Source organism: Micromonospora sp. NPDC049359, assembly GCF_044466585.1.
GTDB lineage: Bacteria > Actinomycetota > Actinomycetes > Mycobacteriales > Micromonosporaceae > Micromonospora.
This window is the reverse complement of sequence record NZ_JBITMW010000013.1, coordinates 112617-169856: the sequence shown is the minus strand read 5'-3', so window position 1 is coordinate 169856 and position 57240 is coordinate 112617. Positions and strand designations below refer to the sequence as shown.

Here is a 57240-nt window from a genome sequence, read left to right as displayed (position 1 = left end):
GACCCGGTCGCGCAACGACGCGTCGACAAGCTGCTGACCAAGTACCCGGATCTTCGCGGCCGGGTCACCACCGTTCCAATGACCATCAAGTACTGAACGCGGCGGGCGGGACGCGGGGCGACACCCGTGACCCGCCCGCACCGGCGCGCCCCCGACCCCGAACAGTCGGACTACGCTCGACATGACGGGGACCGGGTCGGGCGAGCGAAGCGGGTAGGTCGATGAGCGTAAGACGGATCATGGGCACCGAGGTCGAGTACGGCATCTCCGTGCCCGGCCAGGCCGGAGCCAACCCGATGGTCACCTCGTCCCAGGTGGTCAACGCCTACGGGGCCCGGCCCGAACTCAACCGGGGCGGTCGCGCCCGCTGGGACTACGAAGAGGAGTCGCCGCTGCGCGACGCCCGCGGCTTCACCTACTCCGGCGCCGCCTACGACCCCGCCGAGGCCCTCGCCGACGAGGACCTGGGCCTGGCCAACGTGATACTCACCAATGGCGCACGCCTCTACGTGGACCACGCGCACCCCGAATACTCCACCCCCGAGGTCACCACCCCCCGCGACATCGTGCGCTGGGACAAGGCCGGCGAGCGGGTGATGGCCGAGGCGTCCCGCCGCGCCGCCACCATCCCCGGCAGCCAGCCCATCCACCTCTACAAGAACAACACCGACAACAAGGGCGCGAGCTACGGCGCCCACGAGAACTACCTGATGCGCCGGCAGACCCCGTTCGCCGACATCGTGGCGTACCTGACGCCCTTCTTCGTGACCCGCCAGATCGTCTGCGGCGCCGGCCGCGTCGGCATCGGACAGGACGGCGGGCAGAGCGGCTTCCAGATCTCCCAGCGCGCCGACTTCTTCGAGGTCGAGGTCGGCCTCGAGACCACCCTCAAACGCCCGATCATCAACACCCGCGACGAGCCGCACGCCGACGCCGACAAGTACCGCCGGCTGCACGTCATCATCGGCGACGCCAACCTCTCCGAGATCTCCACCTACCTCAAGGTGGGCACCACCGCGCTGATCCTCACCATGATCGAGGAGAAGGCGCTCGGCGCCGACCTCGGCATCGCCGACCCGGTCAGCGAACTGCGCGCGGTCAGCCACGACCCGTCCCTCACGCACCTCATGCGGTTGCGCGACGGCCGCCGGCTGACCGCCCTGGACGTGCAGTGGGCGTACCTCGAACGGGTCCGGTCCTTTGTCGACGACCGCTACGGCGCCGACGTCGACGAGCAGACCGCCGACGTGCTGGACCGGTGGGAGGGCGTCCTGGACCGGCTCGGTCGCGACCCGATGCTCTGCGTGGACGAGTTGGACTGGGTGGCCAAGCTGCGGCTGCTGGAGGGCTACCGGGAGCGGGAGAAGCTCGGCTGGGGCTCCCACAAGCTCCAGCTCGTCGACCTGCAGTACTCCGACGTACGCCCGGAGAAGGGCCTCTACAACCGGCTCGTCTCCCGTGGGGCGATGAAGACGCTGCTCACCGACGAGGAGGTCCGCAGCGCGATGACCGAGCCACCGGAGGACACCCGGGCCTACTTCCGGGGCCGCTGCCTCGCGCAGTACGCCTCCGAGGTGGTCGCCGCGAGCTGGGACTCGGTGATCTTCGACGTGGGCCGGGAGTCGCTGGTCCGGGTACCGATGATGGAGCCGGAGCGGGGCACCCGCGCCCACGTCGGAGCCCTGTTCGATCGCTGCGCCAGCGCCAAGGACCTGCTGGAGACGCTGACCGGCGGCTGAACGCGCCAACCGAATGCCCGCCGTGTGCCGCAAGCCGGCGCGCGGCGGGCTTTTCGTCGTCCTGGCGAGGTAAGTTCATCGCAGACGATCGTGGAGGAGGCAGCAATGGCCACTCATGACAGCGGCGGCCAGTCGCAGTCCGGCAAGTCCCGCCAGGGCGAGGAAATCGAGGACGTCACCACCGAGGCCAACCCCGAGGTGGCCGAGCGGCACGCCGAGATCACCGAGGACGTCGACGACCTGCTCGACGAGATCGACTCCGTCCTGGAGGAAAACGCAGAAGAATTTGTGAGGGGCTATGTACAGAAAGGGGGCGAATAGGGCATAGCCGGGCAAAACGGACATGCCTCTGAATGACCAAGATGGCCACCGCCGCTGCCGCGACTGCGGTGAGTGGCTCCCCCTTGATCAATTCTGCGCGAACAGCAAGCGGCCGGAGGGTCGGGGTAGCTACTGCAAGCCCTGCTTCAACGCTCGATCCAAGGCGAGCTATGCCAAGCGCGTGAAGGAGCAGCAGGGCAGGGATGTGCGGCAGTTGCCCGCGGTGCCGGAAGGGCATCGAAGGTGCCCTGACTGCGATGTCACAAAGCCCCTGGATGACTTTCCGCGTAACCGCTCCGCCCGCAGCGGCTACGGCCGATACTGCAAGCCCTGCCACAACGAGAAGGGCAAGGAGAGCAGGCTCCGACTGCATGGCGGCAGTCGCGAGTACCACCTCCAGCGGCGCTACGGCATCGGGGAGAAGGAGTTTCAGGAGCTCCTGGCCGAGCAGGACGGGGTCTGCGCGATCTGTGGCGGCGCGGACCCGCAACATCTGGACCACGATCATCGCACCGGATGGGTGCGCGGGATACTCTGCTTCAACTGCAACGGTGGTCTTGGCCAGTTCCGTGACAGTCCTACGAGGCTGGCCAGGGCGATCACGTACCTGAGAGGAACCACGTGGCAGCGGGCTTTGATCCATCCGGGCGTCTACCAGATGTGTTCACCAACGCGGGGACGTCCTCCTTCACCACGTTTCTGAGCCGGGTGGCCCCCGAGATGCTGCCCGGTCGTCGGCCGCTCCCACCGGGCATGGCCGCCGACCTGGCGCCGCACGCGACCACCATCGTGGCCATCTCGGCCGCCGGTGGCGTGGTGATGGCCGGCGACCGACGGGCCACCATGGGCAACCTGATCGCCCAGCGCGACATCGAGAAGGTGCACCCCGCCGACGCGTACTCGCTGGTCGGGATCGCGGGCACGGCGGGCATCGGCATCGAGCTGATGCGACTGTTCCAGGTGGAACTGGAGCACTACGAGAAGATCGAGGGCGCGATGCTCTCGCTCGACGGCAAGGCCAACCGGTTGGCGTCGATGATCCGGGGCAACCTGGGCGCGGCCATGCAGGGCCTCGCCGTGGTCCCGCTGTTCGCGGGCTTCGACCTGGCCGCCAGTGACCCGGCGCGCGCCGGGCGGATCTTCAGCTTCGACGTGACCGGTGGCCCGTACGAGGAGACCGGGTACGACGCCATCGGCTCCGGCTCGCTCTTCGCCAAGTCGGCGCTCAAGAAGCGTTTCCGGACCGGCGTGTCTCTCGAGGACGCGACCCGGCTCGCGGTCGAGGCGCTCTACGACGCGGCCGACGACGACACCGCGACCGGCGGTCCGGACCTGACCCGCCGGATCTATCCGGTGGTGATGACCGCTACCGCCGAGGGCACCCGCCGGTTGACCGACACCGAGACGGCGGCGATCGCCGAGGGTGTGGTCGCCGGTCGGATGGAGAATCCGGGCGGCTGAGCGCCGTCCACCCCCACCAGTCAGCAGTCGTCAGCAAGCGCCGTAAGGAGAACCGCCGCCGTGGCCATGCAGTTCTACGCCTCGCCCGAACAGATCATGCGCGACCGCTCCGAGCTGGCCCGCAAGGGCATCGCCCGGGGTCGCAGCGCGGTGGTCCTGAGCTACTCCGGCGGGGTGCTCTTCGTCGCGGAGAACCTCTCCAGCGCCCTGCACAAGGTCAGTGAGATCTATGACCGGATCGGCTTCGCCGCGGTCGGCCGGTACAACGAGTTCGAGAACCTGCGCCGCGCGGGTGTGCGGATGGCCGACCTGAACGGCCTCAGCTACGACCGGCGTGACGTGACCGGACGCGCCCTCGCCAACGCGTTCGCGCAGACGCTCGGCGCGATCTTCACCGAGCAGTCGAAGCCCTTCGAGGTGGAGATCTGTGTGGCGGAGGTCGGGGCGACCCCGGACGACGACGAGCTGTACCGGCTCACGTACGACGGGTCGGTCAACGACGAGCCGGGCCGGATGGCGATGGGCGGCCAGGCCGAGGCGATCACCGGTGTGTTGAAGTCGCAGCACCGGGCGGACATGTCCCTCGGTGAGGCCGTCCGGGTTGCGGTGCAGGCGTTGAGCACCGTCGGCGGTGAGGGTGGCGCGGCCCGTACGATCGCCGCGAACCAGCTTGAGGTGGCGGTGCTGGACCGTCAGCGGGTGGGGCGTACGTTCCGGCGGATCACGGGGGCGGCGCTGACGGCGCTGCTCGACGGTGATGTCGCGGCGGCGGAGGAGCCGGCCGAGGCGGGTGGGCCGGACACGCCGGCGCAGCCGACCACGGAGGCGCACAAGCCGACGACGTCGGCGGGCTCGGCCGACCTGGAGGACAAGCCGGCGGACGGCAAGTAGTTCCGTACGCGCACACGGCGGGCGGCCCGGTTTCCGGGCCGCCCGTCGTACGCGTTCCCCGCCCCGCTCCAGCCCGCCGATCTTGCACTTTCGGTTGACGAAAAGTCAGTTTGATGACGATTGGTCGCGACAGAAACTGCAAGATCGCCGGGCCGGAGTGGGCCGGGCTGGGCTGGGCCGGGCTGGGCTGGGCCGGGCTGGGCTGGGCCGGGCTGGGGTGGGGTGGGGTGGTGGGTCAGGGGGCGGTGGTTACTCCGGGTGCGACGGCTTCGTGGGTGGGGGTGGGGGCCGGCGCGGGGGATCGGGTGCCGCGCAGCAGGGCGGCCATGGTGGCGGCGACCACGACGGAGCCGATGGCGTAGCCGAGTTCGACCCGCAGCGCGGTGGCCACCGGCGCGAGGGTGGCGGCGACGAGCGCGGCCACGCCCACGGCCCAGGCGACGGCCTGGGCCCGGTGCCGGTCGAGGGCGAGCAGCGCCTGACCGAGGACCATCGCCCAGAGGTAGGCGAGGGTGGCCACGGCGAGCCAGGCGAAGTCACCGTGGCCGAGGACGTCGGGCGTGTCGAAGAGGGTCCGCACCAGCCACGGGCCGAGCAGGACGGCGAGCACAGCCCCGGTGAGGCCGAGCGCGGTGACGATGCCCAGGGCCCGCCGCAGGAGGCTGTTGAAGGCCGTACGGTCGCCGGTCGCGGCGGAGGTGGCGAGGCCGGGTAGCAGGGACGCCTGGAGCGAGGCGAAGACGAACAGTGGGATCCGGACGAGCACCAGCGCGGAGAGCAGCGCGCCGGCGGTGGCCACGTCGGAGGGGTCCAGCACCTTCACGTTGATCACGCCGATGTTGACGACGACCTGGGAGAGCAGGCTGGACGTGATGAGCAGGCCGAGGCCGCGCAGGAACGCGGCCCAGGCGACGGGGACGCCGCCGCCGACGGCCCGGAGCACGGGTGGGGCGGTGATCGCCACGCCGATCAGCGGGGCGGCGATCAGCACCGCGCCGAACCAGACGGGGGAGGTGACGCCGGTCAGGCCGAGCAGGGCGACGAGGGCGATGCGCAGGCCGCCGTCAACGCCGAGTTGGGTGCCGTACCAGGGGAACAGTTGCAGGCCGGAGAGCACGCCGCGAGTGGTGTGCGCGACGGCGAGCGCGGCGAGGGACCCGATCAGGACGGCGACCATGGTGCCGTCGCCGGCGAAGAACCGGTCGGTGAGCGGCCCGCGGGCGGCGATGATCAGCGCGACCACGGCGGCGAGCAGACCGGCGGCCAGGGCCGCCCCTCGGGCCAGTACCGGTCCGGGGGGTAGGCCCTGGCTGCGCCGGCCGGCGACGAGCCGGGCGACCTCCTGTTCGACGGGCATGAACAGGCCGATGCCGAAGGTGAAGACGATCGTCCAGAGCGCCGCGAGCGACGAGTAGTCGGCCGCGGTGAGGCTGTGCCCGGCGACGGCCAGGTGGACGTAGGAGGCGAGCCCCAGCAGGGCCAGGCCGGCGCCGACGGCGACGGTGCCCGGTGGGACCAGACTCAGCAGTCGCCGGATCACCGGCGAATGAGCGCCAACGTGAGGACGGCGAAGGCCCGACCGAGGTAGATCATGGCCTTGGCCGGGGAGTGGCTGGGGGTGCCGGCCATCCGCTTGCGCATCGCCACCGGCACCTGGCGGATGGTGTAGCCCCGCCGGGCGGTGTGCACGAGCGTCTCGACCGTGTCACCCAGGTATTCCACGGGATACCAGGTGGCGAACATGTCGATCACCCGGCGGTTGGCGGCCCGGAACCCGGAGGTGGTGTCGGTGAGCTTGGTGCGGGCGACGCGGGACAGCACGCCGGAGAGCATGACCATGGCCCAGCGGCGGGGGCCGCGGACGTTGTAGTCGCCCTCGCCGGCGAACCGGGCGCCGATCACCAGGTCGGTCTCGTCGAGCAGGTCGACGAGCTTGGGCACGTACCGCGGGTCGTGCTGGCCGTCCGCGTCGATCTGGATGGCCACGTCGTAGTCGTGATCGCGGGCGTACCGGTACCCCACCCGCATGGCGCCGCCGACACCGAGGTTGTACGGGAGTTTCGCGACCCGGGCGCCGGCGGCGGAGGCGACGGCGGCGGTGCGGTCGGTGGAGCCGTCGTCGACCACGAGCACGTCGACGCCGGGCAGTTCGCCGCGGACCTCGCCGACGACGTCGGCGATGGAGCCGGACTCGTTGAGCGCGGGGATGATGATCAGGACCCGCTTGCCGTTAACCATCGTGCGACACCAGTTCGTCTCGGGCCGCCCGGTCCGCGTCGATCTCGGCGCGGAGCAGGGCGAAGTCTTCTGCCAGGGTCCGGGTCTCTTCCTCCAGGGCGCTGACCTCCCAGCTGAGGTGCACGCAGACCAGCAGCAGGAAGACGATGCCGAGGAAGAGCACGAGGCTCACGCCGGACTGGACGCCGAGCAGCTCGGCGACGTTGTCCAGCAGGCGGGGGAAGAGCGACAGGGGAATGACGATCACCAGGACGCAGAGCCAGAGCATGCCGTACTTCTCGCGGAGCTGCCGGCGACGCAGCAGCTCGACGATCGTGGCCAGCAGTATCAGGCCGGTCAGGCCGGTGACGAGGGTGAGCTTCATGCGACCTTCCACGGGGCGGGTGGAGCGGGGGAGTGGAACGCGTCAACCAGGGTGGAATGCCAATCCGGAAGCGGCGGCAGACCCGCGGCCGCCCAGCGGCTGTGCCCTAGCACACTGTACGCCGGACGGGGGGCGGGACGAGGATACCTGTCGCTCGTGGTGGGTCGGATCCGGTCCGGGTCCAGACCGGCCAGGGTGAACGCGGCACGGGCCAGCCCGTACCAGGTGGTCTGGCCGGCGCAGGTGCCGTGGTAGACGCCGGGAGCGGCGCGACCGTCCAGGGCGGCGTCGGCGAGCGCGACCAGTCGCTCGGCGAGACGGTACGACCAGGTGGGCTGCCCGTGCTGGTCGTCGACCACGTCGAGGTGCTCGCGTTGGCCGGCCAGCCGCAGCATGGTCGCCACGAAGTTCGGCCCGTGCGCGCCGTACAGCCACGCGGTGCGGACGACGTACCCGGTGTCCGGCAGCAGGCGGGCGACGGCCTGCTCGCCGACCAGCTTGCCGCGCCCGTACGCGTTGACGGGCGCGGTCGGCGCGTCCTCCGGGTAGGGGGAGTCGGCGTCGCCGGCGAGGACGTAGTCGGTGGAGACCTGAACTAACCGGGTGCCGCTGGTGGCGCACGCCGCCGCGAGGTTCGCCACGCCGTGGCCGTTGACGGCGGTGGCCGCCGTCTCGTCGGCTTCCGCGCCGTCGACGTTGGTCCACGCGGCGGCGTTGATCACGACGTCGTGTCCGGCGACGGCGGTGCGGACCGCAGCGGGGTCGGTGATGTCCAGGTCGGTACGGGCGGCGGCGGTGACCTTCAGGTCGGGCCGGGTCTCCAGGACGGTGACCAGGTCCCGGCCGAGCATCCCTCCGGCGCCGGTGACGAGTAGTCGGGTCATGCGGTGGGGGCCGACTTCAGCGGCTCCCACCAGGCCCGGTTCTCCTGGTACCAGCGCACGGTTTCGGCGAGGCCGTCGTCGAGGGTGACGCTGGGCTGGTAGCCCAGCTCTTCGCTGATCTTGCTGATGTCGAGGGAGTACCGGCGGTCGTGGCCCTTGCGGTCGGCGACGGGCACGACGCGGTCCCAGTCAGCGCCGCAGGCGTCCAGCAGCCGGCCGGTCAGCTCCTTGTTGGTCAGCTCGGTGCCGCCGCCGATGTTGTAGACCTCGCCGGCGCGACCCTTCTGCTGGACCAGCGCGATGCCCCGGCAGTGGTCGTGCACGTGCAGCCAGTCGCGGATGTTGCCGCCGTCGCCGTACAGCGGAACCGTCCCGCCGTCGAGCAGGTTGGTCACGAACAGCGGGATGACCTTCTCCGGGAACTGGTACGGACCGTAGTTGTTGGAGCAGCGGGTGACGACCACGTCCATGCCGTGGGTGCGGTGGTAGGCCAGGGCGAGCAGGTCGGAGCCGGCCTTGGACGCCGAGTACGGGGAGTTCGGGGCGAGGGGCCAGGTCTCGGTCCAGGAACCCTCGTCGATGGAGCCGTACACCTCGTCGGTGGAGACGTGCACGAACCGGCCGGTGCCGTGGCGTAGCGCCGCGTCGAGCAGCGTCTGGGTGCCCAGCACGTTGGTGGTGACGAACGGCGCGGCGCCGGCGATCGAGCGGTCGACGTGCGACTCGGCGGCGAAGTGCACGATCACGTCGTGGTCGGCGACGACCTCGTCGACCACGACCGGGTCGCAGATGTCACCCTGCACGAACCGCAGGCGAGGGTCGTCGCGGACCGGGTCGAGGTTGGCCCGGTTGCCCGAGTAGGTCAACTTGTCGAGCACGGTCACGACCGCCGGTTCGAGCGGGGGTACGCCCTCAGCGTTGCCCAGGGGCTTGCCCAGCAACAGTCGAACGTACTCCGACCCGATGAATCCGGCTCCGCCGGTGACGAGGATCCTCACGGGTTCGGAAGTGTACGCGACGTTCGTCGGCGGACGTGGGACGCGACCCCCACGCACGTTCCGTAGCCGTGCCGGTAGGCTTCGCCGGTGCGTGGAATCCTCCTTGCCGGCGGTACCGGATCCCGACTGTGGCCGATCACCCGCGCGGTGTCCAAGCAACTGATGCCGGTCTTCGACAAACCGATGATCTACTATCCGCTCTCTACTCTGGTGATGTCCGGGGTCCGGGAGATCCTGGTGATCACGACACCGGAGGACCAGGACCAGTTCCGCCGGCTGCTCGGCGACGGCAGCCAGTTCGGGCTGCGGCTGGAGTACGCCGCCCAGGCGCGCCCGGAGGGCATCGCGCAGGCGTTCATCCTCGGCGCGGACTTCATCGGCGACGAGTCGGTGGCGCTGATCCTCGGCGACAACATCTTCCACGGCGTGGGGCTGGGACGGCAGCTCGCCGACCACGGTGACCCTGTCGGCGGCCGGGTCTTCGCCTACCAGGTCGCCAACCCCCAGGAGTACGGCGTGGTCGACTTCGACGCCGACGGCCGGGTGCTCTCGATCGAGGAGAAGCCGGCCCGGCCGAAGTCCCGCTACGCGGTACCCGGCCTGTACTTCTACGACAATCGGGTGGTCGACATCGCCCGCAAGCTCACCCCGAGCGCTCGCGGCGAGCTGGAGATCACCGCCGTCAACGAGGTGTACCGGGAGACCGGCGAGCTGTCGGTGACGGTGCTCGATCGCGGCACCGCGTGGCTGGACACCGGCACGTTCACCTCAATGATGCAGGCCGCCGAGTTCGTCCGGGTGGTCGAGGAGCGGCAGGGCCTCAAGATCGGTTGTGTCGAGGAGGTGGCCTGGCGGGCCGGCCTGATCGACGACAACCAGCTGCGTGCGCTGGCCGCACCGCTGACCAAGAGCGGGTACGGCGACTACCTGCTCGGCCTGCTGGACGGCAACGGGGTGTCCTGGTGAAGATCCGCGAGCTGAGCATCGAGGGCGCCTGGGAGATCAGCCCCCAGCAGCACGGCGACCCGCGCGGCATGTTCATGGAGTGGTACCGCTTCGACAAGCTCGCCGAGGCGGCGGGGCACCCGCTGCGCCTCGCCCAGGCCAACCTGTCGGTCTCCGCGCGCGGCGTGGTGCGCGGCATCCACTTCGCCGACGTACCTCCTGGGCAGGCGAAGTACGTGACCTGCGTGCGCGGAGCGGTCCTCGACGTGATCGTCGACCTGCGGGTCGGCTCACCGACCTTCGGCCGTTGGGAGGGCGTCCGGTTGGACGACACCGACCGGCGGGCCGTCTACCTCAGCGAGGGCCTGGGGCACGGGTTCTGCGCGCTGACCGACGACGCGACACTGAGCTACCTCTGCTCGGCCACGTACAACCCGACCGGCGAGCACGCGGTGCACCCGCTCGACGAGGAACTGGGCATCGAGTGGCCCGCCGACACGGCGCTGCTGTCCGCGCGCGACGACGCCGCGCCGACCCTCGCGCAGGCCCGCGAGAGCGGCCTGCTTCCGGAGTACGAGGCCTGCCGGCGGTTCGTGGCCAGCCTCGGACCCGACGGAATGTCGCACTCAGCCGGTATGTGACCATCCCTCGGGCACGACCTGTGGTGTGACAGTGACGAACCGGGCCTCTGGGCGGCTAATGTCTCATCATGGAGCGGCGAATCTTCGGCCTCGAGACCGAGTACGGCGTCACCTGCACCTATCGCGGGCAGCGGAGGCTGTCCCCGGACGAGGTCGCGCGGTATCTGTTCCGGCGCGTCGTGTCCTGGGGTCGGTCGAGCAACGTGTTCCTGCGCAATGGGGCCCGTCTCTACCTGGACGTCGGGTCGCACCCGGAGTACGCGACACCGGAGTGCGACTCGGTGACCGACCTGGTGGCCCACGACCGGGCCGGCGAGCGGATCCTGGAAGGGCTGCTCGTCGACGCGGAGAAGCGGCTGCACGACGAGGGCATCGCAGGTGAGATCTACCTGTTCAAGAACAACACCGACTCGGCCGGCAACTCGTACGGCTGCCACGAGAACTACCTGGTCTCCCGGCACGGGGAGTTCGGCCGGCTCGCCGACGTGCTCATCCCGTTCCTGGTGACCCGGCAGTTGATCTGTGGGGCCGGCAAGGTGCTGCAGACCCCGCGCGGCGCGGTCTACTGCCTCTCGCAGCGGGCCGAGCACATCTGGGAGGGCGTCTCGTCGGCGACCACCCGCAGTCGCCCGATCATCAACACGCGCGACGAGCCGCACGCCGACGCCGAGCGCTACCGGCGCCTGCACGTCATCGTCGGTGACTCGAACATGAACGAGGTCACCACGCTGCTCAAGGTCGGCACGGCCGACATCGTGCTGCGGATGATCGAGGCCGGCGTGGTCATGCGGGACCTGTCGCTGGAGAACCCGATCCGGGCGATCCGCGAGGTGTCGCACGACATCACCGGCCGCCGCAAGGTGCGCCTGGCCTCCGGCAAGGAGGTGAGCGCGCTGGACATCCAGCAGGAGTACCTGGCCAAGGCCACCGAGTTCGTCGAGCGGCGCGGCGGCGACCAGGCCGCCAAGCGGGTGGTCGAGTTGTGGGGCCGGGTGCTCAACGCGGTGGAGAGCGGTGACCTGGAGCCGGTCTCGCGGGAGATCGACTGGGTCAGCAAGCTGCGGCTGATCGAGCGGTACCAGCGCAAGCACGACCTGCCGTTGTCGCACCCCCGGGTGGCGCAGATGGACCTGGCGTACCACGACGTGCGCCGTGGCCGGGGCCTCTACGGGCTGTTGGAGCGCCGCGGCGAGGTGGACCGGGTGGCCACCGACCCGGAGATCTTCGAGGCCAAGGAGACTCCGCCGCAGACCACCCGGGCGCGGCTGCGCGGCGAGTTCATCCGGCACGCCCAGGAGAAGCGGCGCGACTTCACCGTCGACTGGGTGCACCTGAAGCTCAACGACCAGGCGCAACGCACCGTGCTCTGCAAGGACCCGTTCCGGGCGTACGACGAGCGGGTGGAGCGGCTGATCGCCAGCATGTGACGGGTCCGCCGGCCCCGACGGTGGTGTACGCCGACGGGGCCGGCACGACCGGTAGGCTGGGCGCGCCATGACGACTTCTGGACCATCCGACCCCTCCGAGCGCGGCGACGCGCGGCAGAACTGGGTCGAGCGCCGGCGGGAGAAGATCCGCGCCGAGATCGACCGCAACCGGCGCGGCGAGTACACCGTGCCGACCTGGGTGCTGGCCGTGGCGCTGGCGCTCATCGTGGGCGGCTGGCTCGCCCTGATCTTCCTCTCCTGATCCCGCCCCGCGCGGTCGCGCGTGGTGTGCCGGTGATCCCCGCCCCGCGCGGTCGCGCACGGTGTCCGGTGATCGCTGCCCCGCGCGGTGTCGGACGTGCTGACCCGTCGGGGCCAGGGGTTGGCCCGGCCGGGTCGCCCCACCGGGTATCCGCTGGCCGTCGCCGTCGCGGGCCGTCCTGCCGCCCAGTGGGCCGGCGGCGCGAGGACGCGACGACGCGGGAGGCGATCATGAACGACCCGACGGTGCCCCAGCCCGAACGCGACGGTGAGGGCTGGGTGGACCCCGGGCCACGCGACGTGGTCCGCGACCGGCAGAACCCCGATCTGTTGACTCCACCGAGCACGGACGCGGGCACGCTGCCGAACCTGCGGTTCTCCTTCTCGGACGCGCACACCCGGGTGCAGCGCGGCGGATGGACCCGGGAGGTGACCGTACGGGAGTTGCCCATCGCCACCGAGCTCAGTGGCGTGGACATGGCGCTGGAACCGGGCGGGTACCGGGAGCTGCACTGGCACAAGCAGTCCGAGTGGGCGTACGTGTCGCGTGGCAGCGCCCGGATCAGCGCCGTCGACCAGGAGGGCCGCAACTTCCTCGACGACGTACGCGCCGGCGACCTGTGGTTCTTCCCGCAGGGGGTGCCGCACCACATCCAGGCGCTCGACGAGGGTGTGGAGTTCCTGCTGGTCTTCGACGACGGCGCGTTCACCGAGAACGGCACGTTCCTGATCAGCGACTTCTTCGCGCACACCCCGAAGGAGGTGCTGGCCAAGAACTTCGGGTGGCGGCTCGATCAGCTCGACTCGATCCCCGAGCGGGAAAAGTACATCTTCGCCGGGCAGGTGCCGCCGCCGCTGGACCAGGACCGCGTCGTCAGCCCGACCGGGGACGTGCCCCGCAGCCTCAGTCACCGGCTGCTCGCCCAGCAGCCGCAGCGGTTCCCGGGCGGGCAGGTCCGCATCGCCGACGTCACCCAGTTCGCCGCGGCCACCACGATCTGCGCCGCGCTGGTCGAGGTGGATCCGGGCGGGATGCGGGAACTGCACTGGCACCCCACCGACGACGAGTGGCAGTACTACCTGTCTGGCCACGGTCGGATGGGCGTGTTCGCCAGTCAGGGCGTGGCCGGCACCTTCGACATGCGCGCCGGTGACGTCGGGTACGTGCCGTTCGCCTACGGCCACTACATCGAGAACCTCGGCACCGAGCCGCTGGTGTTCCTGGAGATGTTCCGCAAGCCCCGGTTCGAGTCCGTCTCGCTGACCCAGTGGATGGCGAACACCCCGCCCGAGGTCAGCGCCGACACCCTCAACCTGCCCCGAGAACTCATCGAGGCCCTACCCCGAGACCAACGCCCCGTGATCCGCTAACCCCACCGATTGCCCCCGGTGATCAAGAGGTTCGCGTCAATATCGCGCCGGATTCTGACGCAAACCTCTTGATCACCGGGGGTGGGGGTGGGGTGGGGTGGGGTGGGGTTGGGGTTAGGGGAGGTGGGTGGTGGCTTGGCGGCCGGCGGCTGCTGCTGCCAGGAAGTAGGCGTGGTCGGCGTCCAGGGGGCGGCCCATGGTGGACAGGGGGACGGGGCTGGCGCGCAGCGCGGCGTCGAGGCCGGCGGTGGGCACCTGCACGATCCGGTGCCGGGCCGCCAGCGGCGCCAGGGCGGCGTCGACCTCGGCGGCCAGGGCCGGGTCCAGGCCGTCGGGCACCACCAACTCCGCCGGGGCGAGCGCCACCCGGCCGTACGCGGTGAGGCTGTGGTGCGACACCCCGTTGTGCCGGGGGCGGGGGTCGGCGTCGGAGATGCGCAGCGAGCCGACCGGCCGCCCGCCGAGCGTGGCGATCGCGTTGACCGCCTCACCGACGGCGACACCGGAGAAGCCCCACCGGGTGCCGGTGCCCAGGTTGCCGGGGCCCTGCGCCACGATCGCCACGTCGGCGCGCAGCACGTGGTGGGCGGCGAGCAGACCGCCGTGCAGGGTGGTGGCCTCGAGGTCACCGCCGAACGCCTGCCCGACGGTGATCGTCCCGACCAGCTCGTCGCGCAGCCCGGCCAGGGTGCGGGAGAACCAGGCCGGCAGCGCGCCACCGTCGGTGAGCAGGTACGCGACCCGCGCCCGAGGGGCGTCGGCCCGGATGCCGGCCAGGATCGCCGGCAACGCCGAGTGCAGGTCGGCGGTGACCACGGGCAGGCCGCCCAGGTCGTCGGCGTCGGCCAGCATGGCCCGGTGCGGGGACGCCTCCTCGTCGACACCGAGCAGGATCGGCTGCAACGGCGTGTAGCGGGCCTTGACCAGGTGCCCGGCGTCGCGGGTGTCGCCGGCGTCCGGCGGGTCCGGGGGCAGCCGGTCCGGCACCGCCACCACGAGGGCGTACCCGCCGGTGCCCAGCCCCATCAGCAGCGCGCCGGCGTTGAGCAGCACCCGGTCGCCGGGCTCGGGCGTGCCGACCAGCTCGGGATAGGCCAGCGCCCGCATGCGCGTGCCGTCGGGCAGGTCGACGTCGAGTTCCACCGCCCCGGTCCACTGCCGTCGCAGCGCCGCCACCGTCCCCGTACGCCATCGCACCATGACGGGCACGCTAGCCGCGCGGGCGCGGCGGACCGCGACCGGGTGCGACGCCGCTCGGGTTCAGGTCCGCTCGTCGCCGGGGGAGGCGGGCGGCGCGGCCTGGGTGTGGCGGGCGGTGCCGGTGGCGCCCGGCAGTGAGCGGGTCGGGTCGAGGAAGACGAACCGGATCTCCGGGTAGCGCTCGGTGAGCCGCCGCTCGGCCTCGTCGGCCGTGGTCTCGATCTGCGCGCCGGTGGCCTCGTCGCGGAAGTCGACCTTCGCGGCGACGAGGATGTCGTCCGGGCCGAGCTGCATGGTCAGCAGGGTGTCGATGCGTTCCACCTCGGGCAGGCCGGCCAGTTCCTGCTCGATCTCGCGACGCAGCCGCTCCGGGACGGCCCGGCCGACCAGCAGCGACAGGTTGTTGCTGGCGAGGATCCCGGCGACGGTCAGCAGCAGCAGGCCGATGAGGATCGACGCGACGCCGTCCCACACCTCGTCGCCGGTGGCGTGCGACAGGCCGACGCCGAGCCCCGCGAGCACCAGGCCGATCAGGGCCGCGCTGTCCTCCAGGAAGACGGCCTTGACGGTGGTGTCGGCGGTGAGCCGCAGGAACCGTCGCGGGGTGGTCTGCCAGCGCTCGGACTCGCGCCGGACCTGCCGCACGGCCCGGGCCAGCGAGATCGACTCGATGACGAACGAGACCGCCAGCACGATGTACGACACGAGGTAGTCGCCGCTGTGCTCGTGCACGAGGATCGTGGTGACGCCGTGGGTGACGGCGAAACCGGCGCCGGCCACGAAGGTGAACATCGCGGCGAAGAACGCCCAGACGTAGCTCTCCTTGCCGTACCCGAAGGGGTGCCGTTTGTCGGCCGGCCGGGCGCCCCGGCGCAGCGCCTGAAACAGCAGCACCTCGGTGGTGGTGTCGGCGACCGAGTGCGCCGCCTCGGACAGCATCGCGGCCGACCCCGAGATCAGCCCGGCGACCAGCTTGGCGACCGCGATGGCGAGGTTGGCGACGCCCGCGACGACCACGGTGCCGACGCTCTCGCTCTCGGTCTTCATCCCGGCTTGCGACATGAGGGAAACCCTATGGCGGTGAGCGGCGGCGCGCCGGGGGAGGACCCGATCCGAACAAGTGTGCGGCACGCCCCGCGTGGGTGCACGATGTGGGCGCGTCGGCTGCTAGCGTCTACCGCGTGTCGCGGACCCGCACCGAACGCCTGGTCAACCTGGTGATCTGCCTGCTGTCCACGCGACGGTTCCTGACCGCCGCGCAGATCGCCGCGACCGTGCCCGGCTACGAGCACGATCCCGACGACGCGCGCGACCACGAGGCGTTCCAGCGCAAGTTCGAGCGGGACAAGGCCGAGCTGCGCGAGTTGGGCGTCCCCCTGGAGACCGGCACGGCCAGCGTCTTCGACGCCGAGCCCGGCTACCGCATCGCCCACCGCGAGTACGCGCTGCCCGACATCCCCCTCGAACCGGACGAGGCCGCCGCCGTCGGCATCGCCGCCCGGCTGTGGCAGCACGCCGGGCTGGCCGCCGCCGCGTCCTCCGGGCTGGCCAAGCTGCGCGCCGCCGGGGTGGACGTCGACCCGCAGGCCACCCTCGGCCTGGAGCCGATGGTCACCGTCGACCCGGCGTTCGCGCCGCTGACCGCCGCCGCCCGGGACCGCCGGGAGGTGGGCTTCGACTACCGGGTACCCGACCGGGACGCCCCCAGCCGCCGCCGGCTCCAACCGTGGGGCGTGGTCTGCTGGCGGGGCCGGTGGTACGTGGTCGGCCACGACCTGGACCGGGACGCCACCCGCTGCTTCCGCCTCTCCCGGGTGGTCGGCGCCGTCCGGGTGACCGGCGCGTCCGGCGCCTACGAGCCGCCGCTGGGAGAAGACCTGATCAGTCACGTGGCCCGCTGGTCCGGGCCGGTGGAGCGCACCGGCCGGGCGACCGTGCTGGCCGCGCCCGGCCGGGCCGCCGGGCTGCGTCGGTGGGCGGTCGAGGTGACCGCCGGGCCGGACGGCGACCGCCTGGTCCTGCCGTACGCCGACCCGGACGGTCTGGCCGGCCACCTTGTCGGGTACGGGCCGGACGTCCGCGTGCTCGACCCGCCGGAGGTCCGCGAGGCGGTCATCCAGCGGCTCAAGGAGATCGCGGTCCGCCACGACGAGCTGGCGGTTTCCGGGGGTGCCCGGTGACCCGCCCGGCCGCCCGCGGCGGTTCCAAGACCTCCGCCGACCGGTTGGCGCGCCTGCTCAACCTGGTGCCCTACCTGCTGGCCCGACCGGGCATCGAGGTCGCCGAGGCGGCCGGTGACCTGGGTGTCACCGAACGACAGCTCCGGGAGGACCTGGAGCTGCTGTGGGTGTGCGGGCTGCCCGGTTACGGCCCCGGTGATCTGATCGACATGGCGTTCGACGGCGACCGGGTGACCATCACCTACGACGCCGGCATCGACCGGCCGCTGCGGCTCACCCCCGACGAGGCCCTCGCGCTCGTGGTGGCGCTGCGGATGCTCGCCGAGACCCCCGGCGTCGCCAACCGGGACGCCATCGAACGGGCCCTCGCCAAGATCGAGGACGCCGCCGGTGACCTGGTGGGCGCGCCGGTCGCGGTCCGGCTCCCCGGGGACACCCGGCGGGTCGAGGCGCTGCGCGCCGCCGTGGAGGGCGGCCGAGCGCTGCGGATCACCTACTACACGGCGGCCCGGGACGAGACCACCGAGCGGGTGATCGACCCGCTGCGGATGCTGATGGTCGGCGGTCGGGCGTACGTGGAGGCGTGGTGCCGGCGCGCGGAGGCGGTGCGGCTGTTCCGCGCCGACCGGATCGACGCGATAACCGAGCTGGACGAGCCGGCCGCCGTTCCGCCGCAGGCCGTCCCGCACGATCGCACCGAGGGGGTCTTCCGGCCGTCGCCCGACCTGCCGCTGATCACCCTGCGGATCGGGCGCGGCGAACGGTGGATCACCGAGTACTACCCGTGCGAGCGGGTCGAGGCCGGCGACGGTGACCAGTGGCTCGTCTCGCTGCGCGTGACCGACCTGGGGTGGGCGCGACGGTTCGTGCTCGGCCTCGGCCCGGACGTCACCGTGGTCGCCCCCGTTGAGCTGGCCGAGCAGGTCCGAGCGACCGCGTCCGCCGCGCTCGACGCGTACGCGGTGCCCGCGCCGGTGACGCGGCTGCCCGACGACGACCGCACGGCCGCGGCCCCCGGAGCGCCGTCGGGCGATCCGGCGGTGGCCGGCCGCACCCAGTAGGCTGGCCGGCGTGCTGATCTGGATCGTGCTCGCGCTGGTGCTGCTCCCGCTCGTGGCGCTCGCGCTGGCCGTACGCCCGGTGCTGGCCCGGCTGCCCAAGCTGCGCCGCGCCGCCGAGGCGTTGCAGCGCCGGGCCGGTGAGGCGGAGGCGCTGCGGGAGACCGCCGAGGCGTTGCAGCAGCGCGCCGAGGGCGTCCAACGTCAGCTCGACACCGCCCAGCAGCGCCTTGAGCTGATCAAGGCCAAGCGCGGCTGACCGCGCCGTCGGCCCAGGTGGTTGACGGATCATCGCGCGTTGGTCAAGACTTCACCGGCCGGGCCGATCCATCACCACCCGGCGGGTGGCATCGCACCGATCCGCACGTACGATGGGCTGCGTACCACCCCCCGGACACAGAGCGACTGGAGCTTCTCATGGGTGCCCTCAAGCCGTGGCACATCGCCGTTCTCGTGGTTGTGCTGATCCTGCTCTTCGGTGCGAAGCGGCTTCCGGACGCGGCCCGTTCGCTGGGTCGCTCGCTGCGGATCATCAAGGCCGAGACCAAGAGCCTGCAGGACGACGACCGCGACCTGGCCGAGAAGGCCGACGCGCAGGCCGGCTACCAGCCGTTGCCGCCGCACGCCGGGCAGCAGGCGCCGTACGCCGGGCAGCCGCAGCAGCCGCCGTACCAGCAGGCGCCGGCGCAGCAGCCGGTCGTCGACCCGGTGCACCGCGTCCGCGACAACTGACCGAAGGGCCTTCGCACCGTGGCCTTCGCCCTGCGTAAGCGCGGCCCGAGCACGTTCGAGCGGGCCGCCGACGGCTCGATGACGCTCATCGAGCACGTCCGTGAGCTGCGCAACCGTCTGTTCCGCGCCTCGCTGGCGATCCTGGTCGGTTTCGGCTTCGGCATCTGGCTGGCCGAGCCGGTGCGGCATTTGCTGTCGCAGCCGTACTGCGACCTGCCGGGGTCGAAGGACGCGTCCGGCAAGTGCCTGTTCGTCCAGCTCGGCCCGGCGGACCTCTTCCTGCTGAACCTGAAGATCGGCCTCTGGGTGGGCCTGATCATCGCGGCGCCGATCTGGCTCTACCAGCTCTGGGCGTTCATCGCGCCCGGGTTGCACCGGCACGAGCGGCGCTACGCGTACGCGTTCACGGCCCTGGCGGCGCCGCTGTTCGCCGCCGGCGCGGTGTTGGCCTTCTTCGTCACCGCCAAGGGCCTCGAGTTCCTGATGAACGTGTCCGGCGATGACATCTCGACCACGCTGGAAGTCACCCGGTACATCTCCTTCGTCACCAACCTGATCCTGCTGTTCGGGGTGGCGTTCGAGTTCCCGCTGATCGTGCTGATGCTCAACTTCGTCGGCCTGGCCAGCGCGAAGCGGCTGCTGAGCTGGTGGCGGGTGGCGATCTTCGTGTTCTTCGCGTTCTCCGCCGTGGTCACCCCCACCCCCGACCCGTTCGGGATGACCGCCCTGGCGGTCTGCCTCTCCGCGCTCTACTTCGGCGCGGTGGGCATCGCGTTCATCAACGACCGGCGGCGGGGTCGCGGCAAGGAGGTCTACGCCGGTCTCGACGACGACGAGGTCTCGCCGCTGGAGTTCGACCCGGACCCGGTCGTGGCCGGGCAGCGGGTCGACGCGACCGCGCCGATCGGCGCTCCGGAGCCGATCGCGAAGCCGGCGCCGATCGAACGCCGTTACGACGACATGACCTGACGGCCCCGCGCCGCCAGAGCCAGCCGACGCCGTCCCCGCCAGGTGGGGGCGGCGTCGCTGTGTCCGCCGTCGACCGATTCGAGCCGCCCGGTGGGTTGGGAGCGCTACCTCCGCACGATGAACATCAGATGTACGACGAGTACGGTGCTGGCCGTGACCGTGAAAGAGTTTCGGCCCGGACCGGCGGAGGACGCCGCGTCGGCCGCCGGCCCGGTGGCCGTGCTCGCCAACCCGACGGCCGGCCGGGGACGGCGGCGGGCCCTGCTGCCCCGACTGCTGGACGGGCTGTCCGCCGCCGGCCGGCCGGTGACGGTGCTGTCGGCGTCCACCCCCGATGAGGCGGAGGTGGCCTGTCGGACGGCGGTCGCCGAGGGCGCGGGCGCGCTGGTCGCGATCGGCGGAGACGGCACCGTGCACCGGGCGCTGCAGGCCGTGGCCGGCACCGACATCCCGTTCGGACCGGTGCCCGCCGGCACCGGCAACGACTTCGCGATCGACACCGGTTTTCCCGCCGATCCGGTCGCCGCCGTGGAGGTGATCGCCGAGGCGCTGCGTACCGGCCGGAGCCGCGAGGTCGACCTGGCCCGGATGACGGGCGTCGATGGCGCGCAACGCTGGTACGGCGCGGTCCTCGCGGCGGGCTTCGACGCGATCGTCAACGAGCGGGCCAACCGGATGCGGTGGCCGCGCGGCCCCCGCCGGTACGACCTGGCGATCCTGATCGAGATGGCCCGCCTGAAGCCGCGGCGCTACACGATGCGCCTCGACGGGGTGGTGCACGACATGGACGCGGTGCTGGTGGCGGTGGGCAACTGCCCGTCGTACGGCGGTGGGATGCGGATCTGCCCCGACGCCGACCCGACCGACGGGCTGCTGGACGTGGTGGTGGCCGGTCGGGCGGACCGGCGCACGATGATCCGGGTGAAGCCGCACATCTACCAGGGCACCCACGTCGAGCACCCGGTGGTGAGCAGCTACCGGGCCCGTACGGTGGAGTTGGCCGCCGACGGGATCGTCACGTACGCCGACGGGGAACGCTCGCTCGGCCTCCCGGTGACGATCACCGCAGTGCCCGGGGCCCTGCGACTGCTGCGCTGACCCGTACCGCGCCGATGCTGGCGGCGATGACCAACACGATGGCGACGCACTCCGACACGGTCAGCGCCTGGCGCAGCACCAGCCAGCCGGCGAGGGTGGCGACGGCTGGGCCGAGACTCATCAGCACCGCGAAGGTGGCGGTGGGCATCCGGCGCAGCGCCAGCAGTTCCAGGGTGTACGGCAGGCCGGAGGCGAGCACCGCGAGGGCCGCGCCGAACGCGAGCACCTGCGGGTCGAGCAGGACCGCGCCGCCGTCGACGATGCCCAGCGGCAGGGTGACCAGCGCGGCCAGGGTGAGCGCGAGGGCGAGCCCGTCCGCGCCGGGGAACCGGCCGCCGACGCGGGCGCTGAGCACGATGTACGCGGCCCACATCGTGCCCGCGCCGAACGCGAACGCCACGCCGGCCGGATTGAGCCGGTCGAAGCCGCCCTGCCCGAGCAGCGCCACCCCGGCCAGCGCGAGTCCCGCCCAGCACCAGCTCGCCAGCCGGCGGGCGGTGAACACCGACAGGGCGAGGGGACCGAGCACCTCAAGCGTCACCGTCGGTCCGAGCGGGATGCGTTCGATGGCCTGGTAGAACAGCGAGTTCATGCCGGCCAGGGCCAGCCCGAACGCGCCGACGGCGAGCCAGGCCGAGCGGTCGTGTCCGCGCAGTCGCGGCCGGCACACGACGAGCAGCAACACCGCCGAGATCGTCAGCCGCAGGGTGACCGCCCCGGCCACGCCGGTACGCGGAAAGAGCAGCGCGGCGACGGCGGAGCCGAACTGGACCGACAGCGCCCCGCCGAGCACCAGCCCCACGGCGAGGACACCACCGTGCCGCTGTGGGGGCGCGTCGGTCGGTGTCGACGCAGGCAGGAGGGTGTCCGTCACGGCCCTGACGCTAGGCGGTGGGCTCCGGGGACGCGCGGGCGGCCTCGACGCGGATCAGCCCGGGGTCAGGCGGGCAGGGCCAGGTCGAGGACCGCGCCCAGCCCGTTCTCCCGGCCCGGCTCGGCGGCCGGCAGCACCAGCACCGCGCAGCCGGCGGCCACCGCGCCCGCGTCGGCCGGGCTGTCGCCGACCATCAACGTCTGCTCCGGGTCGACGCCCAGCATCCCGCAGGCGCGCCAGAAGATCGCCGGGTCGGGCTTGCAGCGCCCCACCTCGTACGACAGCACGAACGCGTCGACGAGGTCGGTCAACCCCCAGGCGTCGAAGTGCGGGCGCAGGTCGAAACCGATGTTGCTGACCACCGCGACGCGTACGCCGGCGTCGCGCAGCGCGGCCAGCGTGGGGGCCGTGTCCGGGTAGGGCACCCAGCCCTCGGCGATCAGCAGCCGCTCGTAGAGCGCGTCGGGCAAGCCCTCGATGCCGGCGTCCACGGTCTCGGCCAGCCCGGTGTACGCCCCCCGGTGGGCGTGCGGGTAGAGGTCCCGGTCGGCCCACAGCTCGGCCAGCCGGGGCGGCACCCGGGCCGGTAGCGGGCCGCCCGCGCGGCCGGCGGTCAGCAGGCGGTCGGCCAGCGAGGTGGCGCGGACCCGGTCCAGGGTGACCCCGCACGCCGCCGCGGCCTCCAGCACCCACTGCCGAGGCTCCTCCACCTGGGCCAGGGTGCCGTGGAAGTCGAAGAGCACCGCCTTCACGGGCCGTCGGGACGTCCGGCGGGCGGTGGCGCTGCCCGGCGGAGTGGTCTGGGGCGGTTCGGCATGGTCCGGCACGCCGTGCACCCTACCGACCCTCGCCGACAGCCCTGCCGGACGGCCTTGTGGGGTGCACTGTGCCGGCACGCACTAATCTTGGTGCCATGTCGAGCCCCGCCGAGCGGTACGCCGCGGCGCGCCGCCGGACCGCGCAGGCCTCCGAGTTTCCGGCGTTGGACGAGTTCGCCCTGGACCTGGGGTTCGACCTCGACGACTTCCAGCGCGAGGCGTGTCAGTCGTTGGAGCGGGGCAGCGGTGTGCTGGTGTGCGCCCCGACCGGCGCCGGCAAGACCGTGGTCGGCGAGTTCGCCGTACACCTGGCTCTGCGGGGGCGGCCCGACGACCCGGCGGCGGCCGGCGGCGCGACGCCGCCGACGACCCGGCGCAAGTGCTTCTACACGACGCCGATCAAGGCGCTGTCCAACCAGAAGTACCACGACCTCGTCGACCGGTACGGCGCCGAGCAGGTTGGCCTGTTGACCGGCGACAACGCGATCAACGGCGACGCGCCCGTGGTGGTGATGACCACCGAGGTGCTGCGCAACATGCTCTACGCGGGCTCCAGCACGTTGCAGGGGCTCGCCTACGTGGTGATGGACGAGGTGCACTACCTCGCCGACCGGTTCCGCGGCGGCGTGTGGGAAGAGGTGATCATCCACCTGCCGGAGTCGGTCACCCTGGTCTCGTTGTCGGCGACCGTGTCGAACGCCGAGGAGTTCGCCGACTGGCTGGTCACCGTGCGCGGCGAGACCGCCGTGGTGGTCAGCGAGCATCGGCCGGTGCCGCTGTGGCAGCACATGCTGGTCGGCAAGCGGATGTTCGACCTGTTCCACGACGCCGACGCCGCCCGCAAGCACGACGTGCACCCGGAGCTGCTGCGCTACACCCGCGACACGATGCGCCGGCTGGAGCTGGGCGAGGGGCGCAGCGCCGGGCCGGGCTCCGGACGCCGAGGTCCGCGCTGGCGCGGCCCGATCCGCCCGGACATCGTGGACCGGCTGGACCGGGAGGGTCTGCTGCCGGCCATCCTGTTCATCTTCAGCCGCGCGGGCTGCGCCGCCGCCGTGCAGCAGTGCCTGGCCGCCGGGCTGCGGCTCACCTCGCCCGAGGAGCGCGCCGAGATCCGCCGGGTGGTCGAGTCCCGGGTCACCGCCATCCCCGGCGAGGACCTGACGGTGCTGGGCTACTGGGAGTGGCTGGACGGCCTGGAGCGCGGCCTCGCCGCCCACCACGCCGGCATGCTGCCGGTGTTCAAGGAGGTCGTCGAGGAGCTGTTCGTCCGGGGCCTGGTCAAGGCGGTCTTCGCCACCGAGACCCTCGCGCTGGGCATCAACATGCCGGCGCGCTGCGTGGTGCTGGAACGCCTCGTCAAGTACAACGGCGAGGCGCACGTCGACCTGACCCCGGGGGAGTACACCCAGCTCACCGGCCGCGCCGGCCGGCGGGGCATCGACGTCGAGGGGCACGCCGTGGTGGTGTGGTCCCCGGAGACCGACCCGCGGCACGTGGCCGGGCTCGCCTCCACCCGCACCTATCCGCTGCGGTCCAGCTTCCGCCCGTCGTACAACATGGCGGTGAACCTGGTCGGCTCGGTCGGCGCGGAGCCCGCCCGGGCGCTGCTGGAGTCCTCGTTCGCCCAGTTCCAGGCCGACCGGTCGGTGGTCGGCCTGGCGCGGCAGGTGCAGCGCAACACCGAGACCATCGAGGCGTACGGCGCGGAGGCCGCCTGCCACCACGGCGACTTCGACGAGTACTTCGCGCTGCGGGTGGCGATCGCCGACCGGGAGAAGGCCATCGCCCGGCAGGGGCAGACCCAGCGCAAGGCCGCGGCCGTGGCGTCGCTGGAGCGGCTGCGTATCGGCGACGTGATCCGTGTTCCGTCGGGCCGTCGGGCCGGTCTGGCCGTCGTGCTGGACCCGGCGACCGGCGGGTTCGGCGAACCTCGTCCGCTGGTACTCACCCAGGACCGCTGGGCGGGGCGGGTCAGCCCGGGGGACTTCACCACGCCCGCCGAGGTGTTGGCCCGGATCCGGGTGCCCAAGCACTTCAACCACCGCTCGCCGGGGGCCCGGCGGGACCTCGCCGCCGAGGTCAGCGGCACCGGCCTGGACCGGCACGGTGGCCGCCGAGGTGGCCGCTCCCGGCAGACGCCCGGCGAGGACCACCGGCTCAGCCAGCTCCGCACCGAGCTGCGTAACCACCCCTGTCACGCCTGCCCGGAGCGGGAGGAGCACGCCCGCTGGGCGGAGCGCCGCCGTCGTCTCGAACGGGACACCGACGAGCTGCGTGAGCGGGTGTCCGGGCGTACCGGGTCCCTCGCCCGGACGTTCGACCGGATCGTCGCGCTGCTGACCGAGCGTGGATACCTCGGCCGCGACGGCGCGGTCACCGACGCCGGTCGGATGCTCGGCCGGATCTGGACCGAGGCGGATCTGCTGGTCGCCGAGTGTCTGCGTCGACGCGTGTGGGACGGGCTCTCCCCGGCCGAGCTGGCCGCCGCGGTGTCCGTGGTGGTCTTCGAGGCGCGCCGCGACGTCGACGAGCGGGCCTCCCTGCCGCGCGGCCCGGTCTCCGACGCCGTGGACGAGACGCTGAAGCTGTGGGGCGAGATCGAGGCCGACGAGGCCGCCCGTGGACTGGCCGCTACCCGCGAGCCGGATCTGGGCTTCGCCTGGCCGGTCTACCGGTGGGCCCGGGGCGAGGCCCTGGCGAAGGTGCTCGGCAGCGGGCACGAGATTGACGGCGAGATGCCGGCCGGCGACTTCGTCCGGTGGGCGCGGCAGGTGGTCGACCTTCTTGGTCAACTTTCCGACTCGGGCGGCGCGTCGCCGGAGCTGCGTGCCACGGCCCGGCAGGCCATAGCGGCCATCAACCGGGGAGTGCTCGCGTACCACACCTCCACCTGATGATCACTTTCGGTCAACCGGGTCGGTGAATCGACGCATCGGACGGTCACCGTGACGGCACCCCACGAATAGCCCGGGGGTGCTATTGCGCCTGCTCGGAGCACCCCTGATCATTGCCCGGGCGCTGTGCATACGCGCCGGTAACGAGTGGGGAGAAACATCGCCGTGGCGGACATCAATCACTTTGAGTACGGGTGGATCACGCCCGCGCTGAGCTACGCGCTGTCGGTGCTCGGGTCGGTCCTGGGGCTCGTCTGCGCCGGCCGCATCCGCACGGCCCATACCGCCCGCCAGCGCGCCTGGTGGGGCCTGCTGGCCGCCTGGGCGCTCGGCGGCACCGCCATCTGGGCCATGCACTTCATGGCCATGCTCGGCTTCGCCGTCGACGGCACCCGCATCCGGTACGACGTGCCGCTCACCGCCGCCAGCACCGCCATCGCGGTGGTCGCCGTCGGCATCGGCCTGGCGATCGTCGGCACCGGCCGGCTGAACCCGGTACGCCTCATCGCCGGCGGCGTGTTCACCGGCGCCGGGGTCGCCGCCATGCACTACACCGGCATGGCGGCGATGCGCCTCAACGGCAGCCTCGGCTACGACACCATCCGGGTCGTCCTCTCCGTGGTCATCGCGGTCGTCGCCGCGACCGTGGCCCTGTGGCTCGCGATGACCGTCCGGCGCGGCCTGGCGATCTTCGCCTCCGCTCTGGTCATGGGCGTCGCGGTGAACGGCATGCACTTCACCGGCATGAGCGCCCTCTCGGTGCACCTGCACGAGCGCTCGGGCGGAGTGACCGGCGCCGGGGTGAGCGCCCTGCTGGTGCCGATCGTCGTGGCGGTGATCTTCGGCGTGGTCGGGCTGCTCTACGCCCTGCTCGCCGCCCCCACCGACGACGACCTGGCCGCCGCCGCGTACCTGGACGCGCGCCGGACCCCGGAGCCCACCCCGGCCGCGCCGGCAGCCGCCCCGGACCCGGTCGGGCTGCGCGCCCGCTCCACCCTCGGGCAGCCCGGCACCCCGTTCCCCTCCCGCCGGGACACCCCGTCGCGCTGACGCCGGCCGGTGCCGTCCGGCGCTGAGGCGACCCGGACCGCATGATCCACACGACATCAGCGATGTGGGGGTGACCTGTTCTTGGGTCACCCCCACATCGGCGATCTGGTGTCGATCATCGCGCCACCCGGCCGACGCGGCGCGTGCGGCGCGGTGGCCGCGTCCCAGTCCGCCGACCGAGGTGATCCCGCTGTGCGGGCGGCGAGGCGTGTCGGTGTTGAATGCGGTGGTGTCCGCCACCCCCCGCGATTCAGCCGGACACAGAGGAGGGTGAGATGAACTTCCAGCGCCTCGGCCCGAGCGGCCAGGAGATCCCGGTCGTCCAGCACGACGGTACGGCCTTCGACCTGCGGCCACTCACCGCCGACCTGGACGGGGCGTTCTGGGCGTCGGACGGGATCGCCCGGACGCGCGGCGCGCTCGACCGGGGCGAGCTGACCGAGCTGCCCGGGGCCGCGTCGCTGCGGGTGGGCGCTCCGGTGGCGCGTCCAGCGAAGATCGTCTGCATCGGACTGAACTACCGCGACCACGCCGCGGAGACCGGCGCGGCGCTGCCCGCCGAGCCGGTGGTCTTCATGAAGGACCCGATGACCATCGTCGGGCCGTACGACGACGTGCTCGTTCCCCGTGGCTCGACCAAGACCGACTGGGAGGTCGAACTCGCGGTCGTCGTCGGGAAGACTATCCGGTACGCCGACTCTCCGGAGCAGGCGTTGCGGCACGTCGCCGGGTACGCGGTGTCGCACGACGTCTCCGAGCGCGCCTTCCAGTTGGAGCGCGGCGGCCAGTGGGACAAGGGCAAGAGCTGCGAGACCTTCAACCCGCTGGGGCCGGGTCTCGTGCCGGCCGACGAGGTCGAGGACCCGCAGTCGCTCGCGCTGCGTCTGTGGGTCAACGGCGTGCTCCGCCAGGACGGGTCCACCGCCAACATGATCTTCCCGGTGGCGCACGTGCTCTGGTACCTGAGCCAGTTCATGGTCCTGTACCCGGGCGACGTCATCAACACGGGAACGCCGGCCGGGGTGGCGCTGGGTCTTCCGGATCACCCGTACCTGCGCGCCGGTGACGTCGTGGAGCTGGAGGTCGCCGGCCTGGGCCGGGCACGCCAGACGCTGGTGGCGGCATGACCGCGGAGTTCGCCGGGCTGGCCGCGATCGTCACGGGCGGCTCGTCCGGCATCGGACGCGCCACCGCCGTGGAGTTGCGTGCTCGGGGCGCCCGGGTGGCGGTCCTCGACCTCGACCCGAGCGGGCTTGACGACGGCATCGCGGGCATCACCGCCGACGTGTCGAGCCGGCCATCGGTGGACGCGGCGGTCGCCGAGGCGGCCACCGTGCTCGGCGGCCTCGACGTGGTGGTCAACAACGCCGGCATCGGCGCGACCGGCACCGTCGCCGACCAGGGCGACGACGAGTGGCACCGGGTGCTCGACGTCAACGTGGTCGGCATGGCCCGGGTGGTCAGCGCCGCGCTGCCCTGGCTGCGCCGCTCGGAGCACGCGTCGGTCGTCAACATCTCGTCCATCGCGGCGCTCAACGGGCTGCCGGGCCGCGCGCTCTACTCGGCCAGCAAGGGCGCCGTGCTGTCGCTGACCCTCGCCATGGCCACCGACCATGTCCGCGAGGGCATCCGGTTCAACTGCGTCTGCCCCGGCACGGCCGACACGCCGTGGGTGGGACGACTGCTCGCGCAGGCGGGCGACCCGGCGGCCGAGCGCGCGGCGCTGCGGGCCCGCCAACCCATCGGACGGCTGGTCACCCCGGAGGAGGTCGCCAACGCGATCCTCTACCTCGCGTCACCCCGATCGGCGTCGACCACGGGTACGGTGTTGGACGTCGACGGTGGGGTCACCCACCTGCGGGTCCGACCGTGACGACGGGCGGGGGTGTGCCGTGCGGATCGCGCTCTTCGTGACCTGCCTGGCCGACACCATGTTCCCGCAGGCGGCCACGGCGACCGTACGGCTGCTGGAACGGCTCGGCCACGAGGTCGTCTTCCCGACCGAGCAGACCTGCTGCGGGCAGATGCACGTCAACACCGGCTACCGGCGCGAGGCCGTGCCGCTGGTGCGCCGCCACGTGCGTACCTTCGATCCGTACGACGTGATCGTCGCGCCGTCCGGCTCCTGCGTCGGGTCGGTCCGGCACCAGCACGCGATGGTGGCCCGGCAGGCGGGCGACGAGGGCCTGGCCGACCGGGCCGAGTCGGTGGCCGCGCGGACGTACGAGTTGTCGGAGCTGCTCGTGGACGTGCTCGGCGTGACCGACGTCGGCGCGTACTACCCGCACCGGGTCACCTACCACCCGACCTGCCACTCGCTGCGGATGCTGCGGGTGGGCGACCGGCCGCGACAGCTGCTGCGCGAGGTGCGCGGCCTCGACCTGGTCGAGTTGCCGGCGGCGGAGCAGTGCTGCGGCTTCGGTGGCACGTTCGCCGTGAAGAACCCGGAGACGTCCACGGCCATGCTGGCGGACAAGATGCGCCACGTGCTGGACACTGGCGCCGACGTGTGCGCCGCCGGTGACGTGTCCTGCCTCATGCACATCGGCGGTGGACTGTCCCGGCTGCGCACCGGGGTGCGTACCGTGCACCTCGCCGAGATCCTGGCGTCGACGGAGACCAGCGGCGCAGCGGCGGCCCGGTCGTGACCCGCCGCACGTTCCTCGGCATGCCGGCGACCGCGCCGCCCGGCGTGGGGCACCTGCGCGGCGACGAGTCGTTCCCGACCGCAGCGCGGCGCAGCCTGGCCGACCCGCAACTGCGGCGGAACCTGCGGCACGCGACGACGACGATCCGGACCAAGTCCGGGTCAGTGATCGCCGAGCAGGCCGACTGGGAGCAGTTGCGCGCGGCCGGCGCGGCCATCAAGACCGACACCCTGCACCGCCTTCCCGAGCTGCTGGAACAGCTCGAGACGAAGGTCGCGGCGGCCGGCGGTGTGGTGCACTGGGCGACGGACGCGATCGAGGCCAACCGCATCGTCACCGACCTCGTCCAGGCGGCCGGCGCGGACCGCGTCATCAAGGTCAAGTCGATGGCGACCCAGGAGATCGGCCTCAACGAGGCCCTGGAGGCGGCCGGGATCACCGCCGTCGAGACCGACCTCGCGGAGCTGATCGTGCAGCTCGGCGACGACCGGCCGAGCCACATCCTGGTACCCGCGATCCACCGCAACCGCGCCGAGATCCGTGAGATCTTCCTGCGCGAGATGCCCGGCGTCGACCCCGCGCTCACCGACGACCCGACCGCCCTGGCAGCCGCCGCGCGCCGGTTCCTGCGCCAGACCTTCCTGAGTACGCCGGTGGCGGTGTCCGGCGCGAACTTCGCCGTCGCCGAGACCGGCACCCTCGCCGTGGTGGAGTCCGAGGGCAACGGCCGGATGTGCCTCACCCTGCCGGAAACCCTCATCACCGTCATGGGCGTGGAGAAGGTGGTGCCCACCTGGCGCGATCTGGAGGTTTTCCTCCAACTCCTGCCGCGCGCGTCGACGGGGGAGCGGATGAACCCGTACACCTCGATGTGGACGGGCGTCACCCCCGGCGACGGGCCGCAGGCGTTTCACCTGGTCCTGCTGGACAACGGGCGCAGCGCGGTGCTCGCCGACGAGCTGGGTCGGCAGGCGCTGCGGTGCATCCGCTGCTCGGCGTGCCTCAACGTGTGCCCGGTGTACGAGCGCGCGGGCGGGCACGCGTACGGATCGGTGTATCCCGGGCCCATCGGGGCGGTGCTGTCTCCCCAGCTCACCGGCATCGAGGACAATGCTTCCCTGCCGTACGCGTCGACGCTCTGCGGCGCCTGCTACGACGCCTGCCCGGTGAAGATCAACATCCCGGAGTTGCTGGTGCACCTGCGCGCCGAGGCCGTCGAGGCGCGGCGGCGACCCACGGCCGAGTCGATCGCGATGGCCGCCGCCGCGTACACGATGGACCGACCCCGGTTGTACGCGGCCGGGCAGCGCGCGGCCCGGCTGAGCCGGCTCGCCGGTCGGCGGGGTCGGGGCCTGCCCCCGCCGCTGAACGGCTGGACCGCCAGCCGCGACCTGCCCGACCCGCCGGAGCAGACGTTCCGCGAATGGTGGGCCGATCGGTGACGTCCCGCGACCTCGTCCTCGGCCGGCTGCGTGCCGCGCTCGCCGGCAGTCCCGCCGATCCGGTGCCGGTGCCGCGCGACTACCGGCGGGCCGCCGACGCGGACCTCGACCAGTTGGCGCAGCGGCTGACCGACTACCGGGCCCACGTACACCGGATTCCCGAGGCCGCCGTCGCCGACACGATCGCCGACATTCTGCCGGCGGGCGGCACGGTCGTCGTACCCCCGGGTCTGGCCCCCGCCTGGCTGCCGGCGACGGTGACCGCGCTGCCCGACGACGGCCTCGACCACGCGCGGATCGGCGCGGCGGACGGGGTCGTCACCGCCGCTGCGGTCGCGATCGCCGAGACCGGGACGGTGGTCCTCGACGGCTCGCCCGACCAGGGACGCCGCGTGCTCAGCCTCCTGCCGGACCTGCACATCTGCGTGGTCCGCGCCGACCAGGTGGTGGCCACCGTTCCCGAGGCCCTGGCCCGGCTGACGCCGCAGCGCCCGCTGACCTGGATCAGCGGGCCGTCGGCGACCAGCGACATCGAGCTGATCCGCGTCGAGGGCGTGCACGGCCCGCGTCGCCTGCACGTCCTCCTGTTGCCCTGACCCACGACTGTCACGGTGTGTGACGGCACTCATGTGGGCTCCCTTAATCGAACGGACTAGTCTGTTCGATTAAGGGAGGGGCCATGGCTACGAAGATCAGGAAGACCACCACCGAGGAGCGGATCCTCAACACCGCCGCCGAGCTGTTCTACGCCCACGGACTGCGGGGTGTCGGCATCGAGCAGGTCATCGCCGAGAGCGGGGTGGCCAAGTCGACCCTGTACGTCCACTTCCGTACCAAGAACGACCTTGTGGCCGCCTACCTGCGCCGCACCGACGACTCGTGGATGGCGCAGTTGCAGCGGGCCGCCGAGCGCGCCGGCGCTCGGCCGGCGGACCAGCTCGTCGGTCTCTTCGACGCCCTCCTGGACGCGTTCGACCGACACGGCTTTTTCGGATGCCCCTTCGTCAGCGCTGCCGTGGAGGCATCGTTGGACTCGGAAGCCCGCGCCATCACCATCCGGCACACCGAGCGGCGCCAGACGTGGCTCACCGAGTTGACCAGGCAGGCCGGTGCGAGCGATCCGGCCGGCCTCGCCCGCCAGATCGGGCTCCTGATCGACGGCGCGTTGGCCTCGGGTCGCCTCCTGCAGGACCGGGTGGTCGTGCACGAGGCGAAGAACGCCGCCCGGTCGCTGGTCGCTCACCAGACGACATGACAAAGACCAACAATGTGCTCATCAGCAGTGGAAAGGGTGAGGTAGCGCCATGCGCGCGGTAGTGCTCAACGAGTTCGGCGGCCCGCTCGTCGTCGAGGAGGTCGACACGCCGGTCCCCGGCGCGGGGCAGGTGCTCGTCCGAGTCGCGGCCAGTGGCGTCAACCCCCTGGACGCCAAGATCCGGGAGGGGAAGGCGCCGCACGCCCGGAACCATCCGCCCGTCGTCCTCGGCCTGGACCTGGCCGGGGTCGTGGCGGAGGTCGGGCCGGGTGTCGTCGGCTTCGCCGAGGGTGACGAGGTGTACGGCCTCACCGGCGGAGTCGGTGATGTTCAGGGGTCGCTCGCCGAGTACGCGGCCGTCGACGCCCGGCTGCTGGCCCGCACCGCGAAGGCGTGGAGCCTGCGCGAGGCGGCGGCGTTGCCGCTGGCCGTCATCACCAGTTGGGAGGCGCTGGTGCACCGGGCGCAGGTGCGCGCCGGCCAGCGGGTCCTGGTGCACGGTGGCGCGGGTGGCGTCGGACAGGCCGCCATCCAGATCGCCCGCGCCCGGGGCGCGGAGGTCTTCGCCACCGGTTCACCCCGGAACCTGGAGACCATCGCACGGCTCGGCGCGACGCCGATCGACTACAACGCCACCGAGGTCGCGGACTACGTGGCCGCGCACACCGGCGGCGAGGGCTTCGACGTCGTCTTCGACACCGTCGGCGGCGCCACCCTGGACAAGTCCTTCACCGCCGTGCGCACCTACACCGGCCGCGTGGTGAGCGCGCTCGGTTGGGGTACGCACAGCCTCGCGCCGCTGTCGTTCCGGGGTGCCAGCTACTCCGGCGTCTTCACCCTGCTGCCACTGCTGACCGGTCAGGGGCGCGACGCGCACGGCGAGATCCTGCGCGAGGCCAGCGCCCTCGGCGACGCGGGCGCGCTGCGGCCGATCGTCGACCCCCGACGGTTCACGCTGGACACCGTCGCGGACGCCCACGCTCTCGTGGAAGCCGGCGCCAGCACCGGCAAGATCGTCATCGACGTGCCCTGAGCAGGCGGGGCCTGTTAATCGGATTGCTCCGCTTCAGCCACGTAGAGACCCTTACCGGGATGTCCCTCGACCAACCCGCGATCCTTCAGGATCGTCGTGACCCGGTTGATCGTGGAGATGTGCACGCCGTGCTGTCCGGCCAGTTCCCGCGTGGACGGTAGCTTCTCGCCCGGCGCAAGCTTGCCGGACTTGATCCTTCCTGCTATCTCGTTCGCTATGCGCCGGTAGTCCACTCGCTCGGTCGGCATCAACCGCTCACCGTGGGTCGGAGTTGGCTCAGGACGGTGGGGTCGGTGATGCGGTCGTCGGCGGCCAGCATGATCGCCTTGGACAGGATCGTGGCGAGCATGGGGTCGTCGTCGAACGGCAGGTGCAGGCGACCGGTCTGGGTGCGCGCGGCGACGATGCAGAGGTACCTGTCGTCGGGCTCCATCATGATGTTGCCCGACCCGAGGTGGATGCGGTAAGCGAGCAGGTTGCCCCGCACCCGCAGGTACCGCTCCGTGAGGTCCACCCGGTCCGCGATGGCCATCCGGGGCAGCAGCCGGGCGAGCGCGTCCCGACGTACCTGCGCGGACGGAGTCAGCTCGGCCACCGCTGTCCGGTGCCAGTAGGCGGAGAAGCGGTCCTCACCACGGTCGGCCCACTGCGGGTCGGTGGCGATCGAGGTGACGCCGACGAACAGGTCCACGTCGCGCATGGCCTCGGTGAACACCAGCGGTGGCACGTCGATGATCCGCGCGGGTTGCCACGTCTTGCCGTCGTGCCGGGCGAAGCGCACCTGGTCGGTCGAGCAGTACTCGACGTCGTGGCGGCGCTCGTGCGGGTCGTCGACGAGCGCGTGGTGGAAGGACGCTTGCCACGCGCCGCCGCCGAAGACCTTGGTGGCCTCGCTGTCGTACCCGCCGTCCCAGGTGCCCAGGTAGCCCGCCTGCCAGCCGCGGGCGCGCAGCAGGGCGTTGGCCTGCCGGTAGCGCAGGATGTGCGCGGCGAAGCGGTTGGAGTAGGTCTCCGTCTTCTCCTCCGCCGGCGTGCGCAGGTAGACCTCGCGGAACGCCTGTTTGAACGGCTGCGTCAGGCCGGCGGCGACGAGGTGCGCGCGCCAGGCCAGCACCTCGGCCGTGTCCGCGCGGGCCGGATGCCACAACCGGACCGATCCCTGGGCGAGGGCGTGGCCGTCCCGATCGACGATCGCCCACCCGTCGCCGTTGCGCCGGGGCAGACCGGCCGTCCAGCGCCGGCCGTCGGCGCTGGTCTCCCACAGCAGACGCCGCCCGTAGGTCGCGGTCACCGGGTGGTCGAGCAAGCGCGACGACCAGTCGGGGTACGACCAGACGCGCTCCTCGGACAGCAGCCCCTCGACCCGCTGACGTTCGCTGACCAGCGTCGCGCCGATCCGCTTGACCAGGCCCCGCAGCTCGGCGAGGTCGTCCTCGTGGGACTGCTTCACCTGCGCCGGAACGCCCTTCAGGTCGACCCCGTCGCGGGCGAAGACCAGGCGCGGCCGTTCGCCCACGATCTCGACCGTCGCCTCGTACGGGCCGACCGTCCTGCGCAGCCGCCCGTCCGGTCCGAGTCCGTGGCCGTCGACGGCCAGTTCCATGACCTCGCTGAGCGACCAGCCACGCCGGGCCCCGAGCTGGGTCAGCGCGCTCTGGACCCGGCTCCGTACGGCCTTGTTGCGGACCGTCACCGCGAGGCGGGCCAGCGTGCGCAGCGGCACGTCACCGTCCCGGTCGGCCAGCAGCCGTACCGCCGCGATGGCGGTCCGCGAGGCGTACGGGAATCCGGCGGCCTGGCGTGGCGCGGACGCCGCGCTCGTGGTGGCCCGGGCCAGCAGCTCCGTCGACCGCTCGTCGCGCTCGCGGGACAGCGCCCAGACCAGCCCGCGCAGGAGGCGGTCCGTGTCGTCGTGCACGCTCCGCCCGTGGGCGGCGAACGCCTCGAGGAGCCGGCGGACGACCTGCCGGCCGCCGTGCGCGGCCACGAGCAGTTCGTCGAGGCGACGCAGCCACTTCGCGGTCGCCGCCGGTTTCTCCAACGCGGCGCAGTGCTCCAGCAGCTCCGGCACGCCGGGTGCGGCGAGGTCGGCGTCCAGGTCGGCGCGGACGGCGGGCCCGAAGCTGTCCCCGTGGTGCAGCAGCCACGCCGGCAGGCGGCTGCCGGTGGCGCGGTCGATGGCCTGGCCGAGCAGCGTGACGGTACGCCGTCGGGTCGCCGCCGTGACGAAGTAGTCGTCGAGCAGTTCGCTGTTCAGGGCGGACAGCGCCGGCACCAGGTCGGCCAGCTCGGCGGCCGTCAGGCGCGGCGCGATCAGGGCGGGTAGTTCCAGGTCGGTGCCGTCGTCGACGCCGCCTCGGCGAGCGACCACGTCCAGGCACCACAGCAGGTCCGCCCGCGTGAAGGGGACATCCTCGGTGGCGAGATCGGGCATCACCCCGCTCATCCCGGACGCCGACTCCCGGTGCAGGGCCAGGGCAGCGCGGCGGCGCTCCCCGGCCGACCACGACTCCACCGTGGACCACTCGGGCACGTTCGTCACCGAGGATCCCCAGTAGTAGGTGCTGGCGATGCGCAGCACCGCGCGGATCCGTTCGTCGGCCTCGGCGAGACCGGTCTCCACCTGCCGCCGGTCCGCCTCGCTCAGGTGGGGGAGCAGTGCCGTCCAGTCACCCATGTCAGCCGCCCACCAGCGCGACGAGCCGGACGAACGCCACGTCGAGGTCGGATCGCAGGTCGATCTCCTCGTCGAGGTCGTCGACCTGGTGGTCGCCGACCAGCAGCAGGAAACCGTTGTGCGAGAACGCGGCACAGGCCCGGTCCGCCTGCGCCTCCCAGTCGAGTCGCCGGCCCGGGGCGACCCGGTAGCCGTTCAGCGTGGCCTCCGTGTCGGTCGGCTGCACCAGGCCCCGGAAGTGCCGCGGCCGCGCGGCGTTGAACCGCGCCACCTCCTCGCGGACCCGCAGCCGGACCAACTCCCGCGCGGAGATGCGCTCCGGCAGGCCCGTCAACGGCCAACTGTCGACGGCTCTGCCGGTCGCCGTCTCGTCCCGAACCATCACCGTGACCATGCGTTGCGCTCCTCGCCCTGAAGGTGAGCGGCAGCATGGCACGACCGTCCGACGAAAACGCGCCCCCCAGCGCGTCGGGCCAGCCGCTAGGGTGCAGCCGATCGGATCACGGGAGAGGGCGGTTGTGAGCTACACCTTCCACGTCGACCTGCGCGGCATCGTCGACCTGCTCAGTCACCACCTGTACGCCAGCCCACGCGTCTACGTCCGCGAGCTGATGCAGAACGCCGTCGACGCGATCACCGCCCGTCGGGCGGGCGAGCCCGGCGCGCCGGGCTCGATCCGGATCTACCCACCGGAGTCCACCGGGGACGGCACGCTGCGCGTCGAGGACACCGGCGTCGGTCTGACCGAGGCGCAGGTGCACGAACTGCTCGCCACGATCGGCCGCAGCTCCAAGCGGGACGAGCTGGGATTCGCCCGACACGAGTTCCTCGGCCAGTTCGGCATCGGGCTGCTCTCCTGCTTCCTGGTCGCCGACGAGATCCGGGTGTCCACCCGTGCGGCCGACTCGCCGACCGTCGAGTGGATCGGCTACGGCAACGGGCGCTACGAGCTGCACATCGCCCCGGCCGAGCGGGAACGCCCCGCGCAGGGCACCACGGTGACCCTGGTGCCCCGGCGCGGCGCCGAGCACTGGCTGCGCAGGGACACCGTCGTCGAGATCGCCGCGCTGTACGGGTCACTGCTGCCGATCGACGTCCACGTCGACCACGAGGCCATCACCACCGGCCTCGCCCCCTGGGAGAACGACCCGGCCGAGCCGGCGGCGGCACGGCGGGAGCGTCTCGACGCGTACGCCCAGGAGGTCTTCGGTTTTCCGCCCTTCGACGTGATCGACCTGGCGGTGCCCGCGGCGGGCCTGCGCGGGGTGGCGTTCGTGCTGCCCATGCCGGCCAACCCGACGTCGCGGGTGGCCCACCGGGTCTACCTCAAACAGATGCTCCTCTCCGAGGACATCGAACGGCTGCTGCCGGAGTGGGCCTTCTTCGTCCGGTGCGTGGTCGACACCACCGAGTTGCGCCCGACCGCGAGTCGGGAGGCGCTCTACGAGGACGCGCTGCTCGACGAGGTCCGCGACGCGCTGGGCGACACCCTGCGCGGCTGGATGACCCGGCTCGGACGCACCGACCCGCGTCGCCTCCAGGCCTTCCTGCGGGTGCACCACCTGGGCGTCAAGGCCCTGGCGGTGCACGACGACGAGATGCTGCGCCTGGTCGAGCAGTGGTGGCCGTTCGAGACGAACATGGGCCCACTGACGCTCGCCGAGTTCCGGGATCGGCACGGCGTGGTGCGGTACACGCCGTCGGTGGACGAGTTCCGGCAGCTCGCTGCGGTCGCCGCCGCCCAGGGGATCGCCGTGGTCAACGCGGGCTACGTGTACGACGCCGAGTTGCTGCGTCGGCTGCCCGACGTGGACAGCGGCGTCGTCACCGAGATCCTCACGGCGAGTGACCTGGCGACCCGGCTGGAACCGCTCGACCCGGACGTCGAGCTGGCCGTGCGGCCCTTCCTCGTCCTGGCGCAGCGGACCCTCGACCGGCTCGGCGTGCAGGTGCTGGTGCGTGCCTTCGAACCGGCCAGCATGCCGGCGCTGCACCTGCTCGACGGCGACACCGCCCTGGCGGTGGACCTGCGTCAGGGGCAGGAGCAGGCCGACGAACTGTGGTCGTCGATCCTCGGCACCTTCACGCAGGGCCGCGACGAGCGACCGCAGCTCGTGTTCAACCACCGCAACCCCCTCGTCCGGCAGGCCATCGCCGCCGGCGACGACGAGCTGACGACGCTGGCGATCGAGGGCCTGTACGTGCAGGCGCTGCTGCTGGGCCACCAGCCGCTGCGGCCCGCCGACACGGCCGCGTTGAACCAGTCGTTCCTCGGTCTGCTCGCCCGCGCCATGGAGGGAACCCGATGACCACCTCCGAGCAGGAGCTGCGGGACCGCCTGGCGCAGGCGTACGCGCTGCCACGTGGTCCGGCCCGCTTCGCCGCGCTGGACGCGGTCTTCCGGCACGCGGACGCGGCCGGCGACGTGCCGTTCGCCTTCTCGGCCCGGATGAACGCCATCAGCGACTTCCACCACGGCGGCGACCCGACCCGGGCGTTCCTCGCCTTCTCCTGGTGCCTGGCGACGGCCGACCGGCAGCCCGAGGTGGTCGAGGCCTACCACACCCGCACGTTGCTGTGGGACTTCAAGTGGATCGTGTGGGCGCTGCCCCAGTTCCCGGACATCCCGCTGGAGCGCACCAGGGCGGTGCTCGACGACATGCAGCGCCGCTACCGGCTCGCCGGGCACAGCCTGCACGCGGTCCACCAGCACCGCTGGCTCGTGGCGCACCACGTGGGGGACATGGATGCCGCCCAGGAGGCGTACGACCGGATGGTCACCGCCAAGCGCGACTCGATGTCCGACTGCCAGGCGTGTGTTCCGTCGGGGCAGGTCCGGCACCTCACGTCGCTCGGCAGGTTCGACGAGGCCATCACCATCGGGGAGCCGTACAAGCGCGGCGGCTGCACCGAACAGCCACAGTGGATGCTCAGCGAGCTGCTCACGCCGTACCTGCGGACGGGCCGTTTCGACGAGGCCGTCGAGGCGCACCGGGACGGCTACCGCCGCATCCGCGACGACCGTCACCACCTCGACAACCTCGCCCAGCACGTGCTGTTCTGCGGGCTGACCGGCAACGAGGCGCGGGGCCTGGAGCTGGTGGAGCGGCACCTGAGCTGGCTGGAGCGCCCCTCGTCGCCGTACGCGGCGATGGAGTTCGCCGCGTCCGCCGCGCTGGTGCTCGGCCGGCTGCGCGCGGCGGGCCACGCCGACCTGGTGGTGTCCCGCCGCTCGGACGACGGCACCCGCCGCTGGGAGGCGACGGTCGCCGAGGTCCACGACGAGGTGGCCGCGCAGGCCCGCGCGATCGCCGCCCGGTTCGACGTCCGCAACGGCAACCGGCACCAGAGCGAGCGGGTCGAGGCGCGGATGGCGGCGACGCCGGTGGCGCGGCACGTGCCGCTCACCGTCCTCGCCGGGCGGGTCACCACGTCCGAGCGGGCAGCCGACCCGGCGCTGGCCGCGCTCGTCGAACGGGTCGCCGCGCTCACCGCGGCCGGCGACCAGGCCGGCGCCGCGCGGACCCGGCTCGACGTGGCGCACACCCTGCGCAACGCGGGCCGGCAGGAGGACGCGATCGAGGCCGCCGAGGAGGCGGTCCGCAGCCTCGACCGGGTCGGTCTGCGCGACGACGCGCTGCGCTGCCGCCACCTGCTGTGGGAGCTGTACCGCCGGGGCTACCACCACCGCGATGCCGCGCGGGTGGTGCTGGCCGAGCTGATCCGGGCCGGGGACCTGCCCGACGGGCTGCCGCCGCTGGCGGCTGTCCTGGAGGACGCCGCCGACCTGCTCCACGGTACGGAGGGGTTCACGCACCTGGTCACGGCCGCCGACCGGCACCGGGCCAACGGTGACGCCGACGCCGAGCTGCGGGTGCTGCGCAAGGCGCTGGGCCGGCTCGCCAACCGGCCGCCGGACGACGTCGCCTGGGCGGTGCTGGCGCGCGTCGACGCCCTCGGCGCGGCAGCGCGGCCCACCTCCGCCGAGCTGTCGGGCCGGGACCAGGTGGCCGCCGCGCAGTTGCTGGACCGCGCCGGCCGTACCGGCGAGGCGCTCGACCGGCTCGACAGGGCCGTCACCCTGTTCGACGGCGACGAGCTGGCGGACGGTCGTCGCTCGGCCCGGCTGCACCGGGCGCGGTTGCGGCTGCGCCTCGGCGAGCCGGCCCGCGCCGAGGCGGAGGCCCGGGAGGTGCTGGCCGAGGACCCCGACGAGTACGGCTACGAGGCCACCGCGGTGCTGACCCTCGCGCTGCGGGCGCAGGGTCGCGCCGACGAGGCCGAGAAGACGCTGGCCGCGCAGGACATGGACGAGGAGGACCTCGACTACTACGAGCAGGACCTCGAACCGGACGACGACGAGGACTGACGGGCCGGGCGGGCGCAGCCGACGACGAGGGTGGCCAACAGGGCGGGGTGGTCGGTCGCCCCGTCCAGGTCCACCGACCGGGCGCAGCACATGCTGATGTCGTCGCTGGCCACGATGTGCTGCACCGCCCCGTCACCGACGCGGGGATGACCGGGCGGCACGCAGGACCCGACGTCGCCGGGGCGCAGGTTGAAATCGCCGCTCAGCACCGTTGGGGCGTACCCGGCGCTGCGGGCGATGGCGGGCAGGATCCCGTCGATCAGGTGGCCGCACTGGGTGAGCGCGACGCTGCGGCTGGTGGCCGCCAGGTGGGTGGTGCAGGCGTTGAACCCGCCCTCGACGTGCACGCACAGCCAGGGTCGTTCCTCGGGGTCGGCGAGGTCCTGCGCCGGGTGGATCCCACCGTGCACCGTGTACCGGCTGACCGTCGTCGGCAGTCGGGCCAGCAGACCGATGCCGTACGCCCGACCGTTGCGGCACCGGGTGTCGGCGCCGCTGGGCCGGTCGCCGGCAGCCTGGAAGGCGGACGTGACTCTCGCGCGGCCGTGGACCGTCGCGAACACCGCCTCCAGCGTGGGCACGTCGTCCTGGCAGATCTCGTTGAGGGTGACCAGATCGGGCCGCTCGGTCCTGATCAGTTCGGCGGCCCTGGGCACCGCCCGGCCGGTGTAGCAGGCGGCGCGACCGCTGTCACACAGGTTCATCTGCGCCACCCACAGGGTCGTGGGCCCGGGGGAGGCGGGGACGGGCCGGGCCGGCACAGCGGCGACGACGACGAGACAGCCGACGGCGAGGGCCCGGCGAATCGCGCGGAACGGGCCGTTCGCGCGCCGACCAGGGACGGTCGTGCCCCGGCGGCGGTCGGTGTCGCCGGGCGGATCGTCGGACATGCGGACTCCGGCAGCAGGGCGGCACTCTTCGCCGAGGTGTCCGCGATCCTACTGCCGGCCGCCCGGAGCTCTATGGTGGACCGATGATCACCTGCGTCGTGCACTACACCATCGACCCCGCGCAGATCGAGGCGTTCGAACGGTTCGCCCGCGCGTGGATGCGGCTCGTGGCCCGGCACGGCGGCGTGCACCACGGCTACTTTCTGCCCGCCGAGGGCGCCAGCGACCGGGCCGAGGCGTTGTTCAGCTTCGACAGCCTCGCGGCGTACGAGCGGTACCGCGCACGGTTCGGCCAGGACCCGGAGTTCGTCGCGGCCGAGGCGATCCGTGACGAGTCGGGTTGCGTGGTGCGCTACGAGCGGACGTTCATGCGTCCGCTCCTGCCCGATGACGACATGACGGTGGCCCGCTGACACGGGCCGTGCGGGGAGGGTGGACCCCGCACGACCCGTGCCGGTTCAGCGGTGCGGCCGGGGCGCGACGCGCGGCAGGACGTACGGCGGGCCGGCGAAGATCAGATCCGACTTCAGCTCCTGGTACGCCCGTTTGGGCTGGTAGTTCTCGTCGTAGATGGTGGCCAGGCCCTCGGGCGGGTCGTTGAACCAGTCCGGCACCCACGAGTACTTGTCGCTGAAACCCCAGACGGTGTACGACAGGCAGTCGCGTACGGCGAGGCACGCCTTCATCAGCACGCTGAAGTTGGCGGCCGACGCCTGCAACCGGGGATTGATCTCCTCGGAGTTGCCGGCCCGGACGCCCTCGGTCAGCTGGCTCCGGACGTCGACCTCGGTGAACGCGGTGGCCAGGCCGAGCGCGGAGAAGCGCTTCAGGGCGGCGGTCACCTGCAGGGTGTCGAAGTTGCCGTACTGGGTGCCCAGGTGGCCCTGCGAGCCGACGCCGTCGATCGGGACGCCCTTGGCGCGTAGGCCCTTGGCCATGTCGTAGACGAACTGCGTCTTGTCGTCGGCCGGGTTGCCCGAGCCGAACGCCTCGATGTTGTAGTCGTTGTAGAACAGCAGCGCCTTCGGGTCGGCGGCGCGGGCCCAGCGGAACGCGTCGGCGATGTAGTCCGGGCCCAGGTTCTGCGCCCAGAAACCCTTGTAGTGCAGCGTCGACGGGGTGTCCCAGGGGTCGCTGACCGCCTCGTTGACGACGTCCCACTGCCAGATCTTGCCCTTGAAGTGGTCGACGACGGTGGTGATGTGCTTGCGCAGCAGCTCGCGCAGCTCCTGCTTGCTGATGGTGCCGTCGGCGACGCCGCTGGTGAGCCAGGCGGGCAGTTGGTTGTGCCAGACCAGCACGTGGCCCCGGACGCTCTGGTGGTTGCGCTGGGCGAACTGGATGAGCTGGTCGGCGGCCGTCCAGTCGTAGGTGCCCCGGGTGGGCTCCAGGCTCTCCCACTTCATCGCGTTCTCGGCGGTGACCGAGGAGAACTCTGAGGCGGCGAGCTGGCGGTAGCGCGGGTCGTTGGCGTCGTTGAGGGCCTCTGCGTTGACCGCGGTGCCGATCTTCAGGCCGTGGCGCTGGCCGAGGGCCGCGAGCGTCTGGCTGGTCGGGTCGTACGGCCGGCTCGCGGTGGCCGGAACCGCGTTCAACGCCGCAGCGGTCGCGACGGCGACGACGCCGGCGCTGATCCACCGTCTTGGCTTCATCTGCCTACCTCTCGATAATGATCGACAAGTGTCGATCTTTGAAGGAAGGGTGCGGCCCGGGATGAAAGGGCGCGGGGAGTGGCTTCGAAGGACCGGAAACTCGTTCGAAACATTATGGCCGTCGATGGGCCCCGTCAACTCTGAAAACTTCCGGAAAATAGTCGGGTGAGCTGCGCGACTGTGGATAGTCATCGGATGAAAGTTTCGCCGCTGCGCCGAGCGGCAGGGCGTCAACGACAGCGGGGACGGCACCGACCCGGATGGGTCGGCGCCGTCCCCACTCAGCGGGACCGGCGGCGGATCAAGCGTTCAGCCGCGCCTCGATCGCCTCGATGACGCGCGGACGCAGCTCCGCGGCGCGGATGACGGCGTCCACCGAGCCGACCTCGACGGCCCGTTGGATGTTGTGCACCCGGTCGAACTCGGTAGCCACCTCGCCGAGCTTCTCCGCCCGCACCGAGGACCGCAGCTCGTCGAGCTCGGCCGTCAACGCGGCGCGCTCGGTGCCGGACGCGGCGGCGACACGGGCCTCCAGGGCGCGTACCCGCTCGTCGGCGGCCGTCCGGGCGTTGACGTCGGCGGAGAACACCACCGCGGCGGCGGGAGCGCCACCGAGCACCGAGGCGAACGACCCTTCCAACGCGAGCACCGTCATGCTCGGGTTCAGCGCCTTCGAGAACACCACGAACGCGCCGCCGTGGTACCGCGAGATCACGCAGAACACGATCGGGCCCTGGAAGTTGACGATCGCCCGGCCGATCTCCGCGCCGTACTCCAGTTGCAGCTTGCGCATCGACTCGGGCGAGCCGTCGAAGCCCGACAGGTTGGCCAGCACGACCAGCGGCCGGTTGCCGCTGGCCGCGTTGATGGCCCGCGCGGCCTTCTTCGACGAGCGGGGGAAGAGCGTGCCCGCCGTGTAGGTGTCCGGGCCGTCGGTGGGCGGGAACCCCCGACGCGGCACCGACCGGGACTCGATACCGAGCAGGCACACCGGGATGCCGCCCAGGTGGGCGTCCTGCACGACCGCCGTGTCGGCGTCGGCCATGCCCGCCCACCGCTCCAGCACCGGGCGGTCCTGGTCGGCGATGGCCCGCAGCACCGTCCGGATGTCGAACGGCTTCTTGCGGTCCGGGTTGGCCTCGGCGGAGAAGATCTCGCCGACCGTACGGAACGGGCTGCCCGCCACGTCGTGCGGGAACTCCGAGATGTCCCGGTCCACCGGGTCGGTGGTGGTCGCGCGACGCGGCGCGTCCTCGCCGGGCGCGACGTACGTGTGGTCGTAGTGGGCCATCAGCACGTCCCGCGCGGCGGTCAGGTTCGGCGCCCAGTACTGCGCCTGCCCGTTCGGACCCATCACCCGGTCGTACCCGCCGATGCCGAAGTTGTCCTCGGCGGAGACGCCGCCGGAGAAGTCCAACGACTGCTTGCCGGTGAGCACCATCGCCGAGTCCGGGGTCATCACCAGGACACCCTTGGTGTGCATGAGCATCGTGGCCTCGGCGTTCCAGTACGGCTGCGCGCCCACGTTGATGCCCGCGACCACGATGTTGATCTCACCGCCGGCCTGGGTGAACTCGACGATGCGCTTGAGCGCCGCCGCCACCCAGTCCATGTTCTCGGTACCCGAGGTCATCGAGATCCTGGCCCCGGCCGACAGCGCCCACCACTCCAGCGGCACCCGCATCCGCTCCGCCAGGTCCAGGGCGGCGATCACCCGCCGGCACTCCGGCTCGGACAGCGCGCCCAACGACTTCGTCGGGTCGCCGAGCAGCACGACCCGGGTCACGCCCTGCGGGTGTCGCTCGGTGGGCGCGGTGACGACACCGGCGACGATGGCGGCGCGGTTGCGCCCCTTGGGCCGGTCCACCGGCACCAGCACGTGCGCGTCGTCGAGGTCGTGCTCGACGAACTCACCGAGCCGACCGGTCAGCTCGTACGGGTACACCGTGTTGCGGCTGCTGGCCCGCAGCACCTTCAGCCGGTACTCGTCGAGCGGCTCGACGGGCTCGGCCGGCGGCTCGCCGACGGTCAGCTCCGCGCCGCCCTGGGCGTCGAACGAGATCCGTACGGCGATCTTGGTCAGCTCGCCGGTGCGGCGGTCGCGCTGACGCGCGATGAACAGGATCTCCTCCAGGCCGGCGCCCACCGTCGTCGGGCGCACCCGCCCGGCGATCATCTCCATCTCCTCGCGGGTCAGCTCGCTCGGCGGCCACACGTAGACGACGATCCGGTTGGTGGTGAAGCGCGTCTTCGACGGCCGGCGCGACTGGGCCCGGCGGATCGAGTCGAGGCAGGCCGCCACCGCGTCCTCGGCGGTGGGCAGCGCCACCAGCCGGCCGTCCTGCTCGCGCAGCTCGGTCAGGTCACGCACCTGGGCGAACGCCACCAGGCGCTCGTCGGCCGGGTTCTCCCGCGCCACGCACTGGAAGAGGTAGACCTCCTCGTCCGACGACGGCAGCCGGGTCAGGTCGAACTTGTGCAGCCGCTCCAACTGCATCCGCTGCGCGATGTACGGGTGCAGACCGCGGATCAGCCGGTCCTCGACCATCCCGGCGTCCGACGGGCGGAAGGTGAAGTGGTGGTGCATGACCGCCCCGCCGCGACCCGCGACGGTGGCGGTGAGCCGACGGACCCGCGCCGGCAACGGATGGGCGGCGAGCACGTCGCGCAGCGCGGCGGCCATCGCGTCGAAGTCCTCCGGCTGGTTCTCCCAGCCGAGGTAGATGTCGGCGTCGACGGAATCCTCGGCGCCGGCCAGCTCGGCGAGCCCGCGCAGCGCGTCGCCCAGCCCGTCGAAGCGGACGGCCGCGGAGACCACGGTGGAGTCCGCGCGCTCGGCGACCACGAAGGAGCAGTCGGCGACCTCGCGGGTCCGCACCCGGTTGAGCGCCTTGTTGCCGTAGTAGCGGCGGGTGAGCACCTCCAGCATGACCGTGTTGTCCAGGTGGTGCCGCACGAGGCGCTGGCCCAGCAGTCGGACCAGTGGCTCGGTGCTGCGGACCATCTCGGCGACGCGCTCGGCGCGGTCGGGCGAATCCGGGTGGGCGTCCAGGTGTCGCAGGTGGGCCCGTACCTGCGCGTAGACGCGGGCGCGGTTGCGGCGCAGCAGCGGCTGCGCGAACCAGGCGAACACCACGCCCCGGGCCAGGTCGGCGATCGCGGGGAAGCGGACCTGCGTCGCGGCCACCAGCCGCTCCAACGCCAGACCGGCGGGCTCGCGCAGCGACTCGTCCGGCGGCGTCTCGCGCAGCCACTCCCGCAGCAGCGACGCCACGACGGTGGCGTCGACGGACGCGCGCTGCTGGGCCAGGAAGATCCGGAACACCGCGGCTTCCAGGCCGGGGGAGCGCTCCAGGTCGGTCACGCCGTAGTGGCTGAGCGCCTTGGCGAGCTTGGCCTGGAAGGCGTCCGGCAGACCGGCCCGCTCCACGTCGAGGCTCTGCAGGTAGGTGTGCAGGTACTCCCGGTCGCTGCGCGCGTGCGCGCCGCCGTCCTCGCCGGTCGGCCGGTTGCGGCTCAGCTCGGCCAGGTCGGCGAACGCGTCGACGAGGTCCAGCTCGGCGGCCAGCGGCCGGTGCCCGTCCTCGGCCGCCAACCGGCGTACGACGAGATAGTCGTCGAGCACCCGCCGGTCGTCGTGCGGGTCGACGTCGAAGCCGAGCAGCAGGCCGCGCAGGTCCTCCTGACCGCGCCGGCTGCGCTCGTACGCCGACAGGCCGGCGTCGGCGGCGGGCAGGTCCAGCTCGACGGTGGGGCCGCTCGGGGCGGCCACGGTGTCGGCGGCCTCGTCGGCGACCGGCTCCAGCCGCAGCAGCGGCGCACCGGCCTCCACCTGGCTGCCCACCGAGACGGCGCACTCCTTGAGTCGGGCCCGGAACGGCGCGCGCAGCACCGTCTCCATCTTCATGGCCTCCAGCACCAGCACCGGCGCGCCCGCCTCGACCTCGGCGCCCACCTCCAGCGGGGTGGCGACGACGAGCGCGGGCATGGGGGAGCGCAGGACGCCGCCCTCGTCGCGGCTGACCCGGTGCGTCACGCCGTCCACCTCGACGAGGTGGGTCGGGCCGTGCGTGCCGGTGAGCAGCCGGTACCGGATGCCGTTGACGGCGATCTGGCCGGTGTGCCGGTCGAAGCGGTCCAGCTCGACGTCGGCCGTGCGGACGTCGCCGCCCGCCTCGATGCCGACACGGAACCGGTGCGCGCCGATCCGGGCCACCCGCAGCCGGTAGGTGACGCCGCGCAGCTTGAGGTCCAGCGGTCGGCCGCTGGCGTGCTGCACCTGCGGACGCCCACCGGCGGCGGTCGACAGGAGCCGCTGCCGCTCGGCGTGCTCCTCCTCCTCGTACGACTCGATCGCGGCGGCGGCCAGCGCGACCGCGGAGTGCCGGTGCGTGACGAGCCGGCCCTCGCCCCGGACCCGGTCGATCCAGCCGGTGTCGGCGCTGGCGTCGATGACCTCCGGCTGGTCGAGCAGGTCGAGCACGAAGCTCTTGTTCGTCGCGCCACCGTCGATGATGACGGTGGTGTCGGCCATCGCCCGCCGTAGCTTGCCCAGCGCCTCGTCCCGGTTCCGCCCGTACGCGATGATCTTCGCGATCATCGAGTCGAAGTCGGCCGGGATGGTGTCGCCCTCGCTGACGCCGGTGTCCACCCGGATGCCCGGCCCGGCGGGCAGGTCGAGCCGCGCGATCCGCCCCGGCGACGGCGCGAAGTCACGGTCGGGGTCCTCGGCGTTGAGTCGGGCCTCGATGGCGTGCCCGCGCTCCACCGGCGGGTCACCCACGAGCCGGCCGCCCGACGCGACGTGCAGCTGCGCCTTGACCAGGTCGAATCCGGTGGTCAGCTCGGTGATCGGGTGCTCGACCTGCAGGCGGGTGTTGACCTCCAGGAACGCGAACAGCCGGTCGCCGGGGTGGTAGAGGAACTCGACGGTCGCCGCGCCCCGGTAGCCGACCGCCACGGCGAGCCGCTCCGCCGACGTCTTCAGCTCGGCGGCCTGCGCCTTGTCGAGCACCGGCGAGGCCGACTCCTCGATGACCTTCTGGTTGCGCCGCTGCACCGAGCAGTCCCGCACGCCCAGCGCCCACGCGGTGCCCTGACCGTCGGCGATCACCTGGACCTCGACGTGCCGGGCACCGGTGACCAGGCGCTCCAGGAACACGATGCCGCTGCCGAACGCCCGCGCCGCCTCCTGGCTGGTGCGCTCGTACGCGTCGGCGAGTTCGGCGTCGCTGGTGACCACGCGGATGCCGCGCCCGCCGCCGCCGGCCGTCGCCTTGAGCATCAGCGGGTAGCCGATCTCGGCCGCTGCCGCCGTCGCGGCCTCCAGGCTCTCGACGGCGCCGCGGCTCCACGGCGCGACCGGCACGCCGACCTGCTCGGCGATCAGCTTCGCGCCGATCTTGTCGCCGAGCTGGCGCATGGCCTCCGGGCTCGGTCCGACGAAGGTGATCCCGATCTTCTCGCACAGCTCGGCGAAGGCGGGATCCTCGGCGACGAAGCCCCAGCCGACCCACGCGGCGTCGGCACCGGTCTCGGTCAGGGCGCGCTCGAGCGTCGCGAGGTTCAGGTACGGGCGCGCCGACGCGGGCCCGAGGTCGTAGGCGATGTCGGCCTCGCGCACGAAGGTGGCCGTGCGGTCGACGTCGGTGTGGAGGGCGACCGTCTCGATCCGGCTGCCCGTCTCCGCGGCCAGCTCCCGGACCGCGTGGATGAGCCGCATGGCGGCCTCACCACGGTTGACGATGGCGACGCGGTTGAACACCCGACTGACCCCTTTGGTAGACCATCTGTACGTGCCGAGACACGACGGCTCCCGGCAGTGATCACTTTTCCGGCTCGGAGCGGACGGCGCCATGGTGCAACGGCCGAACCAACCGCCGCTGAGTTGTAGAGACCCCACAAAACTTTTTGGCTGTCAGCGGCCGGGTGCCGGATAGATGTCCCCTCTTCGCGATGAACGCCCCGACATCACCTTTCGGCTCCTTCGCCCCATTGCGCCCGCCCTGGGCACCGCCCTCACCATCACCCGACCGCCGACCGCCGACCGCCGACCGCCGACCGCCGACCGCCGACCGCCGACCGCCGACCGCCGACCGCCGACCGCCCGCCCGACCCTGGGACGGAAAACGGCCCGCGCCCTACGCGGGCGCGGGCCGGGCGAACCGCCTTCGTCCTACTTGGACGGCTCGGGCAGCTTGCAGTCGATCTTGGGATTGGCCCCGATGTAGTTCAACGGTCCGGCCACGATCGTGACCAGGATCGTGCCCGCCTCGGCGCAGTTGGTGTCGTCGCCGCTGTAGTAGCCCCGCTGGCCGGCGGCGACCGCGCCGATCACCAGCCAGATAACGACGATGACTCCGAGTATCGAGGTGCCGCGCATCGCTGCCTCCTGAAGGAATGTGGTGGAGCTGAGGTGCACGCGTTGTACCCAATCGGGTCGCGCCGCTAACGGTGGACGCGTCGTACCCCCGCCGCATCGTCCGTCCGGCCGATGCCGGCATCGGCCGCCCGCACGAGGTCTCCGCGCGCGGCTATCGGATCGCCGACCGACCCGGCCGCCGCGCGGGGCATCGGACGTAGAACTGCCTCACGGCCCGCCGAGGAGGACCCATGGACGTCCCGACACCATCGCTCTACGTCGACCGCCCCCACGACGTCGCGGTCGCTGCCCGCGCGCTCGCCGGAGGCGCGGTCGTCGCGGTGGCGTTCGCCAACGTCTACGCCCTCGTCGCCCGCCCGGACCCGGCCACCGTCCGTCGGGTGAACCTGGCCAAGGGTCGGGCCGTCGACCAGGTCGGCAGCATCACCACCGCGATCGGACGTATCCCGGGGATGTTCGACTGGTCCCGCATCTCACCCCGGTTGCCGGTCGGCCGGGTGCGGGCCCTGATGGACGCCCTCTACGGTGCCGGGCCGTTCGGCTTCCGGGGTCCGGCCGCCGACCGGTTGCCCGACCACCTCACCCAGGTCGACTGCGGACTGCGGACCGCCCAGGTCATCGCTCCCGGCCTCACCTGTCCGTCCAACACGTTCTTCGAGCGGGCGCTCGCCGAGACCGGCACCGACCACCTCTACATCACGTCGGCGAACCGGTCCCGGCACCACACCGGCGCCGCCGACGAGCCGGCCCACTGGAAGGCCGGCGCGCTCGCGGCCGACTTCGCTCACCTGCGCGACCTGGTGGTGCTCGCCCACCCGGACGAGGCGGTGGCCCGCGCTGCCTACCCGGGCTACCTCACCACCTCGGTGACCCTGCTCTCCTTCCACGCGCCGGTCGGCGAGCTGGAGGAGCCGCCGGTGCTGACCGTGGACCGGCACGGCTCGCTGCACGTGGACGACGTCCGCCGGGCCGCCGTGCCGCTGGGCCTCCAGGTGCGCCTCGGCAACACCGCCGGGCAGCGGCTACAGGCCCGGGGGTACGCGGGCGCGCTGGTGTGACCGCCCGCCGGCCGGCGGCTGGTTCAGTGCGGCGGTGCGGGGGGCTCCGGCGGTTTGCCGTGGCTGCGGAGGTGGTCCGCGTAGGCGACCCCGGCCAGCACCAGCAGCGCGCCGAACGAGGCGGCCAGCGGTGGCAGGTACATCACCACGGGCGCGATCGTGAGCAACGCGAGGAGCCCACCGGGGCGGGACGGCGACACCCGACTGAACACCTCGTACTCGAACGAGGACCGGCCGACCAGGAACAGTGCCGGGCCGCCGAGGATCACCGCCACCCAGGCCGGCGGCGTACGTCCCGGGTGGTCGTGCAGCACCAGGTCGAACCCGGCGGCCGTGGTCACCACTCCGGCGATCATCAGCAGGTGGGTGTACGGGGCGGTGAACAGGAACTTGGCCGGCGCGCCGGACATCTTGATGGCCGTCGGCAGCAGCTGGCCGGACTTGTGGACGTAGATCCGCCAGAGCAGCAGCGTGGTCCCGAACGCCACCGCGAACGAGGCGATGTTCTGGGCCTCGGTGTGCGCCAGGTTGAACATGGTGCCGATGGTCAGGATGGCGTCGCCGAGCGCGATGATGAAGAACTGCTGGTACCGCTCGGACAGGTGCTCGGCCGTGACGTTGCGCTGCGGCTCCGGCACCACCCCCAGCCCCGGCACCGGGTACGCGAGCCGGAAGCCGGTGTAGTCGATGGCCAGCGCGATGGCCCAGCACGCCAGCCGGGCGTCACCGGCGACGAACGCGCCGATGATCCAGGGGATCGCCGACACGACGAACCAGGTGAAGATGCGCAACGCCCGGCGCTGGGTCTGTGGTTGGCGACGCACGGCCGGCATCAGGAACAGCCCGCGCCCCAGGTGGATGGCCACGTACGTGCCGGCGAAGACGATCCCGCGCGCGTTGAACGCCTCGGGGATCGCGGTGGTCATCAGCAGCGCGCCGAACATGACCGAGGCGATCAGCAGCTTGATCTCGGTCCGTTCCGGGTCGTACAGGTCGGTGACGAGGGTGGTGATCGCCCACGTCCACCAGACGGCGGCCAGCAGGATCAACGCCTGTCCGGCGCGGTGCCAGTCGAGCTGGTCGACCATGCCGCGTGAGATGAGCGCGAGCGCGACCACGAACACCAGGTCGAAGAAGAGTTCGAGCAGAGTCACCCGGCGGGGGGAATCCGGGTCGCGTACCGGTGGTCGCGTCCTGCCAGGCCCGGGCTCCGGCGCGGAGAACTGCACGCTCGCTCCTGCGGTGCCGGTCGACGTGGCGGACCGTCCGGCCCACCCCGACCGACGCTAGCCAGCGGCCCACCCCGCCACCTCGGGATTCGTCCCACCGTCCCCCGACCGGGCGGTTGGTCGACCCGCGTCCCGGCCTCCGTCGGGCGCGCTCGGAACGAGCGAACCCCCGGACGTCCGCGCGGACGTCCGGGGGTTCACGGTGGTGCGTCAGCCCTGGTCGCCGCCGGGCAGGACGGCGCTCGCCGCGTCGCCGGCGCCGGCCAGCACCCGAGCCTGCTGGGGCCAGGTGGCCAGCGCGGGCGCGGCGCGCAGGCCGGCGGTCCGGATCAGGTCGCGCAGCGCCGGCTCGTCCAGCTCGCCGAGCTGGCGGTAGGTGCGCACGCCGGCCGCCTGCAACGCGGCCGCCATCTTCGGCCCCACACCCTGGATCCGACGGAAGTCGTCCGCCGGGCCCGTCGGGTCGGTGTCCGCCGGGCCCGTCGGGTCGGTGTCCGCCGTGGCCGCCGGGATCGGCGGGGCGTCCGTCGCGCGGACCGGCGGCGTGGCCCGCGCCGGCTCGGCCTCGTCGACGTCCACCGCCGGCAGACCGGCCGCGACCGCCGGGGTCGTGTCGGCCGGCGTCGTCCCGGTGTACGCGCTCTCGGCGGGAACGGCCTCGGCCTGCTCGTCCGGCGCGGCCGGGACGGTCTCGGCCGGGGTGGCGTCGATCGGCTCGGCCGGGGTGGCGTCGGCCGGGGTGGCGTCGACCGGCTCGGCCGGCGTGGTGTCGACCGGCGTGGCGTCGATCGGCTCGTCGGACGGAGTGTCGTTGCGGTCGTCCAGCGGCTGACGTGGGGCGACCACCGTCGCCGGGGCGGGCTGCTCGTCGACCGTGCCCGGCTCGTCGAACGCGGCGGTCCGGTCGTCGGCCGGAACGGCCGGCGGGGCTTCGGTGAGGGCCATGTCGCCGGGGTCGACGGCGTCCGGCGCGGAATCGTCCGACGTGGTCACGGTGGCCGGCGCGCTGACCGTGTCGACCGGGGCCGGCTCGTCGGCGACCGCCGCGGGCGGGGAGTCGATGCTCGCCGCCGGCCGGGCCTCGTCGGTCATGGCCGGTGGCTCCGGGCTGGTGACCACGGCCAGACCGGCGACGGGATCGCCGTCCACGATGGGCCGTGCGGCGGCCCCCGCGCCCTGCCGGCCGCGCAGCAACCATCCGGCGGCCAGGCCCAGCAACACCGCCACGACCACTATCAGCGAGTGTCCGATAGACCACTCCACGGCGAACCTCCCTCTCACCTCGTCGAGAAAGTCACGAGAAAAACTCGCCGCAGCTTCGCACACGCGATCGGACGACGACAGACAGGACCGGTCGTACGGCGCGCGCCGACGCCCACCACCTCGCGGGGTGCCCGACGGGTGACGCAGCGTCGCGCCCACCAGCGCCGACGTCGCGACCGGCGCCCGCCGGGCACGAGGCGACCCGGGTACGACGCTCGCACGTCGTACCCGGGTCGGTGGGTGCCGCGGTCAGTCCTCGTCGCCCTCGTAGGTGTGGAAGTCGTCGACGAAACGGCGTCGCAGTGGGGGCACCCGACTGGTCACTCCGAAGTAGCCGCGCGCGCCGAGCAGGGCGAGACGGCCCACCACCGGGCGGTACATCCGGTCCTCGCCGTTGGTGCCGCTGCGGTTCAGTGATTCGGCGACCCGTGCGAAGCCGTACGGCACCATGGCGGCTTCGTAGTCCGCCACGGCCTGCACGAGCGTCTTGTCCCCGGCGACGGCGCTGGTGAGGTGCTGGCAGAGCAGGCGGGCGTCGCGCAGCGCGGTGTTCGCCCCCACCCCGCGCCCGGGGGTCATCGTGTGGATGGCGTCCCCGAGCAGGGTGACGGTGCTGCTCTTCCAGGGTGGCGTCGGCTCGGACGTGCTCACCCTGATCGGCAGGACACTGCCCGGGTCGCTGACCCGCAACAGTTCCCGCAGGTCTGGGTGCCAGTTCGGGGTCAGGTCCAGCGCGACCCGCTTCAGGTCCTCGCCCCGGCGCTCCAGGACGTCGGACGGGAACCGACGGGCGGTGCTCCAGATGATGAGGTTGATGTAGTCGGCGCTGGTCTGCTCGGACAGGCCGGACCAGGCCCGCAGCAGGGCGGCGTCGTCGTCGCCGACCCCGGGCTTGATCGTCCGGTTCGCGTCCCACTTGAACTCCATCACGTGCAGCACGCCCATCGTGCCGCCGACGCCGAAGATCAGCGAGATGCCCTTGGCGACGCGCTCGGGCACGAGACCGCGGGTCTGCGCGGTCAGCGGGATGCGCGTGGCGATGTTGATCGTCCCGGCGTCCCGGATGACCGCGTGCGGCAGGTACTGGTGGCGGACCGCCGAGTGCGTGCCGTCCGCCGCCACCAGCAGGTCGCCGGTGGCGGTGGTCCCGTCGGCGAAGTGGGCGGTGACCGTGCCGTCGTCGTGCTGCTCGTACCGGACGAAGGTCTTGTCGAAGTGCACCACGTCGGCCAGGCCGGTCAACAGCACCTGGCGCAGCACCATCCGGGCCACCGAGTGTTCCGTCCGCACGGGATCGACGGCCGGCCGCAGCTCGAACGACGCGGTCTCGCGCAGCCGCTGGGTGACGACGTTGAAGTAGCTCGGCGGCCGGGCGCAGGTTGCCAGGAACGTGGCGAACAGTTGAGGTGGCAGGCAGTCGCGCAGTGCCCGGCTGCCGGTCGGACCGATGCCCACGCGGTATCCGAGCAGCCCTTCTCCGCTGTGCCGATGCCGCTCGTAGACGGCGACGCTGATGCCGGCGCGGCGCAGCCCGTGCGCCAGGCACAGGCCGCCGGTGCCGGCGCCGATGACCAGGACGTGCGGTCCCGTGGTGGACATGTCAGCCGGCCGGGTGAGGCGCCGCCGCGTCGGCCGCGTCCCAGCGGTAGAAGCACTCGGCGATGGCGTCCTTCGGGGAGCGCCAGGTCGACAGGTACGGCGAGGTGTGCGCCGCGAGCCTTTCGTTGACCTGCTGGAACAGCGGATGGTTACGGGCGGCGGCGAGGGCGCCCGGATTGACGTCCGAGGTCTCGATGACGTGCACGAACACGTCGTGCAGGCCGTACAGGGACCGGTGCGTGACGCCGGTGAGGCCGGGCAGTTCGGTGGCGTCGGACTCGGCGAAGATCTGGGCGACCCGCCCCTCCGCGCCTGGGATGATCCGGCTGACGATCAGTAGACGACTCATGGGACCCCTTCCGCCGGTGGCCGATCCCGACCCGCAGGCCGGTGGTCACGTGCTTGATGCGGTCACCGTGCCGCAGGCCGTGTCACGTCACCGTCACGTGTGCCGACCGGCCGGTGACGGCCGTACGGCGGTGTCCCGGCCGGCGGCGGGGCGGGTGGCCGCCCGGATCGGGGCGAGCGTGTCGTCGAGCAGGGCGCTCATCGCCGGGCTGGGTTCGAGGCGCAGCTCGCGGCGCAGCAGGTCCCGGTAGACGTAGAAGGCGTGCACGGCCTCGAACGCGTTGCCCTCCGCGAGGTGGATGCGGACCACCAGCCGGTGCGGTGTCTCGCGCAGCGGTTCGGCGGCCATCGCTTCCAACGCTGCCTCCAACGCCTCGCCGTGCCGCCCCGCGGCGAGGTGCTGGGCGGACACCTGCTCCAGCATGTGCAGACGCAGTTGCCGCAGCCGTTCCCGGTCCAGCAACACCCAGTCGTCGTACCAGCCGGGCAGCAGGTCGTGCCGGCCGGCGGCGAGCGCCCCGGCGGTGGTCCGCGGGTCGTCGCCGTTGCGGACGCGCTCGGCCGTCCCGACGAGGTCGTCGACGTCGAGGCGGACGGCCGGGGCCAGCCGGACGGTGTCGCCGGCCACGACCATCGGGCAGCACGGGTCCTGCCGCAGCCGCCACAGCGCGGTCCGTAGCGACGACAGCGCCCGCTCCTCGGACACGTCGGGCCAGAGCAGCCCGGCGAGTTGGCTGCGGGTGGCGCCGGGGCGCAGCCCGATCAGGGCGATCACCCGTTGCAGTCCGCGCGGCACCACGATGTGCGCGGTGGCGTGCAGGAGGCGGAAGCCGCCGAGCAGGTGCAGCGCGAGGTCACCCTCGCCGGGGCCTTCGGCGGTCGGCACGGACGGATCAGCGGCCACGGCGGCACCCCTCTGTGGAACGCTCGTCCCGACTGTCTGCTGTGTCCCGGATCGGCTGCCCGCGTCGCCACCGTCGGCTCCGTCGATGGAATCCGACCACGGCTGTCCACGCGCGGCGTCACCCGCCGGAGCCGCCGGGCTGACCACCGTGAAGATTATCAATTACGGTCACGGTGAGTCAACGCCCATGTTGGCCCAATCTCGCCCATGAAATCGGTTCTGAACTGCAAAAACATCGATCATTCGAGGCGGGCTGCACATGGGACGCATAGCTCATACACAGGTTGCGTCAACGCAGCGTCACCGTTTGGCGTCGCCGGTCGATCCGTCGCGGTGACGCCGCCGTGACGACGACTGCCGCATCGTGGCGGCAGTCGTCCAGCGCGTCCCCGGGGCTCATCCGGCCGACCCGGACGCCGTGGGGGGAGGCCCAGCCATGGACCGATCGCTGATCATCGCGAAGGTCGTACCGACCGCGCAGGAGCAGGTCGCCGAAATCTTCGCCGAGTCGGACGCGACCGAGCTACCGCGCCTGGTCGGCGTCCGGCACCGCGCGCTGTACCGGCTGCACGACCTCTACGTGCACCTGCTCGAGACCGAGCAGCCGGCGCAGCCGGCGGTCGAGGCCGCCCGGGGCCACCCCGAGTTCATCCGGGTCAGCGACCGGCTCCGGCCGTACGTCTCGCCGTACCTGCCGACCTGGCGCTCCCCGCGCGACGCGATGGCGCGCTGCTTCTACCGGTTCGACGCCGGAGGGCGCTCGTGACCGCCGCCGCGGGGCAGGAGGAGCAGCTCTGGTCCCGCTGCGCCGGCTGCGCGAGCCTGCTCTACCGCAAGCGGCTACGCCGCAACCTGGACGTGTGCCCGGAGTGCGGGGAGCACTCCCGCCTCGGCGCGCCGGAGCGGCTGCGGCAGCTCGTCGACCCGGGCTCGCTGCGCCTGCTGCCCGACCGGATACCCGAGGCGGACCCGCTGAACTTCGTCGACGTGCTCCCGTACCCGCACCGGCTCACCGCCGCGCGGGCCGCCACCGGCCTGCCCGAGGCTGTTCTCTGTGGCACCGCCACCATCGGCGGGCACCCGGCCGCCCTGGCGGTGATGGACTTCCGCTTCCTCGGCGGCAGCCTCGGCGCCGCGGTGGGCGAGCTGATCACCCGCACCGCCGAGCGGGCGCTCGACGACCGGGTGCCGCTCATCCTGGTCACCGCGTCCGGCGGCGCCCGGATGCAGGAGGGCGCCCTGTCGCTGATGCAGATGGCCACGGTCAGCCAGGCGATCGCCGCCCTGCGCGAGGCGGGCCTGCTCACCGTCAGCGTGCTCACCGACCCGACCTACGGCGGCGTGGCGGCATCCTTCGCCACCAACACCGACCTGGTGCTCGCCGAGAGCGGCGCCCGGATGGGCTTCGCCGGTCCACGGGTGATCCGTCAGATCACCGGTCGCGCCCTGCCGGAGGGGTTCCAGACCGCTGACTTCCTGCTGCGTCACGGGCAGGTCGACATGGTGGTGCAGCGCCGGTCGTTGCGCGGTCGGCTGGCGGCGCTGCTGGCCGCGGCCCGCACCGGCCGTCCGGCGCGGGCGTCCGTACCCCGTCAGGAGCCGGCGCGACACCACGAGCGTCTGGTGGACGCGGTCCCGCCGGCGGTGGCCGACGGGCAGCGACCGCCCACGGCGGCGGCCGACGACGGCACGCAGCCGGCGGTACGCGACGCGTGGGACACCGTGCGCACGGCCCGCCACCCCGGCCGACCCACCACCCTGGACTACCTGGACTCGGTCTTCGACGGGTTCGTCGAGTTGCACGGCGACCGGCTCGGCGGGGACTGCCCGGCCATCGTGGGCGGGATCGCCCGCCTGGCCGGGCGGCACGTGATGGTGATCGGCCACCAGAAGGGGCACACCACCGCCGACCTGGTCGCCCGCAACTTCGGCATGGCCAGCCCGGCCGGGCATCGCAAGGCGTTGCGGCTGATGCGTCTCGCCGCGCGACTCGGCCTGCCGGTGGTCACCCTCATCGACACGCCCGGCGCGGACCCGGGGATCAGCGCCGAGGAGCAGGGGCAGGCGGCGGCGA

53 protein-coding genes (2 of these 53 running past the window's edge) are annotated in these 57240 nt (G+C 72.4%); 32 read left to right on the top strand and 21 right to left on the bottom strand.

Annotated features, from left to right (window positions below; all coding sequences use genetic code 11):
* From ACIBTX_RS26855 to prcA, 6 genes are all read left to right on the top strand, one after another.
* Positions 1-96, top strand: partial view of a hypothetical protein gene (locus ACIBTX_RS26855; RefSeq protein WP_357170272.1) — the end only. The gene continues 1872 nt to the left of window position 1, outside the view; only the last 96 of its 1968 coding nucleotides appear in the window; its start codon lies off the left edge, out of view; the stop codon is at positions 94-96.
* A gap of 125 nt (positions 97-221) precedes the next feature.
* On the top strand, positions 222-1739 hold the full coding sequence (gene dop, locus ACIBTX_RS26850; RefSeq protein ID WP_357170275.1) for a depupylase/deamidase Dop: 1518 nt from the start codon (positions 222-224) through the stop codon (positions 1737-1739).
* A gap of 105 nt (positions 1740-1844) precedes the next feature.
* On the top strand, positions 1845-2060 hold the full coding sequence (locus tag ACIBTX_RS26845; RefSeq protein ID WP_088948111.1) for a ubiquitin-like protein Pup: 216 nt from the start codon (positions 1845-1847) through the stop codon (positions 2058-2060).
* Positions 2061-2241: 181 nt separating this feature from the next.
* Positions 2242-2763 carry an endonuclease VII domain-containing protein gene (locus ACIBTX_RS26840; protein ID WP_357119264.1) on the top strand — a complete coding sequence of 174 codons (522 nt, stop codon included), beginning with the start codon at positions 2242-2244 and terminating at the stop codon, positions 2761-2763.
* The gene (gene prcB / locus ACIBTX_RS26835) at positions 2682-3521 is read left to right on the top strand and encodes a proteasome subunit beta (RefSeq protein ID WP_357119261.1); all 840 of its coding nucleotides are present in this window, start codon (positions 2682-2684) and stop codon (positions 3519-3521) included. Before ACIBTX_RS26840 ends, prcB begins: the two co-directional genes overlap by 82 nt.
* A gap of 60 nt (positions 3522-3581) precedes the next feature.
* A complete protein-coding gene (prcA, locus tag ACIBTX_RS26830; RefSeq protein WP_355053023.1) occupies positions 3582-4412 on the top strand; it encodes a proteasome subunit alpha in 831 nt (276 codons plus the stop codon).
* A gap of 235 nt (positions 4413-4647) precedes the next feature.
* Here prcA and ACIBTX_RS26825 read toward each other — a convergent pair whose 3' ends face one another.
* Genes ACIBTX_RS26825 through rfbB form a run of 5 tightly spaced genes read right to left on the bottom strand, consistent with a single transcriptional unit; the run spans position 4648 to position 8896 of the window.
* Positions 4648-5952: a polysaccharide biosynthesis protein gene (locus ACIBTX_RS26825; protein ID WP_363661359.1), complete on the bottom strand. Its 1305-nt coding sequence runs from the start codon at positions 5950-5952 to the stop codon at positions 4648-4650.
* Entirely contained in the window at positions 5949-6650 is a 702-nt protein-coding gene (locus tag ACIBTX_RS26820; protein ID WP_357119253.1) for a glycosyltransferase family 2 protein, read from the bottom strand. Before ACIBTX_RS26820 ends, ACIBTX_RS26825 begins: the two co-directional genes overlap by 4 nt.
* A complete protein-coding gene (locus ACIBTX_RS26815) occupies positions 6643-7014 on the bottom strand; it encodes a DUF2304 domain-containing protein (RefSeq protein ID WP_007459918.1) in 372 nt (123 codons plus the stop codon). The genes ACIBTX_RS26820 and ACIBTX_RS26815 overlap by 8 nt, the downstream gene beginning before the upstream one ends.
* Complete coding sequence (rfbD, locus tag ACIBTX_RS26810) at positions 7011-7898, bottom strand: dTDP-4-dehydrorhamnose reductase (protein WP_357119249.1); 888 nt, start codon at positions 7896-7898, stop codon at positions 7011-7013. The genes ACIBTX_RS26815 and rfbD overlap by 4 nt, the downstream gene beginning before the upstream one ends.
* Complete coding sequence (rfbB, locus tag ACIBTX_RS26805; RefSeq protein ID WP_357119247.1) at positions 7895-8896, bottom strand: dTDP-glucose 4,6-dehydratase; 1002 nt, start codon at positions 8894-8896, stop codon at positions 7895-7897. The genes rfbD and rfbB overlap by 4 nt, the downstream gene beginning before the upstream one ends.
* 87 nt (positions 8897-8983) lie before the next feature.
* Here rfbB and rfbA point away from each other — a divergent pair, with 87 nt between their 5' ends.
* The 5 genes from rfbA (at position 8984) to ACIBTX_RS26780 (ending at position 13541) form a co-directional block, all read left to right on the top strand.
* A complete protein-coding gene (rfbA, locus tag ACIBTX_RS26800; protein ID WP_363661360.1) occupies positions 8984-9862 on the top strand; it encodes a glucose-1-phosphate thymidylyltransferase RfbA in 879 nt (292 codons plus the stop codon).
* Entirely contained in the window at positions 9859-10482 is a 624-nt protein-coding gene (rfbC, locus tag ACIBTX_RS26795) for a dTDP-4-dehydrorhamnose 3,5-epimerase (protein ID WP_396833145.1), read from the top strand. The genes rfbA and rfbC overlap by 4 nt, the downstream gene beginning before the upstream one ends.
* Positions 10483-10550: 68 nt before the next feature.
* The gene (pafA, locus tag ACIBTX_RS26790; RefSeq protein ID WP_234581936.1) at positions 10551-11909 is read left to right on the top strand and encodes a Pup--protein ligase; all 1359 of its coding nucleotides are present in this window, start codon (positions 10551-10553) and stop codon (positions 11907-11909) included.
* A gap of 67 nt (positions 11910-11976) precedes the next feature.
* Positions 11977-12171: a hypothetical protein gene (locus ACIBTX_RS26785; protein WP_357119237.1), complete on the top strand. Its 195-nt coding sequence runs from the start codon at positions 11977-11979 to the stop codon at positions 12169-12171.
* A 230-nt stretch (positions 12172-12401) separates the two neighbouring features.
* Positions 12402-13541 carry an oxalate decarboxylase family bicupin gene (locus ACIBTX_RS26780; RefSeq protein WP_363661362.1) on the top strand — a complete coding sequence of 380 codons (1140 nt, stop codon included), beginning with the start codon at positions 12402-12404 and terminating at the stop codon, positions 13539-13541.
* Between the two features lie 114 nt (positions 13542-13655).
* On the opposite strand, the gene ACIBTX_RS26775 is transcribed toward ACIBTX_RS26780, so the two are convergent.
* Both ACIBTX_RS26775 and ACIBTX_RS26770 read right to left on the bottom strand, forming a co-directional pair.
* Complete coding sequence (locus tag ACIBTX_RS26775; protein WP_357119231.1) at positions 13656-14741, bottom strand: DUF3866 family protein; 1086 nt, start codon at positions 14739-14741, stop codon at positions 13656-13658.
* Positions 14742-14801: 60 nt separating this feature from the next.
* Entirely contained in the window at positions 14802-15803 is a 1002-nt protein-coding gene (locus ACIBTX_RS26770; protein ID WP_357119228.1) for a cation diffusion facilitator family transporter, read from the bottom strand.
* A 119-nt stretch (positions 15804-15922) separates the two neighbouring features.
* Here ACIBTX_RS26770 and ACIBTX_RS26765 point away from each other — a divergent pair, with 119 nt between their 5' ends.
* The 6 genes from ACIBTX_RS26765 (at position 15923) to ACIBTX_RS26740 (ending at position 20778) form a co-directional block, all read left to right on the top strand.
* On the top strand, positions 15923-16921 hold the full coding sequence (locus tag ACIBTX_RS26765; RefSeq protein WP_357119225.1) for a WYL domain-containing protein: 999 nt from the start codon (positions 15923-15925) through the stop codon (positions 16919-16921).
* Positions 16918-17982 (top strand): YafY family protein, encoded by a 1065-nt coding sequence (locus ACIBTX_RS26760; protein ID WP_357119222.1) that lies wholly within the window; start codon positions 16918-16920, stop codon positions 17980-17982. Before ACIBTX_RS26765 ends, ACIBTX_RS26760 begins: the two co-directional genes overlap by 4 nt.
* 10 nt (positions 17983-17992) lie before the next feature.
* Complete coding sequence (locus tag ACIBTX_RS26755; RefSeq protein ID WP_357119219.1) at positions 17993-18238, top strand: hypothetical protein; 246 nt, start codon at positions 17993-17995, stop codon at positions 18236-18238.
* A 158-nt stretch (positions 18239-18396) separates the two neighbouring features.
* On the top strand, positions 18397-18711 hold the full coding sequence (gene tatA, locus ACIBTX_RS26750; RefSeq protein WP_355233542.1) for a Sec-independent protein translocase subunit TatA: 315 nt from the start codon (positions 18397-18399) through the stop codon (positions 18709-18711).
* Positions 18712-18729: 18 nt separating this feature from the next.
* A complete protein-coding gene (gene tatC, locus ACIBTX_RS26745; RefSeq protein ID WP_357119216.1) occupies positions 18730-19680 on the top strand; it encodes a twin-arginine translocase subunit TatC in 951 nt (316 codons plus the stop codon).
* A 144-nt stretch (positions 19681-19824) separates the two neighbouring features.
* Positions 19825-20778, top strand: coding sequence for a diacylglycerol kinase (locus ACIBTX_RS26740; protein WP_396833160.1), 954 nt, complete (start codon positions 19825-19827; stop codon positions 20776-20778).
* On the opposite strand, the gene ACIBTX_RS26735 is transcribed toward ACIBTX_RS26740, so the two are convergent.
* Together ACIBTX_RS26735 and ACIBTX_RS26730 are read right to left on the bottom strand one after the other, a co-directional pair.
* Positions 20741-21652, bottom strand: coding sequence for an EamA family transporter (locus tag ACIBTX_RS26735; protein ID WP_357119213.1), 912 nt, complete (start codon positions 21650-21652; stop codon positions 20741-20743). The genes ACIBTX_RS26740 and ACIBTX_RS26735 overlap by 38 nt on opposite strands.
* 65 nt (positions 21653-21717) lie before the next feature.
* A complete protein-coding gene (locus tag ACIBTX_RS26730; RefSeq protein WP_357170293.1) occupies positions 21718-22479 on the bottom strand; it encodes an HAD family hydrolase in 762 nt (253 codons plus the stop codon).
* A gap of 86 nt (positions 22480-22565) precedes the next feature.
* Between ACIBTX_RS26730 and ACIBTX_RS26725 the strand changes: the two genes are divergently transcribed.
* From ACIBTX_RS26725 to ACIBTX_RS26685, 9 genes are all read left to right on the top strand, one after another.
* Entirely contained in the window at positions 22566-25367 is a 2802-nt protein-coding gene (locus ACIBTX_RS26725; protein WP_357119207.1) for a DEAD/DEAH box helicase, read from the top strand.
* Positions 25368-25532: 165 nt separating this feature from the next.
* On the top strand, positions 25533-26417 hold the full coding sequence (locus ACIBTX_RS26720; protein WP_357119204.1) for an MHYT domain-containing protein: 885 nt from the start codon (positions 25533-25535) through the stop codon (positions 26415-26417).
* 275 nt (positions 26418-26692) lie between these two features.
* Complete coding sequence (locus tag ACIBTX_RS26715) at positions 26693-27544, top strand: fumarylacetoacetate hydrolase family protein (protein WP_357119201.1); 852 nt, start codon at positions 26693-26695, stop codon at positions 27542-27544.
* A complete protein-coding gene (locus ACIBTX_RS26710) occupies positions 27541-28290 on the top strand; it encodes an SDR family oxidoreductase (RefSeq protein ID WP_357119198.1) in 750 nt (249 codons plus the stop codon). Before ACIBTX_RS26715 ends, ACIBTX_RS26710 begins: the two co-directional genes overlap by 4 nt.
* A gap of 19 nt (positions 28291-28309) precedes the next feature.
* A complete protein-coding gene (locus tag ACIBTX_RS26705; RefSeq protein WP_357119195.1) occupies positions 28310-29065 on the top strand; it encodes a (Fe-S)-binding protein in 756 nt (251 codons plus the stop codon).
* A gap of 20 nt (positions 29066-29085) precedes the next feature.
* Positions 29086-30507, top strand: a complete 1422-nt coding sequence (locus ACIBTX_RS26700; RefSeq protein ID WP_357119483.1) for a LutB/LldF family L-lactate oxidation iron-sulfur protein — start codon at positions 29086-29088, stop codon at positions 30505-30507.
* A complete protein-coding gene (locus ACIBTX_RS26695; protein ID WP_357119192.1) occupies positions 30489-31103 on the top strand; it encodes an LUD domain-containing protein in 615 nt (204 codons plus the stop codon). The genes ACIBTX_RS26700 and ACIBTX_RS26695 overlap by 19 nt, the downstream gene beginning before the upstream one ends.
* 83 nt (positions 31104-31186) lie before the next feature.
* On the top strand, positions 31187-31762 hold the full coding sequence (locus ACIBTX_RS26690; protein ID WP_357119189.1) for a TetR/AcrR family transcriptional regulator: 576 nt from the start codon (positions 31187-31189) through the stop codon (positions 31760-31762).
* Positions 31763-31811: 49 nt separating this feature from the next.
* Positions 31812-32795, top strand: coding sequence for a zinc-dependent alcohol dehydrogenase family protein (locus tag ACIBTX_RS26685; protein ID WP_357119186.1), 984 nt, complete (start codon positions 31812-31814; stop codon positions 32793-32795).
* Between the two features lie 14 nt (positions 32796-32809).
* On the opposite strand, the gene ACIBTX_RS26680 is transcribed toward ACIBTX_RS26685, so the two are convergent.
* From ACIBTX_RS26680 to ACIBTX_RS26670, 3 genes are read right to left on the bottom strand one after another with little or no spacing between them, the layout of a single operon-like run.
* Entirely contained in the window at positions 32810-33043 is a 234-nt protein-coding gene (locus ACIBTX_RS26680; protein ID WP_357119183.1) for a GntR family transcriptional regulator, read from the bottom strand.
* Entirely contained in the window at positions 33043-35472 is a 2430-nt protein-coding gene (locus tag ACIBTX_RS26675; RefSeq protein WP_357119180.1) for a DUF4132 domain-containing protein, read from the bottom strand. Before ACIBTX_RS26675 ends, ACIBTX_RS26680 begins: the two co-directional genes overlap by 1 nt.
* Before the next feature lies 1 nt (position 35473).
* Entirely contained in the window at positions 35474-35866 is a 393-nt protein-coding gene (locus tag ACIBTX_RS26670) for a hypothetical protein (protein WP_357119177.1), read from the bottom strand.
* Positions 35867-35990: 124 nt separating this feature from the next.
* On the opposite strand from ACIBTX_RS26670, the gene ACIBTX_RS26665 reads away from it, so the two are divergent.
* Positions 35991-37781 (top strand): HSP90 family protein, encoded by a 1791-nt coding sequence (locus tag ACIBTX_RS26665; RefSeq protein WP_396833144.1) that lies wholly within the window; start codon positions 35991-35993, stop codon positions 37779-37781.
* On the top strand, positions 37778-39841 hold the full coding sequence (locus ACIBTX_RS26660) for a hypothetical protein (RefSeq protein WP_357170328.1): 2064 nt from the start codon (positions 37778-37780) through the stop codon (positions 39839-39841). Before ACIBTX_RS26665 ends, ACIBTX_RS26660 begins: the two co-directional genes overlap by 4 nt.
* On the opposite strand, the gene ACIBTX_RS26655 is transcribed toward ACIBTX_RS26660, so the two are convergent.
* Positions 39802-40731, bottom strand: coding sequence for an endonuclease/exonuclease/phosphatase family protein (locus ACIBTX_RS26655; RefSeq protein WP_357119168.1), 930 nt, complete (start codon positions 40729-40731; stop codon positions 39802-39804). The genes ACIBTX_RS26660 and ACIBTX_RS26655 overlap by 40 nt on opposite strands.
* A gap of 83 nt (positions 40732-40814) precedes the next feature.
* Here ACIBTX_RS26655 and ACIBTX_RS26650 point away from each other — a divergent pair, with 83 nt between their 5' ends.
* Positions 40815-41144, top strand: a complete 330-nt coding sequence (locus tag ACIBTX_RS26650) for an NIPSNAP family protein (protein ID WP_357119165.1) — start codon at positions 40815-40817, stop codon at positions 41142-41144.
* A 45-nt stretch (positions 41145-41189) separates the two neighbouring features.
* Here ACIBTX_RS26650 and ACIBTX_RS26645 read toward each other — a convergent pair whose 3' ends face one another.
* The 3 genes from ACIBTX_RS26645 to ACIBTX_RS26635 form a co-directional block, all read right to left on the bottom strand.
* Positions 41190-42383, bottom strand: coding sequence for an endo-1,4-beta-xylanase (locus ACIBTX_RS26645; protein WP_357394210.1), 1194 nt, complete (start codon positions 42381-42383; stop codon positions 41190-41192).
* A 301-nt stretch (positions 42384-42684) separates the two neighbouring features.
* The gene (locus tag ACIBTX_RS26640) at positions 42685-48147 is read right to left on the bottom strand and encodes a carboxyl transferase domain-containing protein (RefSeq protein WP_363661243.1); all 5463 of its coding nucleotides are present in this window, start codon (positions 48145-48147) and stop codon (positions 42685-42687) included.
* Positions 48148-48558: 411 nt separating this feature from the next.
* Complete coding sequence (locus tag ACIBTX_RS26635) at positions 48559-48765, bottom strand: hypothetical protein (RefSeq protein WP_355052696.1); 207 nt, start codon at positions 48763-48765, stop codon at positions 48559-48561.
* A gap of 230 nt (positions 48766-48995) precedes the next feature.
* Here ACIBTX_RS26635 and ACIBTX_RS26630 point away from each other — a divergent pair, with 230 nt between their 5' ends.
* The gene (locus tag ACIBTX_RS26630; RefSeq protein ID WP_357170337.1) at positions 48996-49823 is read left to right on the top strand and encodes a hypothetical protein; all 828 of its coding nucleotides are present in this window, start codon (positions 48996-48998) and stop codon (positions 49821-49823) included.
* A gap of 23 nt (positions 49824-49846) precedes the next feature.
* Here ACIBTX_RS26630 and ACIBTX_RS26625 read toward each other — a convergent pair whose 3' ends face one another.
* The 5 genes from ACIBTX_RS26625 to ACIBTX_RS26605 all read right to left on the bottom strand — a co-directional run bounded on the left by ACIBTX_RS26625 (position 49847) and on the right by ACIBTX_RS26605 (position 55166).
* Entirely contained in the window at positions 49847-51052 is a 1206-nt protein-coding gene (locus ACIBTX_RS26625) for a low temperature requirement protein A (RefSeq protein WP_357119151.1), read from the bottom strand.
* A gap of 210 nt (positions 51053-51262) precedes the next feature.
* Positions 51263-52315 (bottom strand): hypothetical protein, encoded by a 1053-nt coding sequence (locus ACIBTX_RS26620; RefSeq protein WP_363661244.1) that lies wholly within the window; start codon positions 52313-52315, stop codon positions 51263-51265.
* Positions 52316-52564: 249 nt separating this feature from the next.
* Entirely contained in the window at positions 52565-53914 is a 1350-nt protein-coding gene (locus ACIBTX_RS26615) for an NAD(P)/FAD-dependent oxidoreductase (RefSeq protein WP_363661245.1), read from the bottom strand.
* Position 53915: 1 nt separating this feature from the next.
* On the bottom strand, positions 53916-54263 hold the full coding sequence (locus ACIBTX_RS26610; RefSeq protein ID WP_357119142.1) for a TcmI family type II polyketide cyclase: 348 nt from the start codon (positions 54261-54263) through the stop codon (positions 53916-53918).
* A gap of 93 nt (positions 54264-54356) precedes the next feature.
* Positions 54357-55166, bottom strand: coding sequence for a BTAD domain-containing putative transcriptional regulator (locus tag ACIBTX_RS26605; protein ID WP_357394214.1), 810 nt, complete (start codon positions 55164-55166; stop codon positions 54357-54359).
* Positions 55167-55602: 436 nt separating this feature from the next.
* Between ACIBTX_RS26605 and ACIBTX_RS26600 the strand changes: the two genes are divergently transcribed.
* Both ACIBTX_RS26600 and ACIBTX_RS26595 read left to right on the top strand, forming a co-directional pair.
* Positions 55603-55932, top strand: coding sequence for a TcmI family type II polyketide cyclase (locus ACIBTX_RS26600; protein WP_357119136.1), 330 nt, complete (start codon positions 55603-55605; stop codon positions 55930-55932).
* Positions 55929-57240 carry the 5' portion of an acetyl-CoA carboxylase carboxyltransferase subunit alpha gene (locus ACIBTX_RS26595; protein ID WP_363661246.1) on the top strand. 446 nt of this gene lie beyond the right edge of the window, so only the first 1312 of its 1758 coding nucleotides appear in the window; its start codon is at positions 55929-55931; its stop codon lies off the right edge, out of view. The genes ACIBTX_RS26600 and ACIBTX_RS26595 overlap by 4 nt, the downstream gene beginning before the upstream one ends.

Bases quoted from the DNA above. Each gene is read 5' to 3' on its own strand.
- dop (WP_357170275.1), top strand. From the start codon at position 222: ATGAGCGTAAGACGGATCATGGGCACCGAGGTCGAGTACGGCATCTCC.
- ACIBTX_RS26845 (WP_088948111.1), top strand. From the start codon at position 1,845: ATGGCCACTCATGACAGCGGCGGCCAGTCGCAGTCCGGCAAGTCCCGC.
- ACIBTX_RS26820 (WP_357119253.1), bottom strand. From the start codon at position 6,650: ATGGTTAACGGCAAGCGGGTCCTGATCATCATCCCCGCGCTCAACGAG.
- ACIBTX_RS26815 (WP_007459918.1), bottom strand. From the start codon at position 7,014: ATGAAGCTCACCCTCGTCACCGGCCTGACCGGCCTGATACTGCTGGCC.
- rfbD (WP_357119249.1), bottom strand. From the start codon at position 7,898: ATGACCCGACTACTCGTCACCGGCGCCGGAGGGATGCTCGGCCGGGAC.
- pafA (WP_234581936.1), top strand. From the start codon at position 10,551: ATGGAGCGGCGAATCTTCGGCCTCGAGACCGAGTACGGCGTCACCTGC.
- ACIBTX_RS26785 (WP_357119237.1), top strand. From the start codon at position 11,977: ATGACGACTTCTGGACCATCCGACCCCTCCGAGCGCGGCGACGCGCGG.
- ACIBTX_RS26780 (WP_363661362.1), top strand. From the start codon at position 12,402: ATGAACGACCCGACGGTGCCCCAGCCCGAACGCGACGGTGAGGGCTGG.
- ACIBTX_RS26775 (WP_357119231.1), bottom strand. From the start codon at position 14,741: ATGGTGCGATGGCGTACGGGGACGGTGGCGGCGCTGCGACGGCAGTGG.
- ACIBTX_RS26770 (WP_357119228.1), bottom strand. From the start codon at position 15,803: ATGTCGCAAGCCGGGATGAAGACCGAGAGCGAGAGCGTCGGCACCGTG.
- tatA (WP_355233542.1), top strand. From the start codon at position 18,397: ATGGGTGCCCTCAAGCCGTGGCACATCGCCGTTCTCGTGGTTGTGCTG.
- ACIBTX_RS26725 (WP_357119207.1), top strand. From the start codon at position 22,566: ATGTCGAGCCCCGCCGAGCGGTACGCCGCGGCGCGCCGCCGGACCGCG.
- ACIBTX_RS26715 (WP_357119201.1), top strand. From the start codon at position 26,693: ATGAACTTCCAGCGCCTCGGCCCGAGCGGCCAGGAGATCCCGGTCGTC.
- ACIBTX_RS26710 (WP_357119198.1), top strand. From the start codon at position 27,541: ATGACCGCGGAGTTCGCCGGGCTGGCCGCGATCGTCACGGGCGGCTCG.
- ACIBTX_RS26700 (WP_357119483.1), top strand. From the start codon at position 29,086: ATGCCGGCGACCGCGCCGCCCGGCGTGGGGCACCTGCGCGGCGACGAG.
- ACIBTX_RS26695 (WP_357119192.1), top strand. From the start codon at position 30,489: ATGGTGGGCCGATCGGTGACGTCCCGCGACCTCGTCCTCGGCCGGCTG.
- ACIBTX_RS26690 (WP_357119189.1), top strand. From the start codon at position 31,187: ATGGCTACGAAGATCAGGAAGACCACCACCGAGGAGCGGATCCTCAAC.
- ACIBTX_RS26685 (WP_357119186.1), top strand. From the start codon at position 31,812: ATGCGCGCGGTAGTGCTCAACGAGTTCGGCGGCCCGCTCGTCGTCGAG.
- ACIBTX_RS26680 (WP_357119183.1), bottom strand. From the start codon at position 33,043: ATGCCGACCGAGCGAGTGGACTACCGGCGCATAGCGAACGAGATAGCA.
- ACIBTX_RS26675 (WP_357119180.1), bottom strand. From the start codon at position 35,472: ATGGGTGACTGGACGGCACTGCTCCCCCACCTGAGCGAGGCGGACCGG.
- ACIBTX_RS26670 (WP_357119177.1), bottom strand. From the start codon at position 35,866: ATGGTCACGGTGATGGTTCGGGACGAGACGGCGACCGGCAGAGCCGTC.
- ACIBTX_RS26660 (WP_357170328.1), top strand. From the start codon at position 37,778: ATGACCACCTCCGAGCAGGAGCTGCGGGACCGCCTGGCGCAGGCGTAC.
- ACIBTX_RS26655 (WP_357119168.1), bottom strand. From the start codon at position 40,731: ATGTCCGACGATCCGCCCGGCGACACCGACCGCCGCCGGGGCACGACC.
- ACIBTX_RS26650 (WP_357119165.1), top strand. From the start codon at position 40,815: ATGATCACCTGCGTCGTGCACTACACCATCGACCCCGCGCAGATCGAG.
- ACIBTX_RS26645 (WP_357394210.1), bottom strand. From the start codon at position 42,383: ATGAAGCCAAGACGGTGGATCAGCGCCGGCGTCGTCGCCGTCGCGACC.
- ACIBTX_RS26635 (WP_355052696.1), bottom strand. From the start codon at position 48,765: ATGCGCGGCACCTCGATACTCGGAGTCATCGTCGTTATCTGGCTGGTG.
- ACIBTX_RS26630 (WP_357170337.1), top strand. From the start codon at position 48,996: ATGGACGTCCCGACACCATCGCTCTACGTCGACCGCCCCCACGACGTC.
- ACIBTX_RS26615 (WP_363661245.1), bottom strand. From the start codon at position 53,914: ATGTCCACCACGGGACCGCACGTCCTGGTCATCGGCGCCGGCACCGGC.
- ACIBTX_RS26610 (WP_357119142.1), bottom strand. From the start codon at position 54,263: ATGAGTCGTCTACTGATCGTCAGCCGGATCATCCCAGGCGCGGAGGGG.
- ACIBTX_RS26600 (WP_357119136.1), top strand. From the start codon at position 55,603: ATGGACCGATCGCTGATCATCGCGAAGGTCGTACCGACCGCGCAGGAG.